General features: G+C 47.5%; 48 protein-coding genes, 2 tRNA genes and 11 pseudogenes (2 of these 61 running past the window's edge). 30 read left to right on the top strand and 31 right to left on the bottom strand.

The window, feature by feature from the left end:
- Window positions 1–30, bottom strand: the 5' portion of a protein-coding gene (locus tag ACQ86O_RS17500) for a phosphatase (RefSeq protein ID WP_431222158.1). The gene continues 708 nt to the left of window position 1, outside the view; 30 of the gene's 738 nt are visible here — the first part of the coding sequence; its start codon is at window positions 28–30; the stop codon falls past the left edge of the window.
- A 106-nt stretch (window positions 31–136) separates the two neighbouring features.
- The gene (gene ghrA, locus ACQ86O_RS17495; protein WP_431222157.1) at window positions 137–1078 is read right to left on the bottom strand and encodes a glyoxylate/hydroxypyruvate reductase GhrA; all 942 of its coding nucleotides are present in this window, start codon (window positions 1076–1078) and stop codon (window positions 137–139) included.
- A 231-nt stretch (window positions 1079–1309) separates the two neighbouring features.
- On the opposite strand from ghrA, the gene ACQ86O_RS17490 reads away from it, so the two are divergent.
- Window positions 1310–1399 (top strand) — tRNA-Ser (locus tag ACQ86O_RS17490).
- A 133-nt stretch (window positions 1400–1532) separates the two neighbouring features.
- Here the strand turns inward: ACQ86O_RS17490 and ACQ86O_RS17485 are convergent.
- A complete protein-coding gene (locus ACQ86O_RS17485; protein ID WP_431222156.1) occupies window positions 1533–3083 on the bottom strand; it encodes a DKNYY domain-containing protein in 1551 nt (516 codons plus the stop codon).
- Between the two features lie 88 nt (window positions 3084–3171).
- Window positions 3172–4125 (bottom strand): L-tartrate utilization transcriptional activator TtdR, encoded by a 954-nt coding sequence (ttdR, locus tag ACQ86O_RS17480; protein ID WP_431222155.1) that lies wholly within the window; start codon window positions 4123–4125, stop codon window positions 3172–3174.
- Between the two features lie 296 nt (window positions 4126–4421).
- Between ttdR and ttdA the strand changes: the two genes are divergently transcribed.
- From ttdA to ACQ86O_RS17460, 4 genes and pseudogenes are all read left to right on the top strand, one after another.
- Entirely contained in the window at window positions 4422–5330 is a 909-nt protein-coding gene (gene ttdA, locus ACQ86O_RS17475; RefSeq protein ID WP_431222154.1) for a L(+)-tartrate dehydratase subunit alpha, read from the top strand.
- Window positions 5327–5932 (top strand): L(+)-tartrate dehydratase subunit beta, encoded by a 606-nt coding sequence (gene ttdB / locus ACQ86O_RS17470; protein WP_431222153.1) that lies wholly within the window; start codon window positions 5327–5329, stop codon window positions 5930–5932. The genes ttdA and ttdB overlap by 4 nt, the downstream gene beginning before the upstream one ends.
- A gap of 118 nt (window positions 5933–6050) precedes the next feature.
- Window positions 6051–7450 (top strand): annotated as a pseudogene (locus ACQ86O_RS17465) (anion permease).
- A gap of 132 nt (window positions 7451–7582) precedes the next feature.
- Window positions 7583–7672: transfer RNA gene (locus ACQ86O_RS17460), tRNA-Ser, on the top strand.
- 66 nt (window positions 7673–7738) lie between these two features.
- On the opposite strand, the gene ACQ86O_RS17455 is transcribed toward ACQ86O_RS17460, so the two are convergent.
- Window positions 7739–8836 carry a diguanylate cyclase gene (locus ACQ86O_RS17455; RefSeq protein WP_431222152.1) on the bottom strand — a complete coding sequence of 366 codons (1098 nt, stop codon included), beginning with the start codon at window positions 8834–8836 and terminating at the stop codon, window positions 7739–7741.
- Window positions 8837–9329: 493 nt separating this feature from the next.
- Here ACQ86O_RS17455 and dauA point away from each other — a divergent pair.
- Window positions 9330–11019: pseudogene (gene dauA, locus ACQ86O_RS17450) on the top strand (C4-dicarboxylic acid transporter DauA).
- Between the two features lie 48 nt (window positions 11020–11067).
- Here the strand turns inward: dauA and kdsA are convergent.
- The 6 genes and pseudogenes from kdsA to hemA all read right to left on the bottom strand — a co-directional run bounded on the left by kdsA (window position 11068) and on the right by hemA (window position 16392).
- Window positions 11068–11922 carry a 3-deoxy-8-phosphooctulonate synthase gene (gene kdsA / locus ACQ86O_RS17445; RefSeq protein WP_431222151.1) on the bottom strand — a complete coding sequence of 285 codons (855 nt, stop codon included), beginning with the start codon at window positions 11920–11922 and terminating at the stop codon, window positions 11068–11070.
- 34 nt (window positions 11923–11956) lie between these two features.
- Window positions 11957–12765 (bottom strand): annotated as a pseudogene (gene sirB1 / locus ACQ86O_RS17440) (invasion regulator SirB1).
- Window positions 12762–13160: a SirB2 family protein gene (locus ACQ86O_RS17435; RefSeq protein WP_431222150.1), complete on the bottom strand. Its 399-nt coding sequence runs from the start codon at window positions 13158–13160 to the stop codon at window positions 12762–12764. Before ACQ86O_RS17435 ends, sirB1 begins: the two are co-directional and overlap by 4 nt.
- A gap of 21 nt (window positions 13161–13181) precedes the next feature.
- Complete coding sequence (gene prmC / locus ACQ86O_RS17430) at window positions 13182–14012, bottom strand: peptide chain release factor N(5)-glutamine methyltransferase (RefSeq protein WP_431222149.1); 831 nt, start codon at window positions 14010–14012, stop codon at window positions 13182–13184.
- Window positions 14012–15097, bottom strand: a complete 1086-nt coding sequence (gene prfA, locus ACQ86O_RS17425; RefSeq protein ID WP_431222148.1) for a peptide chain release factor 1 — start codon at window positions 15095–15097, stop codon at window positions 14012–14014. Before prfA ends, prmC begins: the two co-directional genes overlap by 1 nt.
- A gap of 32 nt (window positions 15098–15129) precedes the next feature.
- Entirely contained in the window at window positions 15130–16392 is a 1263-nt protein-coding gene (gene hemA / locus ACQ86O_RS17420; protein WP_431222147.1) for a glutamyl-tRNA reductase, read from the bottom strand.
- 533 nt (window positions 16393–16925) lie between these two features.
- Here hemA and ACQ86O_RS17415 point away from each other — a divergent pair.
- The 4 genes and pseudogenes from ACQ86O_RS17415 to prs all read left to right on the top strand — a co-directional run bounded on the left by ACQ86O_RS17415 (window position 16926) and on the right by prs (window position 20912).
- Window positions 16926–18077: a porin gene (locus ACQ86O_RS17415; protein ID WP_431222146.1), complete on the top strand. Its 1152-nt coding sequence runs from the start codon at window positions 16926–16928 to the stop codon at window positions 18075–18077.
- Window positions 18078–18306: 229 nt separating this feature from the next.
- Window positions 18307–18930, top strand: coding sequence for a lipoprotein insertase outer membrane protein LolB (gene lolB, locus ACQ86O_RS17410; RefSeq protein ID WP_431222145.1), 624 nt, complete (start codon window positions 18307–18309; stop codon window positions 18928–18930).
- A pseudogene (gene ispE / locus ACQ86O_RS17405) lies at window positions 18927–19785 on the top strand (4-(cytidine 5'-diphospho)-2-C-methyl-D-erythritol kinase). The gene lolB and the pseudogene ispE overlap by 4 nt, the downstream one beginning before the upstream one ends.
- Window positions 19786–19964: 179 nt before the next feature.
- A complete protein-coding gene (prs, locus tag ACQ86O_RS17400; RefSeq protein WP_431222144.1) occupies window positions 19965–20912 on the top strand; it encodes a ribose-phosphate diphosphokinase in 948 nt (315 codons plus the stop codon).
- Between the two features lie 183 nt (window positions 20913–21095).
- Here the strand turns inward: prs and ychH are convergent, their stop codons facing one another.
- Window positions 21096–21371: a stress-induced protein YchH gene (gene ychH, locus ACQ86O_RS17395; protein WP_431222143.1), complete on the bottom strand. Its 276-nt coding sequence runs from the start codon at window positions 21369–21371 to the stop codon at window positions 21096–21098.
- A 299-nt stretch (window positions 21372–21670) separates the two neighbouring features.
- Here ychH and pth point away from each other — a divergent pair.
- Window positions 21671–22260, top strand: a pseudogene (gene pth, locus ACQ86O_RS17390) (aminoacyl-tRNA hydrolase).
- Here the strand turns inward: pth and ACQ86O_RS17385 are convergent.
- On the bottom strand, window positions 22244–22531 hold the full coding sequence (locus ACQ86O_RS17385) for a hypothetical protein (protein WP_431222142.1): 288 nt from the start codon (window positions 22529–22531) through the stop codon (window positions 22244–22246). The pseudogene pth and the gene ACQ86O_RS17385 overlap by 17 nt on opposite strands.
- Window positions 22532–23495: 964 nt before the next feature.
- Here ACQ86O_RS17385 and ychF point away from each other — a divergent pair.
- From ychF to ACQ86O_RS17360, 5 genes and pseudogenes are all read left to right on the top strand, one after another.
- Window positions 23496–24587, top strand: coding sequence for a redox-regulated ATPase YchF (gene ychF / locus ACQ86O_RS17380; protein ID WP_431222141.1), 1092 nt, complete (start codon window positions 23496–23498; stop codon window positions 24585–24587).
- 214 nt (window positions 24588–24801) lie between these two features.
- Window positions 24802–25977, top strand: a complete 1176-nt coding sequence (locus ACQ86O_RS17375) for a tyrosine-type recombinase/integrase (protein WP_431222140.1) — start codon at window positions 24802–24804, stop codon at window positions 25975–25977.
- Window positions 25974–26222 carry a hypothetical protein gene (locus ACQ86O_RS17370; RefSeq protein ID WP_431222139.1) on the top strand — a complete coding sequence of 83 codons (249 nt, stop codon included), beginning with the start codon at window positions 25974–25976 and terminating at the stop codon, window positions 26220–26222. Before ACQ86O_RS17375 ends, ACQ86O_RS17370 begins: the two co-directional genes overlap by 4 nt.
- Window positions 26223–26262: 40 nt before the next feature.
- A pseudogene (locus ACQ86O_RS17365) lies at window positions 26263–27370 on the top strand (IS3 family transposase).
- Window positions 27371–27456: 86 nt separating this feature from the next.
- Window positions 27457–28140 (top strand): hypothetical protein, encoded by a 684-nt coding sequence (locus tag ACQ86O_RS17360; protein ID WP_431222138.1) that lies wholly within the window; start codon window positions 27457–27459, stop codon window positions 28138–28140.
- A gap of 467 nt (window positions 28141–28607) precedes the next feature.
- On the opposite strand, the gene ACQ86O_RS17355 is transcribed toward ACQ86O_RS17360, so the two are convergent.
- The 8 genes from ACQ86O_RS17355 to ACQ86O_RS17320 all read right to left on the bottom strand — a co-directional run bounded on the left by ACQ86O_RS17355 (window position 28608) and on the right by ACQ86O_RS17320 (window position 35935).
- Window positions 28608–30263 carry a hypothetical protein gene (locus ACQ86O_RS17355; RefSeq protein WP_431222137.1) on the bottom strand — a complete coding sequence of 552 codons (1656 nt, stop codon included), beginning with the start codon at window positions 30261–30263 and terminating at the stop codon, window positions 28608–28610.
- 188 nt (window positions 30264–30451) lie between these two features.
- Window positions 30452–31819 (bottom strand): hypothetical protein, encoded by a 1368-nt coding sequence (locus ACQ86O_RS17350; protein WP_431222136.1) that lies wholly within the window; start codon window positions 31817–31819, stop codon window positions 30452–30454.
- A gap of 603 nt (window positions 31820–32422) precedes the next feature.
- Window positions 32423–32977 carry a hypothetical protein gene (locus ACQ86O_RS17345; protein ID WP_431222135.1) on the bottom strand — a complete coding sequence of 185 codons (555 nt, stop codon included), beginning with the start codon at window positions 32975–32977 and terminating at the stop codon, window positions 32423–32425.
- A gap of 423 nt (window positions 32978–33400) precedes the next feature.
- Window positions 33401–34147: a hypothetical protein gene (locus ACQ86O_RS17340; protein ID WP_431222134.1), complete on the bottom strand. Its 747-nt coding sequence runs from the start codon at window positions 34145–34147 to the stop codon at window positions 33401–33403.
- A gap of 299 nt (window positions 34148–34446) precedes the next feature.
- Window positions 34447–34533 (bottom strand): hypothetical protein, encoded by an 87-nt coding sequence (locus ACQ86O_RS17335; RefSeq protein WP_431225760.1) that lies wholly within the window; start codon window positions 34531–34533, stop codon window positions 34447–34449.
- A gap of 13 nt (window positions 34534–34546) precedes the next feature.
- A complete protein-coding gene (locus tag ACQ86O_RS17330) occupies window positions 34547–34792 on the bottom strand; it encodes a hypothetical protein (RefSeq protein ID WP_431222133.1) in 246 nt (81 codons plus the stop codon).
- Between the two features lie 20 nt (window positions 34793–34812).
- Window positions 34813–35235, bottom strand: coding sequence for a DUF2787 family protein (locus tag ACQ86O_RS17325; RefSeq protein WP_431222132.1), 423 nt, complete (start codon window positions 35233–35235; stop codon window positions 34813–34815).
- A gap of 223 nt (window positions 35236–35458) precedes the next feature.
- A complete protein-coding gene (locus tag ACQ86O_RS17320) occupies window positions 35459–35935 on the bottom strand; it encodes a hypothetical protein (protein WP_431222131.1) in 477 nt (158 codons plus the stop codon).
- A gap of 120 nt (window positions 35936–36055) precedes the next feature.
- Between ACQ86O_RS17320 and ACQ86O_RS17315 the strand changes: the two genes are divergently transcribed.
- The 7 genes from ACQ86O_RS17315 (at window position 36056) to ACQ86O_RS17285 (ending at window position 38735) form a co-directional block, all read left to right on the top strand.
- Window positions 36056–36334: a helix-turn-helix domain-containing protein gene (locus ACQ86O_RS17315; protein WP_431222130.1), complete on the top strand. Its 279-nt coding sequence runs from the start codon at window positions 36056–36058 to the stop codon at window positions 36332–36334.
- A gap of 2 nt (window positions 36335–36336) precedes the next feature.
- Window positions 36337–36864, top strand: a complete 528-nt coding sequence (locus ACQ86O_RS17310; RefSeq protein ID WP_431222129.1) for a hypothetical protein — start codon at window positions 36337–36339, stop codon at window positions 36862–36864.
- Between the two features lie 13 nt (window positions 36865–36877).
- Window positions 36878–37252 carry a hypothetical protein gene (locus tag ACQ86O_RS17305; protein WP_431222128.1) on the top strand — a complete coding sequence of 125 codons (375 nt, stop codon included), beginning with the start codon at window positions 36878–36880 and terminating at the stop codon, window positions 37250–37252.
- 60 nt (window positions 37253–37312) lie between these two features.
- Window positions 37313–37504 carry a DNA translocase FtsK gene (locus ACQ86O_RS17300; protein ID WP_431222127.1) on the top strand — a complete coding sequence of 64 codons (192 nt, stop codon included), beginning with the start codon at window positions 37313–37315 and terminating at the stop codon, window positions 37502–37504.
- On the top strand, window positions 37504–37851 hold the full coding sequence (locus tag ACQ86O_RS17295) for a hypothetical protein (protein WP_431222126.1): 348 nt from the start codon (window positions 37504–37506) through the stop codon (window positions 37849–37851). The genes ACQ86O_RS17300 and ACQ86O_RS17295 overlap by 1 nt, the downstream gene beginning before the upstream one ends.
- Before the next feature lie 8 nt (window positions 37852–37859).
- Window positions 37860–38195 carry a hypothetical protein gene (locus ACQ86O_RS17290; RefSeq protein WP_431222125.1) on the top strand — a complete coding sequence of 112 codons (336 nt, stop codon included), beginning with the start codon at window positions 37860–37862 and terminating at the stop codon, window positions 38193–38195.
- Between the two features lie 96 nt (window positions 38196–38291).
- On the top strand, window positions 38292–38735 hold the full coding sequence (locus ACQ86O_RS17285) for a hypothetical protein (RefSeq protein WP_431222124.1): 444 nt from the start codon (window positions 38292–38294) through the stop codon (window positions 38733–38735).
- 399 nt (window positions 38736–39134) lie between these two features.
- On the opposite strand, the gene ACQ86O_RS17280 is transcribed toward ACQ86O_RS17285, so the two are convergent.
- Window positions 39135–39815, bottom strand: coding sequence for a hypothetical protein (locus tag ACQ86O_RS17280; protein WP_431222123.1), 681 nt, complete (start codon window positions 39813–39815; stop codon window positions 39135–39137).
- Window positions 39816–40279: 464 nt separating this feature from the next.
- On the opposite strand from ACQ86O_RS17280, the pseudogene ACQ86O_RS17275 reads away from it, so the two are divergent.
- From ACQ86O_RS17275 to ACQ86O_RS17265, 3 genes and pseudogenes are all read left to right on the top strand, one after another.
- Window positions 40280–40747: pseudogene (locus tag ACQ86O_RS17275) on the top strand (IS256 family transposase); the annotation flags it as partial.
- 171 nt (window positions 40748–40918) lie between these two features.
- Window positions 40919–44266, top strand: coding sequence for a tetratricopeptide repeat protein (locus ACQ86O_RS17270; protein WP_431222122.1), 3348 nt, complete (start codon window positions 40919–40921; stop codon window positions 44264–44266).
- Between the two features lie 47 nt (window positions 44267–44313).
- Window positions 44314–44925 carry a hypothetical protein gene (locus tag ACQ86O_RS17265; RefSeq protein ID WP_431222121.1) on the top strand — a complete coding sequence of 204 codons (612 nt, stop codon included), beginning with the start codon at window positions 44314–44316 and terminating at the stop codon, window positions 44923–44925.
- A gap of 63 nt (window positions 44926–44988) precedes the next feature.
- On the opposite strand, the gene ACQ86O_RS17260 is transcribed toward ACQ86O_RS17265, so the two are convergent.
- Window positions 44989–46020 (bottom strand): IS630 family transposase, encoded by a 1032-nt coding sequence (locus tag ACQ86O_RS17260; RefSeq protein WP_431222120.1) that lies wholly within the window; start codon window positions 46018–46020, stop codon window positions 44989–44991.
- 267 nt (window positions 46021–46287) lie between these two features.
- Between ACQ86O_RS17260 and ACQ86O_RS17255 the strand changes: the two genes are divergently transcribed.
- Window positions 46288–48108, top strand: a complete 1821-nt coding sequence (locus tag ACQ86O_RS17255; protein WP_431222119.1) for a DUF4365 domain-containing protein — start codon at window positions 46288–46290, stop codon at window positions 48106–48108.
- 186 nt (window positions 48109–48294) lie between these two features.
- Here ACQ86O_RS17255 and ACQ86O_RS17250 read toward each other — a convergent pair.
- Window positions 48295–48510, bottom strand: a pseudogene (locus tag ACQ86O_RS17250) (transposase domain-containing protein); the annotation flags it as partial.
- Between the two features lie 60 nt (window positions 48511–48570).
- On the opposite strand from ACQ86O_RS17250, the pseudogene ACQ86O_RS17245 reads away from it, so the two are divergent.
- Window positions 48571–48882 (top strand): annotated as a pseudogene (locus tag ACQ86O_RS17245) (IS110 family transposase); the annotation flags it as partial.
- Here the strand turns inward: ACQ86O_RS17245 and ACQ86O_RS17240 are convergent.
- Together ACQ86O_RS17240 and ACQ86O_RS17235 are read right to left on the bottom strand one after the other, a co-directional pair.
- Window positions 48880–49120, bottom strand: a pseudogene (locus ACQ86O_RS17240) (tyrosine-type recombinase/integrase); the annotation flags it as partial. The pseudogenes ACQ86O_RS17245 and ACQ86O_RS17240 overlap by 3 nt on opposite strands.
- Before the next feature lie 475 nt (window positions 49121–49595).
- Window positions 49596–50890 (bottom strand): annotated as a pseudogene (locus ACQ86O_RS17235) (hypothetical protein).
- A 621-nt stretch (window positions 50891–51511) separates the two neighbouring features.
- On the opposite strand from ACQ86O_RS17235, the gene ACQ86O_RS17230 reads away from it, so the two are divergent.
- Window positions 51512–52090 (top strand): YiiX family permuted papain-like enzyme, encoded by a 579-nt coding sequence (locus tag ACQ86O_RS17230; protein ID WP_431225759.1) that lies wholly within the window; start codon window positions 51512–51514, stop codon window positions 52088–52090.
- A gap of 28 nt (window positions 52091–52118) precedes the next feature.
- Here the strand turns inward: ACQ86O_RS17230 and ACQ86O_RS17225 are convergent, their stop codons facing one another.
- The 4 genes from ACQ86O_RS17225 to ACQ86O_RS17210 form a co-directional block, all read right to left on the bottom strand.
- Window positions 52119–53231, bottom strand: coding sequence for an AAA family ATPase (locus ACQ86O_RS17225; RefSeq protein WP_431222118.1), 1113 nt, complete (start codon window positions 53229–53231; stop codon window positions 52119–52121).
- The gene (locus ACQ86O_RS17220; protein ID WP_431222117.1) at window positions 53215–53934 is read right to left on the bottom strand and encodes an RNA ligase family protein; all 720 of its coding nucleotides are present in this window, start codon (window positions 53932–53934) and stop codon (window positions 53215–53217) included. The genes ACQ86O_RS17225 and ACQ86O_RS17220 overlap by 17 nt, the downstream gene beginning before the upstream one ends.
- 85 nt (window positions 53935–54019) lie before the next feature.
- On the bottom strand, window positions 54020–54637 hold the full coding sequence (gene prfH / locus ACQ86O_RS17215; RefSeq protein WP_431222116.1) for a peptide chain release factor H: 618 nt from the start codon (window positions 54635–54637) through the stop codon (window positions 54020–54022).
- Window positions 54634–55749 (bottom strand): RNA ligase RtcB family protein, encoded by a 1116-nt coding sequence (locus ACQ86O_RS17210; RefSeq protein ID WP_431222115.1) that lies wholly within the window; start codon window positions 55747–55749, stop codon window positions 54634–54636. The genes prfH and ACQ86O_RS17210 overlap by 4 nt, the downstream gene beginning before the upstream one ends.
- A gap of 618 nt (window positions 55750–56367) precedes the next feature.
- On the opposite strand from ACQ86O_RS17210, the gene ACQ86O_RS17205 reads away from it, so the two are divergent.
- Window positions 56368–56811 (top strand): DUF3617 domain-containing protein, encoded by a 444-nt coding sequence (locus ACQ86O_RS17205; protein ID WP_431222114.1) that lies wholly within the window; start codon window positions 56368–56370, stop codon window positions 56809–56811.
- Window positions 56812–56873: 62 nt separating this feature from the next.
- Here the strand turns inward: ACQ86O_RS17205 and ACQ86O_RS17200 are convergent, their stop codons facing one another.
- Window positions 56874–57671 carry the 3' portion of a mandelate racemase/muconate lactonizing enzyme family protein gene (locus ACQ86O_RS17200; protein WP_431222113.1) on the bottom strand. Its footprint extends 366 nt past the window's final position, so only the last 798 of its 1164 coding nucleotides appear in the window; its start codon lies off the right edge, out of view; the stop codon is at window positions 56874–56876.

The raw sequence follows: 57671 nt of genomic DNA, 5'->3' as shown, positions 1-57671 counted from the left end.
GGTATGCATATGTAAATCAACGGGGTACATTGTTTCTCCTTCTTAGACACCCGCCGGGTTCGTGGATGGCGGGCCAATCACTCGTCATCATAGCAGTTAACACCGGCATCGGCAGTGTTGCATGGGTGATAAAGCATCAATAGCCACGCTGAATATCTACAATGCCAGTAGGCGATCCTCCCGCCTCCAGCCGCATAATATTGGCGCTGACCTGATCCATTGCCTGTTCAGGCAAGGTAATGGCAGCAATATGCGGGGTAATAGTGACACGAGGATGACGCCATAACGCATGGCCCTGCGGCAAGGGTTCATTAACGAATACGTCTAGCGTCGCGGCGGCTAGCTGCCCTTGATCAAGCACGGCCAGCAAATCGTCCTCCACCAGATGAACCCCGCGCGCCAGATTGACCAGGTAGGCACCCGGAACCAGGCAGGTGAACAGGCGACGGTTGAGAATACCGACGGTTTCCGGCGTATTAGGCAGCAGGTTGATCAACAGCCTGACGCCATCCAGGAATGCAGGCAATTCTTCTTGCGCAGCAAAGCTTTGCACGCCGGCAATCTGCTTGTGGCTACGGCTCCAGCACCGAACGTTAAAGCCAAACTCCACCAATTTTTGCGCCACGCTTTTCCCCAACACCCCCGCGCCCAGAATACCGATGGTGAAATCGCCCTGCTGGTGCGGCTCAAGCGGCAGCCAGTTTTGCTGCTGTTGCTGTAACTGGTATTCATCAAAACGGCGGAAATAGCGTAAAACGCAGGCCAGCGCATATTCCTGCATCTGTTGTCCCATTCCGGTATCCTCCAACCGGATCAGGGGTACCCCCGCAGGCAGAGTCCCTGGATGCAGCCTTTCCTGCTCGAGGATGGCATCCACCCCGGCTCCCAGGGCAAACACCCCTTTCAAATCCCGGCGGTTTGCCAACATTTCATAAGGTGGCCGCCAGACCATCGCATAGTCTGCCGGGCGATCGTCACCGGGTTGCCACGCCCGGAGATGGGCCTGTGGCAAGCGCCGCGCCATCCCTTGCAACCAATCTTGCGCGTCAAAAAATGGATGGTAGAAAATAATGTTCATTACCCTGCTCCCTTTTACTGATATCCATTAATCCTTTCGCGGTTTGGCGGGCGATGCAAGTAAAAAACCGCGCCACAACGCGCTAAAGTGCCAGATATCGCTCGTCAAATCAGCAGATTGCTGTAAGTTTGGCTAAACGCGCCCAGTTATGTGACAAGGCTATTGACGCTGGGATCAGATTCTCCTACATTAGCGCCCGTCAGCAGCGTAAAACGTTGTTGATGACAATATGGTGAGGTGTCTGAGTGGCTGAAGGAGCACGCCTGGAAAGTGTGTATACGCGTAAGTGTATCGAGGGTTCGAACCCCTCCCTCACCGCCATATTCAAAGAGAAAGTCTGGGCTAACGCTCAGACTTTTTTTGCCTGTTCCCCAGCTCCGGAGAGAGTGAGAAGCCTCGACAGGGTTCGACAAAATGGCCCAGACATTTTAGACGGTCTTGCCCGCCCACAGGATCACGATGGGACATCCGTATCAGTCAGGCGCCTGTCCCGATAAAAGCGGCCATGCTTATCCTCGGCATAATCCCACTCGGTCACGACAAAACTCTTGGCATCAACCTCGTTGAGTTCAGTTTGCATACCCCAGACACGCTCGCTAATCCGGCAATAGATACTTTCCGGGTATATTTCGATGTCGCCCCGCGTTACGTCCGCCCCTTCAAGCTTTGTGTCGTTATACCAGATGCTCTCTTTGTCCCGCCAAAAGAAAAAGAGCCCTCTCGTTAACACTTCCAGCGTCTGAGGATCTGCACCGGGAACACACTGAACGCCAAAATAGACATGCCGGCTGTCGGTAACCAGATTACGCTCCGGGGCGACAAACCTGAATGTTTGTGGATCGAGCTTCTCCAGCAGATTATCCCTGAACCAGACATGGCGGTTATCGCAGTAAAAATCATGCCCCAAGCAACGGAAGCTTTTGCCCTCGGCGAACGCAAGCATTTTACCCGAATAAAAAACCGCTTTATCCGTAATAAGAAATTCGCCCACGGTCCTGACGATATCCTTAGGATGAAGCTCTTTGACAACGCACAGCCCTCTATTGCCGCTATAACGATACACGGCATTTTTATCCGCATATTCCCCGCTCGTCAGGGCATGGAATGTGGCGGGATCAATAGTTAGCGATCGCAGGTAAAAGGGTTGCGGGACTTTATCCTGAGCGCGGAACCATACTTTGTCATCAATTCGCAGCAAGAAATCAGAATCGTAACCCTCCTCCAGGACCTGAATCCGTTCTGGAGCCAGGTTGTCGGCTATCTTGTGCCGGTGAAGATCAAGGATATCCGAATCAATCCATACCCCCTGACCATCGGTATACAGGGTGTCAAAATAGGTATGGCACAACCGCCTGAAGGTCAATGGATCAGCACCCTCTATACGATTACCATAATAATCAATTACTTCGCGGCCATTAGAGTAGTAATCCGTTTTCTTAATCGCTATCGGCCGTTGGTGCGAGGCATTGAGCAGATAGTGGTTGTAACGACGCTTCAGGGCATTGAACAGTTTCGGATCCATCCATTGGCTCTCACTTTCTTCCCCGAGGCTATGTAACCACCCCTCACTCCAAGCCGGGAATGAGAGATCTTCGCACACAGAAATCCAATGGGTTTCATTGCGGGTCAGAGTCAGAGTGCCACAACAGTTTTCACCGTGCTTTACTTGCCCTTGCGCTGTTGCCGCCATAAACGGCGCGGTGCTCCGCAACAGAGCCAGCAGGCGCATCATTGTCAGACGCATCTCCTCATAACGCAGCCAGAGTGCGCACCGCAGTATTCCCTGCTGTTTATCATGTAACAATAAACATTGCTGTAATTGCGGTTCTCCAATGAAAAAGGGAATTAATGCGTCTAAAACCGACTCTGCGCCCTGTTCGCAGGACATATCGATATCCGCCCATTCAGGCCAGCATGAAGAAGAACTTGGTGGGGATTTCAGCCAGCGGTCAAATGCGCTTCTGGAAAGGGGAATTTCAGCAAAAAGATACTGGGGTTCAGCCATAACAATATCCATCCATGATGTAAATATGACGCGATTTTTTATGATGTTTACGCTGAATGCAATCGATGTGATCGGCTTGGCAGAAACATTACCCGTTATCGCAGCCCAACCGATTATCGACTTCGGTACCCGTCCAGGTCCCCATATCGCGGCAATACTGGCTAAAAAATTCGACGCAGACCTTGAGTTTGGTTGAGGAATAAAGCGGCGTCTGGTACACCGCCCAGATGTTGGCACTTTGCGCATATTCAGGCAAAACCTGCACCAGTGCGCCATTGCGTAAGAAAGGCAACACGTCCCATTCTGAGCGTAGCATGATCCCTTTACCATTCAGCGACCAATTCAACACAATCTCACCGCTATTAGACGAGAGATGCCCTGATATTTTGACCGATTTTTTGCCCTGCGAACTTTCCAGCTCCCACACGCCAATGGTTTGATCCCGCTCTTTGGTCACCAGGCAATCATGGCGCTGCAATTCGGCCAACGTTTCAGGTACGCCCCGCTGTTGGATATAACCCGGCGAAGCACAAAGTATACGTCGGTTCTTGGCCAGCAACTTGGCTATATAATTTTCCGGGATATCATCATTGATACGGATATCCAAATCCACATTGTCCCGGTTCAGATCAATCTGGCGATCAAACAGCTCGAAATTAATCTGCAGTTCCGGATAGCGCTCCATTATTTGCATAATAGCCGGTGCGATATAGGCCCGACCAAAGCCAAAGCTGGAGCCTATACGGATCATGCCAACCGGTTGCTGTTTAATATGGGTCACTTCGTCCATTAACTTTTGCAGACGATCCATAATCTCCAATGCATGTTCATAGGCCGTCTGCCCACTTTCCGTCAGCGCCATGCCGCGAGATGAGCGATTCAATAACTTTACGCCCAGCAACGACTCCATTTGCTGTATCCGTTTGGTCACAAATGCCGGTGTCTGCCCCAAGGTTTCGGCTGCGGCACTGAAACTCCCGGTATTAACCACCGCGATAAGTACCTGTAAATCTTTGGGTTGAGGATAAGGGATTAATGACATAACGCTCTGGCCTCATTTATTTCATCGCGACACGACGGGTATAGTTACCAATAAATTACGTTATAGCTTTTTATATGTTAGACTTTGATGAAAATATGTTAAATAACTTTTCACCTGAATCTTCACCATTAATTCATCGTGTTGATTTACAACAAATAATGATGATTAACGCAATGTGAATTAACGGTTCACAATCCTGTGGCAGATTGCTTACCACCGCTATGGTAGCGTTTATTCAGGCCAAGAAAACCAATTATTGTGAGCATATTCATTTCAGCCTGACGGGAGTCACACTTATGGACGTAATTGATAAAAACGCTAGGGTGGAAAAACTCACCCGCCTTGTCGCAAATTTCACTGCCATGATTTCCACCCGAATGCCGGACGACGTTGTCGACAAATTAAAACAGCTACGCGAGTTGGAAAATCAGGGTATGGGTAAAATTATTTACCATACGATGTTTGAGAATATGGAGAAAGCCATCGCCTTAAACCGGCCTGCCTGCCAGGACACCGGCGAAATCATGTTTTTTGTCAAAGTGGGTACTGCTTTTCCCCTCTTGGCTGAGCTCCAAGCCTCGCTAAAACAGGCTGTGGAAGATGCCACCGTTGCTGCGCCACTGCGCCATAACGCGGTTGAGATTTTTGATGAGGTCAACACCGGCAAAAATACCGGTTCTGGCGTGCCGTGGGTGACCTGGGATCTGGTCCCAGGTGGCACCGACGCTGAAATCGAAGTGTATATGGCCGGAGGTGGCTGCACTTTACCTGGCCGCGCCAAAGTGCTGATGCCTTCCGAAGGCTATGAAGGCGTAGTGAAGTTCGTTTTCGAGAATATCTCCACGTTAGCCGTCAATGCCTGCCCGCCAGTACTGGTCGGGATCGGGATCGCCACGTCAGTGGAAACCGCGGCGGTCCTGTCACGCAAAGCGATCCTGCGCCCTATCGGCACCCGCCATTCAAACCCTATCGCGGCAGATTTGGAGCTGCGCCTGGAAAAAGGGCTCAATGAGCTTGGCATTGGCCCACAAGGGCTAATGGGAAACAGCTCGGTAATGGGTGTGCATATCGAGTCTGCGGCTCGCCACCCTTCTACCATCGGTGTTGCAGTCTCTACCGGTTGCTGGGCACACCGTCGCGGCACGCTATTGGTCCATCAAGACCTGTCGTTTGAAAGTATTTCCCATACCCGGGAGGCATTATGAAAAAGATCCTGACTACGCCGATTAAAGAAGAAGATCTGGCCGATATCAACGTGGGTGACGTTATCTACCTCAATGGCACCCTGGTTACCTGCCGCGATGTCTGCCATCGTCGGCTGATTGAACTCAAACGTGAAATCCCTTATGACCTGCGCGGCAAAGCGATTTTCCACGCTGGTCCGATCGTACGTAAAAACGGCGAAAAATGGGAAATGGTCTCTATTGGGCCCACTACCAGCATGCGAATGGAAAGCTTCGAGAAAGAGTTTATCGAGCAGACCGGCGTGCGGTTGATCGTCGGCAAAGGCGGCATGGGGCCAAACACCGAGGCTGGCTGTAAAGAATTCAAGGCACTGCATGTGATTTTCCCTGCTGGCTGCGCGGTAGTGGCGGCAACCCAGGTAGAGGAGATCGAAGAAGTGCACTGGACCGAATTGGGCATGCCGGAATCACTGTGGGTATGCAGGGTTAAGGAGTTTGGCCCGCTGATTGTCTCTATCGATACCTTTGGCAACAACCTGATCGACCAAAACAAGAAGGTCTTTGCCGAGCGCTGTGGGCCGATTGTAGAGGAAATCTGCCAACACGTTCATTACATCAAGTAATCGTCCAAGAGAGGCCCTGGCCTCTCTTCACTAAAAATTTAAAAAGGATCCTACTATGGCAAAGTTTAATTTGTCATGGAGATGGGCGGCCCCGGTATTTGTAGCAATCGCCCTCGCCCTGTGCCCGACCCCCGAGGGGTTACAACCCCATGCCTGGCTCTATTTCTCGGTTTTCCTTGGCGTTATCGTCGGACTCATACTGGAACCCGCACCAGGTGCAGTAGTGGCAATGACCGGGTTGGCGATTATCGCCATTCTTTCTCCCTGGTTGTTATATAGCCCCGAACAACTGATCGCTCCCGGCTTTAAATATACCTCCAGCTCGCTTTCATGGATGGTTTCGGGTTTCTCCAACTCGGTTATCTGGCTGATCTTTGCCGCGTTTATGTTTGGAACCGGCTATGAGAAAACCGGGCTTGGACGGCGTATCGCGCTGATCCTGGTAAAAAAATGGGGCACAAAACCCTGTTTCTCGGTTATGCCATCATGTTTTCAGAACTGCTGCTGGCCCCGGTAACACCGTCCAACTCGGCACGCGGTGCGGGGATCATCTACCCGATTATCCGTAATCTCCCTCCCCTCTACGATTCTCAACCCAATACGCCAAGCGCACGCAATATTGGCTCTTATATTATGTGGATGGGCATCTGTGCCAACTGTGTCACCAGCGCCATATTCCTGACGGCAATGGCCCCCAACCTGCTGCTGGTCGGGCTGATAAAAAGCTCATCGCATTTGACGCTTTCATGGGGCGACTGGTTTATTGGCCTGCTGCCTCTGAGCCTCGTGTTGATCGCGTTGGTTCCCTGGCTGAGTTATCTGCTTTATCCGCCGCAAATCAAAGCGGGCCAACAGGTACCGCAGTGGGCCTCGGCTGAATTGGCGGCCATGGGGCCACTCAGCCTGCGCGAAAAGAAGATGCTGGCATTGATGGTTATCGCCCTGCTGCTGTGGATTTTTGCCGGGAAATATATCGATGCCGCTCTGGTGGGGTACTCCGTGGTAGCGTTGATGTTGCTGGGCAAGATTATTACCTGGGACGATATCATCAGTAATAAAGCCGCCTGGAGCGTATTTTTCTGGCTGGCCTCGCTGATTGCCTTAGCCACTGGGCTAAATAATGTGGGCTTTATCACCTGGTTCGGCAAACTGATTGCTCATGGCCTGGAAGGGTTTTCAACCTCGGTAATCATGGTGATGCTGGTTGTGGTGTTCTATCTGTTGCGCTACTTTTTTGCCAGCGCCACCGCCTATACCTCTGCATTGGCACCAATGATGATTGCCGCCGCGCTGATGCTGCCAGCCATCCCATTGCAAACGTTCAGCCTGATGATTGGTGCAGCAATAGGCCTGGGCAGTATTGTTACCCCCTATGCCACCGGCCCTAGCCCGATTTATTATGGCAGTGGTTACCTGCCCACCACCGACTACTGGCGGCTGGGTGCGGTCTTCGGCCTGATCTTTTTGCTGTTGCTGATTGTCACCGGATTATTATGGATGCCGATAGTGATGAGCTAATCAGGTACGTTACTTTATAGCAAAGCGGCCACAGCTTAATCACCTGAGCTAAAACTGCGAAAATATTCTTGACCGGTAAACCGACTCTCCCTATAGTAGCGCCCCGTTGCACCGAGTAACGTGCAACGAAACGGTGAGGTGTCTGAGTGGCTGAAGGAGCACGCCTGGAAAGTGTGTATACGCGAAAGTGTATCGAGGGTTCGAACCCCTCTCTCACCGCCAAATTCAAAGAGAAAGTCTGAACTAGCGTTCAGACTTTTTTTGCCTATCCTCCGCAGCGCGTCGTCATCAGCGGCCAAACCCTTCCCCCAGTGGTGCCAGCGACATCAAACGGCTGCTTACCACGCGATTTTTCCCGCCACGTTTGGCGTCATAAAGCGCGTCGTCTGTCATTTCTATCGCTTTTTCAACTGACATGCCTGGCAGATAGAGCGACGTGCCAATAGAGAGTGTCATCTGGAAAGTGGTGCCATCGGTCGAAGCAAAGTTGGATCTCTCAACCCGGCTGCGAATACGTTCCGCCACCGTCGCTATATGGTGTGGATCATAGCTGGAAGTGATGACGATAAACTCTTCACCACCATAACGGCCAACAAAATCCTCTTGGCGCACACAGTCTTGCAGGATATACCCCACGCTGGCGAGCACCCCATCGCCAGCCAGATGTCCGTAGGTGTCATTCACCTTTTTGAAGTCATCCAAATCCAGGATCATCAGACCGCAAGACTGGCGTTGCGCGTGCTGCAACAGCATCTTGTAATCCACGCTGGCGCGGTTATTGATATGCGTCAGGCTGTCGGTTGTAGCCTTGTTGCGCATTGAAAAGAAGGCATGGATATGGCGCTCTTTAAATCGCAATGCGTGATAACAAATCGCCAGACACAGAGCAAAGGCAAACTGATAAAGCAGGATATCCAACCACAGGTTCCTGAGATCGAGAAACCAGCCGACTACCGCAATGCGGTAAAGCGCAATAATACCGATAGTGAGATAAAACACGTGGTTCGATTTCTTGCGCCATACCTTCAATAGCAACAACGGCAGTATGATCGAACCGATGAACAGATTATCCAGCGTAAAACCACCGGTAAAGGCAAAATTGACCAGATAGCAAACCGCTCCGCTGAGCGCTCCCCCATAAAACATCACCAATATCATCGGCATCATGGTAAAGCTGTAATAGAGCTTTCCAGAGATGATTAAACGATCCTGACCCAGGTATAGCGCAGCTAAACCCGCCAGCACGCCAAACAACACCCGCTTCCACAAGGCAGCCTCGAAAGAGAAAGGCGAATTCTTGCTAAGGGCGAAGTAGCCTATCGATAGCGTGGCATAAGTAATGCACGCGTCACTGTAGAAAGAAGAGATCGACGCAATAAATGTCATAAATATCTGGCATGCTCCATCGATGTAACAAATTGACTTGTCAGTAAATTTTAGGGAGCGACGCCAGTTCTTCTCTGCTCCGGCACAACACTTGGCCGGAGACTGGCCGCTGGACGTTATTGCTATCTATGCCATGCCCTAAGTTCAGAATAGTCGGTTATCAATCCTGCCAAGGGAAAATGTCATCAGCGCAGTTGAAGTGCCGTCATCTGCCGGTCAGCACTTTACCTGTTTTCTCGGCTTATCTGGCCTACGGGGAGACTAAGCAGCAAAAGCCTCACTTTTGTTTTCGCGCCCAACCAAAGATCGGTACAGGCCGGCGTTTTGCCCATAATCACTCCTCCAGAAACGCTAATTTCAGCAGATCCATCCTGCCTTGATACAAATCTAGGTATCTGCCTATGGAAAGGGGTATGGTATCTGACAGCTATTCGAGACGGACCTCCCTGGCCCGCCATTCCGTTCTCTTTTATAGACTTGGTTTGCTACTTAGATGAAAACGCATGAAATTAACGGTATACGCCCCTTCAGTGCTCTGATAGACGCCTGCTGGCGTGAACCTTACTCCCTTCAACGTCTGCTGAAAGATGCCATTGCCGGAGTCACCGTTGGCATTATCGCCATTCCCCTTGCTATGGCCCTGGCGATTGCCAGCGGCGTTCCACCGCAATATGGGCTTTATACCGCAGCAATAGCCGGGATCGTCATTGCCGTCAGTGGAGGATCGCGTTACAGCGTGTCCGGCCCTACGGCGGCGTTTGTTGTGATCCTCTACCCCGTATCACAACAGTTTGGGCTATCTGGCTTATTGATTGCCACCATGCTTTCCGGGGTGTTCCTGCTGGTCATGGGTTTGGCGCGCTTCGGCCGCCTGATTGAATATATTCCGCTCTCCGTCACGCTCGGTTTTACCTCGGGGATAGCCATCACCATCGCCACCATGCAAGTGAAAGATTTCTTTGGCCTGCAGTTGGCTGAAGTACCGGAAAACTACATCGGCAAGGTCTCTGCACTGCTGCATGCCCTGCCCACGCTGGACTTTGGCGATACGCTGATCGGGGTGGCCACGCTGATGGTTTTGCTGCTGTGGCCGAAACTGGGCTTGCGCGTTCCCGGCCACCTGCCCGCCTTGTTGGCAGGCACCGCAATAATGGCCGTTTTGGCCTTGTTCGATTATCAGGTCGCCACCATAGGTTCGCGTTTTAGTTTCGAACTGGCAGACGGCACCCAGGGCCAGGGTATCCCCCATTCTGCCGCAGTGGGTATTACCCTGGGATCTGCCAGCGGGCGATGGTAAACCGCTGGAGTTAAGCTGGCAGATGCTTTCCGCGTTGCTACCGGCTGCATTCTCTATGGCGATGCTCGGTGCCATTGAGTCACTGCTGTGTGCCGTGGTGCTCGACGGCATGACGGGCAAGAAACATCACTCCAATGCCGAGCTGATCGGCCAGGGAGCAGGCAACATTATCGCCCCCTTCTTTGGCGGTATTACAGCTACGGCGGCCATTGCCCGTTCCGCGGCCAACGTGCGGGCGGGCGCTACTTCACCGATATCGGCAATCATCCACTCATTGATGGTATTGCTGGCATTATTGGTATTGGCACCCTGGCTGTCTTATCTGCCGCTGGCGGCGATGGCTTCATTACTGCTGTTAGTCGCCTGGAACATGAGCGAGGCGCATAAAGTGGTTTATCTGCTGCGCCGGGCACCGAAGGACGACATTCTGGTGATGCTGCTGTGTATGTCGCTCACGGTATTGTTTGATATGGTGATTGCCATCACCGTGGGTATCGTGCTGGCTTCCTTACTGTTTATGCGCCGCATTGCGCGTATGACACGTCTTAGTGAATTAAGTAACGATAATGGCCGCCTGGTGTTGCGTGTTAACGGGCCGCTGTTCTTCGCCGCCGCCGAGCGGATCTTCAACGAGTTGCTGATACGTGGCGAAGGCTATCACACCATCGTGCTGCAATGGGACGCCGTACCGGTGCTGGATGCCGGAGGCTTGAATGCGCTGCAGCGTTATATCGATGCCCAGCCTGCCGACAGGCAACTGGTGATCACCGATATTCCTTTCCAACCGCTGAAAACGTTGGCGCGGGCACGTATGCATCCGATTGAAGGTAAACTGCATTTTTACCCCACCTTGCCGGATGCGCTAACCGCGCTGAATGCCCAATAACAAAAAACCCGACAAATGCGTCGGGTTTTTTCTCATATCGCAATCGACTTAGTTGCTGGTATCCAGCTCTGGGAAGCTCTTCACCAGATCGTCGATGGCTTTCATCTGCACCAGGAACGGCTCCAGCTTGTCCAGCGGCAACGCCGATGGGCCATCACACTTGGCGCTGTTGGGTTCTGGGTGTGCTTCGATAAACAGGCCAGCCAAACCAACCGCCATACCGGCACGCGCCAGCTCGGTAACCTGAGCACGGCGGCCACCAGAAGCCGCGCCAAACGGATCGCGGGTCTGCAACGCATGAGTCACGTCGAAAATCACCGGATGACCACCGGTGACATTTTTCATCACGTTGATGCCAAGCATGTCTACCACCAGGTTATCGTAACCGAAGTTGCTGCCACGATCGCACAGGATAATCTGATCATTGCCGCCTTCTTTGAACTTGTCGACAATATTGCCCATCTGGCCAGGGCTGACGAACTGAGGTTTCTTGACGTTAATCACCGCGCCGGTTTTAGCCATGGCTTCAACCAGGTCAGTCTGGCGCGCCAGGAAGGCGGGTAGCTGGATCACATCAACCACTTCAGAAACCGGCTGCGCTTGTGACGCTTCATGCACATCGGTGATCACTTTCACGCCGAAGGTGCTTTTGATTTCCTGGAAGATCTTCATCCCCTCTTCCAGGCCTGGGCCACGGTAAGAGTGAATGGAGGACCGGTTGGCTTTATCAAAAGAGGCTTTGAAAACGTAAGGGATGCCCAGTTTTTGCGTCACGGTGACGTAGTGTTCACAAATGCGCATCGCTAAATCGCGAGATTCCAGAACGTTCATACCGCCAAACAGTACAAACGGCAGGTCGTTCGCTACCTTGATGTCACCAATGTTTACCACTTTCTGTTTCATGCTTGCGCCTTTGTTGATGATAAGTCGGAATGGATTAATGCAACGTGACCTGTTTCAGCTCAATGGAGTGGATTTGAATTCTTATCACTTCACTGACCGGGTCTTCAGGGCACTGCTCGACAAAATAGTTAAGATCGGAAATCGCGATATGGTTGCACTCCAACTGGGCGTAAATCAGCCCCCGATCGCGGATTTCATAGGGATCATCCGGGTCAAAGCTCAACACCGCCTCGCTGGCGCGTAACGCCAACTCCATCTGCTTCTCTTCCATCAGCGCAGCCTTAAGGGTATCCATCATCTTGCGCACCACCAGGATATGCTCTGATTCGTCCAGATCGTCATCCTCCAGCTCAGTGCCCAACCCGAGGTTCCCTTTGAGCCACACTTCCAGTTGATGCTCGTTGAGCGTTTCACCGTTAAGCGGATTGATCAGCCACATCTCTTCATCCAGCCAGTCTGCCCGCAGGATCAACTGGGTAGGGAAAATCACCGGCATCAGCGGCAAATCCAGCTGATGGGCGATATGCAGGAAAATGGTACCTAACGAGACCGGAGTTCCCTGACGCGCCTCCAGCACCTTATCCAGCCAGATGGCATCTGACAGCCGGTAAACGCCGCTGGCGCCACCAAACCCCCAGGTTTTGAAGAATAAGACAATGAGCGCATCCAGTTGCTCCTCTTGGGTCAGCTTGTCTGGGATCGCCGCGCGCGCCTCGTCAACCAGTTGCTTTAGCTTGCGCTCCACCTCAATCACCGGGAAATCGCGCCGTATGGCCTGTGATACCAGGATCACGCCTTCACTCAGGGGGAGGTGTTAAATTCGAAATCGGCAATGCTACTCATAGGTATCCCATCAAAAACGGTATTTTTGTCATGGCAAGTTTAATGATCAAATACAGACAACCCAGTGCCAGAACAAATGCCAAGGTGCGCACATTACCACTTTGGGTTTTCTTGCCCAAGGCGACATAGCCCAACAGGATATAGATAATAACGCCAAATAACTTTTCGGTCAGCCATGAGTCCATACCAAGCAGCGGATAAAGCTTCAACATCACCACCAGGGCGATACCGCTGACAAACAGCACCGTATCATTCACATGGGGCGTTATCTTTACCCAGCGCTTTTGCATCATTGGCGATCCACGCCATTTCCAGAGGAAACGCAGTACAAACAGGGTAATACTGATGGCTACCGTCAATAAATGCAGATGTTTTAGCGCCATGTAAGCTGCCATTAATTACTCCCTTGATGCTTATTATAGTTTCTGACCCAGAGTCACACGATCGTTACCGCCATAGTCGCGGTGAGTTTCAACCTTGATAAATCCCGCTGCATTCAGCAGCTTTCGAACATTCTCACCCTGTTGCCAACCATGCTCAAGCAGCAACCAACCCTGCGGCTGTAAAAAATCAGGGGCCTGCTGCACGATAGCAGCCAGATCTGCCAGGCCATGATCGGCGGCCACCAACGCACTGCTTGGCTCAAAGCGCACATCGCCCTGCGCCAGATGGGGATCGGCTTCATCAATATACGGCGGGTTGCTGGCAATCAGCGCAAATTTTTGCCCCGCGACTGGCGTGAACCAACTGCCTTGCCTGAACTGGGCATTGCCGATAGCCAGTTTTTGCGCATTATGCTGCGCCAGCGCTACGGCATCAGCCTGCAGATCGACACCGGTTATCTGGCAATCCGGGCGTTCACTGGCCAGCGCCAGCGCAATCGCGCCGGTGCCGGTACCGAGATCCAGAATAGAACACGGCGCGGGCGGCAAACGGGCCAGCGCCAGTTCTACCAGGCATTCAGTATCTGGGCGAGGGATCAAGGTGGCGGGAGAAACTGAAAGCGGCAGGGACCAGAACTCACGTTCACCCACCAGATAGGCCACTGGCTCACCGCATTCGCGACGAGCCAAAAGCACCGCTAATTGCTCCGTTTGCTCTGGCGTCAGTTGGGTTTCACCGAATGCCAACAGGTAGGTTCTGGCGCGGCCGGTCACGAAACCCAACAAAATTTCGGCATCCCGCTTGGCGCTTTCGCTGTTTATCAGACGGGATATAGCGGTTTGCAGCCAGGTTTGATAATCCATCACTCAAGCTCTGCAGAGAGTGCCGCCAACTGGTCAGCCTGATATTCCTGCACGATTGGCTGGATCAGCATATCCAGTTTGCCTTCCATCACCTCATCCAGACGGTAAAGCGTCAGGTTGATGCGATGATCGGTTACTCGCCCTTGCGGGAAGTTATACGTGCGGTTGCGATCGGAACGATCGCCACTGCCCAACAGGTTGCGGCGGGTTGATGCTTCGGCCAGTTGACGCTTTGCCATCTCGGCAGCGCGGATACGCGCCCCCAGTACGGACATTGCCTTGGCTTTGTTTTTGTGCTGTGAACGTTCATCCTGGCACTCCACCACAATGCCCGTAGGTAAGTGGGTAATACGGATTGCCGAATCGGTGGTGTTAACGTGCTGGCCCCCCGCCCCTGAGGAACGGAAGGTGTCAATTCTCAGGTCGCCCGGGTTGATATCCGGCAGTTCGGCCTCTGGCACTGCAGGCATCACCGCCACCGTGCAGGCTGAGGTGTGAATACGGCCCTGGGATTCGGTCTCTGGCACGCGCTGAACACGGTGGCCACCGGATTCAAATTTCAACTGGCCATAAACACCTTCGCCCGAAACCTTGGCGATCACCTCTTTGTAACCGCCATGCTCGCCTTCGTTGGCGCTCATCACCTCAACACGCCACCGGCGAGACTCTGCGTAACGGCTGTACATGCGAAACAGATCGCCAGCAAAAATAGCCGCTTCGTCGCCACCCGTTCCGGCGCGCACTTCCAGGAAGCAGTCGCGTTCATCATCGGGATCTTTCGGCAGCAGTAACACCTGCAATTGCTGCTCCAGCTCTTCCGACGCCACTTTGGCCTGCATCAGTTCTTCCTGCGCCATTTCACGCATTTCCGGATCGTCCAACATCATTTCTGCCGTTGTCAGATCCTCCTGCACCTGGCGCCAAGCCAGAAAACAGCGGCTGACATCGGTCAACTGCGCATATTCACGCGATAGCCCGCGGAATCGATCCTGATCGGCAATCACACCGGCATCGCCGAGCAGCGCCTGAACTTCTTCATGGCGCTCTTGTAACGCTTCCAGTTTGGCAACAATAGAAGGCTTCATGCGTGGTTTTAAACCCTGTTAATAAAAGAGAACTAATGCTGCTCCAGCCCGAGGCTGTCGCGTAAAATTTGCAACCGCTCCATGTCGCCATCGCCGGCGGCCTGCTGGAGGGATTTGGTAGGGGCATGAATAAGGCGGTTGGTCAGTTTGTGGGCCAGTTCATGGATCACCTGCTCCACATTAGCGCCCTGCGCAATGGCAGCCAGCGCCTTGGACTCCATTTCCTCACGGATTTGGTCGGCTTGTGAACGGTAGTCCCTGATGGTTTCTGTTGCGCCCTGCGAGCGCAACCAGGCCATGAAATTGCTGCTTTCCTGTTGAACGATCGACTCTGCCTGCACTGCCGCTGCTTTGCGCTGCGCCAGGTTGCTTTGAATAATCGCATGCAGATCGTCCACGCTATACAGATAGGCGTTTGCCAGCTTGCCCACTTCCGGCTCGATATCGCGCGGGACGGCGATATCCACCAGCAGCATCGGCTGATTGCGGCGCGCCTTTAACGCACGTTCGACCATCCCTTTGCCAATAATCGGCAGTGGGCTGGCAGTGGAACTGATAATAATGTCGGCGTCTGCCAGGCGTTCGTCGATCTCCGGCAGCGTGATCACCTCGGCACCCACCTCTTCGGCCAGCACCTGGGCACGTTCACGGGTACGGTTGGCGATGATCATATGCTGCACTTTATGTTCGCGCAGGTGGCGGGCAACCAATTCGATGGTTTCCCCCGCCCCTACCAGCAACACATTCAGCTCAGCAAGGGATTCGAAGATCTGGCGTGCCAGGGTACAGGCGGCAAAGGCGACAGAAACCGCACTGGCGCCGATTTCAGTTTCGGTACGCACGCGCTTGGCAACAGAGAACGATTTTTGAAACAGACGCTCCAATTCGCCGGAAAGCGATTGGCCACGTTGCGATTCGGCAAAGGCTTTTTTGACCTGCCCCAGGATCTGAGGTTCACCCAGCACCAGCGAATCGAGCCCGCTGGCTACCCGCATCAAGTGGCTGACGGCATCGTTGCCGTGGTGCCAATACAGGCTCTTGTTGACTTCTTCCGGGCGCAGGTGATGGTAATCACACAACCAGTTAACCAGTTGTTCGTGAATATGTTCTTGTTGCTCTACGCTGAGATAAAGCTCGGTGCGGTTACAGGTAGACAACACAACACCGCCTTGCACCAATGGCTGTTGGAGCAAGCTATTCAGCGCCTTGTCGATCGACTCTGGGGAGAAGGTCACCCGTTCTCGCAGAGAAACCGGAGCGGTTTTATGGTTGATACCTAACGCAAGAAGGGTCATTGCTTCGAGTAATACTTCTCTTGGTACGGGTTCTCGTTGAACGGCATTCTACTTGATGCGCGGCATCAATTAAAGCGACAACCGCATTCTTAGAGCCAATCGTTGGCATAGCTGTGGCAAATCAATCAAAATTGTAAAATTTAATGTGATTCAGATCATCAATTGTCACATGTTAAAAAGGCCGAAACAAACCAATGAGAAAATTAAATATGACTTCAACTGGGGGTGTTCCTCTTTTGGGTTATTTTTCAGCACTATCGGATAAATGCAAATAACTCTTTTTTGCATTGCCCTGGCGTAACTTTCAATATGACTGACAATCGCGCTAAGTGACAGTTTTTATTGTTATAATTGAAATCCCCCGCCCTATTCTCATAATTCCTGCCGTGTAATTTGCAGACAGCGAATTTATCACCAGGCATGACTTCATCATTATCTTTCGCTACTCAGAAAGTGAGCAAACCAGAATACCCGAATGTTTTTCAACCAACGGATTGGTTTGCATTTTTTGTGTCAACAACACGGGAAAGGATATGTCCATTAAATTAGGCCGTTTAAACAAGATCGTTACTGCTGGCCTGCTGGCAGGTTGCACTGCATTCGCAGCACACGCAGAAATCACACTATTAAAACAAGATCCCCAAGCGGGTGACCCTCTTAGCCGCCTCAATTTCACCTTTGGCGGCAGTATTCGGCCACAATTTAATATGATGACCGGCGACGGTGACAAAGGATCATATAAGCGCAACGGCTTTGACGGCGGTAGCCGTTTTCGCTTCGCCACTGATTATTATCTCTTCGACGACATCAGTTGGATTAACTATTACGAGTTAGGCGTCGACATTCCAGCGGTATTTAATTGGGATAATCACCACGCCAAAGGTGCCCATAATACTTCACGCCGTATGTTGTATACCGGATTGAAAAGTAATACCTGGGGTCAATTGACCTTCGGTAAGCAAAACAGCATTTATTACGACGTGGTTGGCGCAAAAACCGATATCTGGGATTACGACATGCTCGGCCAGGCACCGGGCAACGGTATTAACGGCGACTACGACGGCTCTTATCGTTCACGCCAAATGCTGAAATACAAAAAAACCGTGGGTGATACCGATCTCTACGCCTCTTATCTGTTTAACGATAGCGAATACCTGCCTGGCAACGGCCTGCGGTATAAGCGTAAAGGCGGCGGTTCGCTGGGTGTGGACTATCACTTGACCAAAGACCTGACCTGGGGGACGGCCTGGAACTATACCAACGCCGAGATGCGCGACCCTGATAGCGGCCATAGCAAAGATTACGATCAGAACATCCTGGGTACCGCGCTTAGCTGGAAACCGGATAACTGGACGCTCACTTTCGGCGGCGGCTGGTATGACAATTTCCTGACCACCAAAAAAACGAATGTGGATCGCTACTTCGCCGGGGATGCCTGGGGGATTGAATATCTGGCCGGTTACACCGTCCCGGTGGGGCAATATGCGGTGAAATCTATCATGCCTTACTTTATGGGTGACCGTATGCAGTACGTCAGTGGGCGCAATTACCAGCGCATTGATAATGGCCTGGGTGTCACTTTCCAGTTCGATTACGGTTTCCGCGCGGATGTGGAACATGTGTTAACGTCCAGCACCGACAACCTGGGCGATATGACGGTGGTCCGTCTGCGTTACGATTTCTGATCCCCGCAAGCGCGCCCAATGTGGCGCGCTCTACTCCCCATGACAAAAAGCGCGTATTTTCAACCAAAAAACCTTTCTTTCGATTACAATCCTTTCCATGCCAGACGTTAGCCTTGCACAGAGGCATTTGCGCCATTGTATTATTGACGCTGCGCCATTGAGCCATTAGCGTGGTGCCCGAAATGGCAATCCTCATTGCCCCGAAAGGACAGAAGGACGACAAAAAGTTATGCCTATCCGCAAAGTTAAATTGCTTCGTTTGATCCCATTGGCCAGTCTGGTGCTGACTGCCTGTACCCTTACAACGCCAAGTGGCCCGGTAACCAGCCCGACGTCTCCCCAATGGCGGGCTCACGAACAAGCAGTGCAACAGCTCGAGCAATACCAGACACGAGGCGCGTTTGCCTATCTGAGCGATCAGAAGAAAGTGTATGCCCGTTTCTTCTGGCAACAGTATTCTGCCGATCGCTACCGCCTGTTACTGACCAACCCGTTAGGCAGCACAGAGCTGGAGCTAAACGTGCAAAAGAACGTGGTGCAGTTGACGGATAATCAGGGTAGGCGCTATGTCAGTGATGATCCGGAAGAGATGATCCGCAAGCTGACCGGGATGGAGATCCCACTGAATAACCTGCGCCAGTGGATGCTTGGTTTGCCGGGAGAGGCGACCGATTTCCGCCTGGACGATAAGTATCGCCTGAACAAACTGACCTATCAGCAGGGCAACCTGACCTGGACGGTGACTTACCAGGATTACAATACCGATTTGAAGGTCCCGTTACCTAGCCGCCTCGAACTGCAGCAGGGCGATCAGCGCATCAAACTTAAAATGGACAACTGGACGCTAAAATGATCCACCAGTGGCCCTCCCCAGCAAAACTGAACCTGTTTCTCTATATTACCGGCCGTCGCGCAGACGGCTACCACCAGTTGCAGACGCTGTTCCAGTTCCTTGATTATGGCGATACGCTGACTATTGTTCCCCGCCAGGACGAACGCATCCATCTGCTGACCCCCGTCGAGGGGTGCCGGACGAGCAGAACCTGATTGTGCGGGCCGCGCGCCTCTTGCAGCAATACTGCACAACGCATGCTTTGAAGACTCCCCTGCGCGGGGCAGACATCAGCATTGAGAAGCGTTTGCCAATGGGGGAGGCCTTGGCGGTGGGTCCTCCAACGCCGCCACGGTGCTGGTGGCCCTGAACGAACTCTGGCAGTGTAAGTTGAGTGACGCGCAACTGGCGGAAATGGGATTGACCCTCGGTGCCGATGTGCCCGTTTTTGTGCGTGGCCATGCCGCCTTTGCGCAAGGAATTGGCGAGCAGTTGCAACCGGCAAATCCGGCAGAAAAGTGGTATTTGGTCGCTCATCCCGGCATCAGCATCCCCACACCTGCAATTTTTGCCGATCCACAATTAAAAAGAGATACCCCAACTCGCCCGTTAAGTGCCCTATTACAGGCCCCTTACGCAAATGATTGCGAACCAATAGCAAGAAAACGTTTTCGCGAGGTTGAACAGCTTCTTTCATGGCTGTTACAATACGCGCCGTCACGCCTGACTGGCACCGGTGCTTGTGTGTTTGCTGAATTCGACTCCGAGCCTGCCGCCCTTCAGGTGTTAAATCAAGCCCCGGCCTGGTTGCGTGGATTTGTAGCGCGTGGCGTTAACGTCTCTCCACTACATCGCATCCGTTCCGGGCAAGTTTGAGCCGTAGCTCAACGTTTCGCTGTACAGGGTCAATAACATCTGGCCCTGTTATTCCTGCGCTACTGCGGTTTAATTTAGTTTTTGAAACCCGTATGTATATTGCGTCGGCGCCGCCAACTGCCCCTTGGCGAAGGCCGTATGACAATATCTTCTCTGGACGCAAGCCTGAGGTTCTTCTCGTGCCTGATATGAAGCTTTTTGCTGGTAACGCCACCCCGGAACTAGCACAACGTATTGCCAACCGTTTGTACACCAGCCTTGGTGACGCCGCTGTAGGTCGTTTTAGCGACGGCGAAGTGAGCGTGCAAATCAACGAAAATGTACGCGGCGGTGATATTTTCATCATCCAGTCCACCTGTGCACCCACCAACGACAACCTGATGGAACTGGTTGTTATGGTTGATGCCCTGCGTCGCGCCTCCGCAGGTCGTATTACTGCTGTTATCCCTTACTTCGGCTATGCCCGCCAAGATCGCCGCGTGCGTTCTGCACGTGTCCCCATCACTGCCAAAGTTGTTGCCGATTTCCTCTCTAGTGTAGGGGTTGACCGCGTATTGACAGTGGATCTGCATGCTGAACAGATTCAAGGCTTCTTCGATGTTCCGGTAGATAACGTGTTCGGTAGCCCGATCCTGCTGGAAGACATGCTGCAGCAGAATCTGGAGAACCCGATTGTGGTTTCTCCAGATATCGGTGGTGTAGTGCGCGCCCGCGCTATTGCCAAACTGCTGAACGATACCGATATGGCCATCATTGATAAACGTCGCCCTCGCGCAAACGTTTCGCAGGTGATGCATATCATCGGTGATGTGGCTGGCCGTGACTGCGTGCTGGTTGATGACATGATCGATACCGGTGGGACCTTATGTAAAGCGGCTGAAGCGTTGAAAGAACGCGGTGCCAAGCGCGTATTTGCCTACGCGACACACCCGATCTTCTCCGGTAACGCTGCCGATAACATCAGGAACTCGGTGATTGATGAAGTGATCGTCTGTGACACCATCCCGTTGTCACCAGAAATCAAGGCACTGAAAAACGTACGCACTCTGACATTGTCCGGTATGTTGGCTGAAGCTATCCGCCGTATCAGCAATGAAGAGTCAATTTCCGCGATGTTTGAACATTAATCCCCTTGGTGGCGCAGCAGCCGCTGCGCCCTGCCGGCTGATTGATTAGCATCATGGAAAACAAAAAACCCGTTGTCGCTCTCGCTTCAACGGGTTTTTTACTTGTTGTGAAACATAACCTGCAACCTTGAACCGTGGCGGTTATCCTTCGCCTTTATCGCCATTCCCTGACATTATTAATCATTACGACGGACGATGCTGATTATTCCGGCAACGTTTATCGAAGTGTTTTACCCACCAGTAGCGATCCGCAACCTGCTCACGCCCACCAATACGGGCACCAGCGAGCCACAATAAAGCACCGATGAAAATACTCATGATGGCTCCGTGGGCAAAGAACTGTGGCAGATTGAACTGTGATACTTCAGCCAAAATTGAGTATCCAACTCCGCCGACCATCACCACCATACCCATCACCATTAAAACGTTGCCCAATAAATCTGCGCTTTTACGTTTCATATGCCACCTCCATAGTGCCATGTGTCAACAAGGGATAACGCCTAACTCATTAACCCACTTTGTTTAGTTAAGTATAGCCACGAATAGAGAAAGGGTATTGCGTGAGCGATCACAAATGACATAGAAACACTGACAATTCTTTACTTTATGCTAAAAATTAGCCAGCAAATTGAATTATCTTCTTAATGTATTATTCACTTTTCAGCTATCTGCCCCTCTCTACGCCAGAGCTTTGTCATCGTGCACGCCGACAGGTAAACTAATGCCCTTTCCATTATTTCTAGCAAAGTGAATTCTCAGTGAGCAGTATCAAATTGATTGTTGGCCTGGCGAACCCGGGCGCAGAGTATGCCCAGACACGGCACAATGCCGGTGCCTGGTATGTTGATTTACTGGCACAGCGCCACAACCAGCCACTGAAAGAAGAGAGCAAGTTCTTCGGCTATACCGCACGTCTGAACTTAGCCGGTAACGATGTTCGGTTGCTGGTCCCTACCACCTTTATGAACCTGAGCGGTAAAGCCGTTGCGGCCATCGCTACCTTTTACCGCATCCTGCCGGAAGAGATCCTGGTCGCTCACGATGAGCTGGATCTGCCCCCTGGCATAGCCAAACTCAAATTGGGGGGAGCAATGGGGGCCACAATGGTCTGAAAGATATTCAGAGCAAGCTGGGTAATAACCCGAATTTTTATCGCCTGAGAATCGGCATTGGCCACCCGGGCGACAAAAACAGGGTAGTCGGCTTTGTGCTTGGAAAGCCACCAGCCGCAGAACAAACGCTGATTGATGATGCTGTCGATGAGTCGTTACGCTGTACAGAGATATTGCTGAAGGAAGGCATGACAAAAGCAATGAACCGCTTACATGCCTTTAAAGCAGGTAACTGACGCCAAGCCAGGCAATATGGGCGTCATTTGCTTGGCCGCCCCCTAAAGGGCAGAAACGGCAAACCTTATTAGAACAACCGCATGAAGATAAGGTTTCCCCTGCCCCCTGCCCAGCCACACCTGCCAATACCGTTTCTTTCAGCTCTTGCTTTCCTGCATGAAAAGGCCGCTCAATCAACGTCTTCCGACGTTCATTGCGAAAATGAATAATAAAAGAAATAACTGAAAGCAGTAACAATATCGGTGCCAAAAACGCATAGATTCCATTCATGGAATTAATTCCTCCCTTAACTACAAATAGGATAACAAATAATATGAGAATATTATCTTAAAAAAATAATATCAACAATAGTTCCTTATCGTTTTAAATCCAAATTAGCTTCTTTAATCAAATTTGATTAGGAGCAATCCTAATAAAACAAGAAAAATCTCAATCTATTATGAATGATGACCCGTAAAGGTTAATCATGGGTCCCTGATAAACCAAAATTCCTACAGCTAATACTTAATAAGGGATATTTCCTATAAAGAACAAGAAAATACCTACATAATGAGGGCGATTGAATATAAAATTCAATAAATACAATGAAATAAATAAAGAGTATTAATTCGAAAAATCTATGGAATTATGAATTATTGATTAAACTCTCATCATAATGAGATAAATTTGCTCTCTGATACATAATCTTCCAACTCGTTGCTTGCTGCCGATTGTAGTTAAAAACGGCAGATTTTAAGAATTAGCCTCGAGTTAACTAAGAAGATAACAATCTGATAACTTTTAATGGCATCAGAGCACCACAAGCAGTATCGAAGGGCACATTCAACAAAATTAATGAAATACCATTCCATTCATGAACATTCATTTAAAATGAAACAAATGTTTTCGATAACTCCGAGAGATAAACCATGATAATTAATGTGGTTAAATCCCTGTCATTTTATCGCTATCTTGATACCGCATTCTGAAAGCGACGCATTGACCTGTATTCTTCATGTTGTCACCGAAATGGCAGAGTAAAGGCATGTGCTGTTGATAAAGGGAAAGGCTCCCTTTGGTAAGTTAGAACACAACTTGTGCTTCTCTGCTCCCTAGACAACGCTTGCTACTGATGCCGCGACGGGCAGATCGAGAAAACGACCCATTACGTGTATAATAGCGGGATAATTTTGCTCTTTATGCAGCAGGATATGATTAACCTGTTGATAGTTAAGATATTTAAGGTGATATAAACATGGGATTCAAATGCGGTATCGTCGGTCTGCCTAACGTTGGCAAATCCACCCTGTTCAACGCGTTGACCAAAGCGGGTATTGAAGCAGCTAACTTCCCGTTCTGCACAATTGAACCTAATACCGGCGTAGTGCCGATGCCTGACGCCCGTCTGGACCAACTGGCCGAGATCGTCAAGCCTCAGCGTATTCTGCCAACCACTATGGAGTTCGTAGATATTGCTGGCTTGGTCAAGGGGGCTTCCAAAGGTGAAGGCCTTGGCAATCAGTTCCTGACCAACATCCGTGAAACCGAAGCTATCGGCCATGTGGTTCGTTGCTTTGAAAACGACAATATTATTCACGTTAACAACAAAGTGGATCCCGCAGACGATATCGAAGTGATCAACACCGAACTGGCGTTGTCTGATCTTGAAACCTGTGAACGTGCGATTCATCGCGTACAGAAGAAAGCCAAAGGTGGCGATAAGGATGCGAAAGCCGAACTGGCCGCGCTGGAAAAATGCCTGCCGCAGTTAGAAAACGCCGGTATGCTGCGCGCACTGGATCTGAGCGCTGAAGATAAAGCAGCTATCCGCTACCTGAGTTTCCTGACGCTGAAACCGACCATGTACATCGCAAACGTCAACGAAGACGGCTTCGAAAATAACCCGTACCTGGATAAAGTCCGTGAGATTGCCGCTACCGAAGGTTCAGTCGTAGTGGCGGTTTGTGCCGCAGTAGAATCTGACATTGCAGAACTGGAAGATGAAGATCGCGCTGAATTCATGGCCGAACTGGGGTTGGAAGAGCCAGGTCTGAACCGCGTGATCCGCGCAGGCTACGAATTGCTGAATCTGCAAACCTATTTCACCGCTGGCGTAAAAGAAGTCCGTGCCTGGACCATTCCGGTAGGCGCAACCGCTCCACAAGCGGCAGGTAAAATCCACACCGATTTTGAAAAAGGCTTTATCCGCGCGCAGACCATCGCCTTCGAAGATTTCATCACCTACAAAGGTGAGCAAGGCGCTAAAGAAGCAGGCAAGATGCGTTCAGAAGGGAAAGACTACGTCGTTAAAGACGGCGACGTGATGAACTTCCTGTTCAACGTCTAAATTAAATTTGTTGTCTCATGAGGTTTCGCTGAATCTCATGACAACGGAAAAACCCTCTAAAATCCACGCCATGGCGTGGATTTTTCTTTTCATAATGTCTCAACTCATCTCATAATAGCGCAGCCAAAAATGAGTATAGACATGAGTACAATCAGTTTCCATCTTCATTTTAGGTGAGTACAATAGCGGTATAAGAAATAAACAAGGACTCGCTATGCTCACTGATACGCAATGCCGCACTGCTAAGCCGAAAGAAAAACTCTATCGACTCAATGACTTCAATGGTCTCTACCTCGAAGTGAAACCCAACGGCAAAAAGGCATGGCGCTATCGGTTTAAACTCAACGGCAAATCCAGCATGTTCGCGTTGGGTGAGTATCCGACGGTCAAACTTGCCGAAGCTCGCGAGAAATGTGAGCAAGCGCGTAAACAAGTCGCGAATGGAGTTAGCCCGACACAGGCTCGCCAGTTAGATAAGATCCGCAAGGTCAACGACGCATCCAACACCTTTGAGCTGATCGCCAAAGAGTGGTTGCAGATGAAAGACTGGGCCGAAATCACCAAAACTCGCCGCCTTGATATGCTTGAGCGTGTAGTTTTCCCCGCCATCGGCAAACTTCCTATCAGGGAAATCACCCCGCACCACATTCTTAAAATTCTTCAGGAAACGGCTAAACGAGGAGCACCGACAGTTGCCTCTGAAGCCCGTCGAACCATTTCATCTGTTTTCGAGTTGGCAGTAGCGACACTTAGAGCAGATAGCGATCCTGTATGGCCTGTACGCAAGGCTCTTCCCGCCAATAAGACACAGCACAAACAGGCATTGAATCCTCAGCAAATCGGAAAGTTATTAAGCTGTTTTGACAATAGTCGCGGCTCATACCAAGTTAACTATTGCATGTGGCTGATGTGGTGGACATTGGCGCGTCCTGCAGAAGCCACCGAAGCAGAATGGGCAGAATTCGACCTAGATAAAGCACTGTGGACCATCCCAACAACTAGAATGAAAGCCCGGAGAGAGCATGTTATTCCCCTTCCCTCTCAAGCTGTCAAAATGCTCAGAACGCTTTATGGTTTAACAGGTCATCGACAGCATCTCTTTCCGGGGCGTGATAACCCACGCGGCCCAATGACTTCGCATTCATTGCGTCAACTGCTCAAGAGCCTTGGTTGGAGCGGAACATATAGTCCACATGCGACACGAACCACTGGTAGTACACGATTAAACGAAATGGGCTATAGACCTGACGCTATCGAAGCGCAGCTTGCGCATGCCGATACGAATAACGTTCGGCGCACGTATAACCATGCAACCTACCTTGATGAACGGAAAGTTATGATGCAGGAATGGGCTGATATACTTGATGAGTGGTCTGACAATACCAGATGAAGCTAGGTATAGACGCACATTCAGCAGAACCCTTACGCCCGATCGTTGGCAATGATTTCACGACACATGATATTCTTCGCAGCACAGCATCATTGATGAGTGGTGAAGCAGATATTGATCCGATGGTTGTTGATCTGCTGCTGGGGCATAGCGTTAAGGCGGTAACGTCCAAAATCCTTGTGACTTATCAACCCAAGGCTTTCCAGGAGCATTGTAGTCCCCCTGAATTTAGTCTTACCGCTTAATGGAGTTCTCTGGTTAAAATACAACCAACGGAGGCTCATCATGAAGAAAGCGCGTTTCACTGAAACTCAGATCCTGAGGGTCCTGAAAGAAGTTGAAGGGGGTCGGCATGTGAAGGATGTGTGCCGTGAAAACGGTGTGTCGGAAGCCAGCTATTACAACTGGAAATCTAAATACGGCGGCATGGAGTCCTCTGATATCAAACGAATGAAAGAGCTGGAAGAGGAAAACCGTCGGTTAAAGCAGATGTATGCTTCCTTGAGCTTAGATCATGAAATTCTTAAGGATGTTGTTTCAAAAAAACTTTAACGGTACCCGAAAAGCGTGAGTTGGTGCGTTACGTCATGACGGAACATCAGGCCAGCGAACGACGCGGGTGCCGGATTATCGGTATCAGTCGAAGCCTGTTGCATTATTGCCCGAACACAGTACGGGATCTGCCTGTGGTCGAGGCGCTACAAAAACTGGCACATCAGTATCCGGCCTATGGTTTTGGACTTATGTTCAATAAGTTACGCCAAGCAGGATTACTGTGGAATGCAAAGCGGGTTTACCGGATCTATCGATTGTTAAAACTCAACTTCCGACGCAAAGGAAAAAACGCTTACCGAACAGGCATCCACAGCCGTTGGTTATTCCACATAAAATGAACCACTGTTGGTCAGTTGATTTTATGAGTGATGCCTTGAGCGACGGGCGGCGATTCCGGTTATTTAACGTAGTTGATGACTTTAACCGGGAAGCACTGGCAATCGAAGTTGACTTGAATATACCGGCCCATCGTGTTGTGCGCATTCTGGAGCGATTAAGTGCAGAACGCGGCTACCCGACTTATATACGAAGTGATAACGGGCCAGAACTCACTGCCGCGGCCTTATCCGAGTGGGCAGAGATGCATGGAGTGATACTCGATTTTATTCAGCCCGGAAAGCCGATGCAGAACGGATTTATCGAGCGATTTAACAAAACGTTGCGAACAGAAATACTTGATATGTATCTGTTCAGAACATTGTCTGAAGTACGTGAACTAACAGAAGACTGGCGCACAGAATATAACGAGGAACGCCCGCATAGCTCACTGGGTGATATGCCACCGGTTATCTATGCGAGGCAAAAACTGGCCGGAGACCCTCATTGGCGGTGGTACTAAAAACTGGAGGGACTACACATACTGCTAGATGGACTAGCCGTATGCATACACGATATAGGGTGGAACTCAGTAGGAGTACTGCTAAGTTGGCTAAAGAGAACTTACTCAGAATGGTTGGTTATGGTGTGCCAAATTTGCAACGTGCAATGCATAGTGCTGAAAATGCTCTGACTCTAGTATCTCAGTCCGAAATAACTCCATTTAATCGCACTGGTTCTGGAGACCCAACTCTTAATGAAATGCACCTATTCTCACTTCCTTGGCCTGTCGAAACATTGCGCTTGCTGCCACCTGAGATCAATGTCGTTTTAAGGATAACGCTGTCATATTTTATTGAACCTAATCCAAGCCAAAAGGGGTTTAGACGGCAGTATACTTATCAGTCACACGGACTAAGATTTGCGGTTATTAGACCTAACCAGACGCTTGATAATTTTAGAGCTTCAATAAATCGCAATGCAAATAATGAGGAATATAATGGTCCTGAAGGTGATGCTTCCGGATGGTTTTTGGGGCCACAGCTAAGAGTTCGAGGCTCTCTACATTCTGATGCATGGACAGGAAGTGCTGCTGATTTAGCAGATATGAATACTATAGCTATTTATCCCGTTGGGGGGTGGTGGAAATATCGTACAGCTCAGGATCGCTATGCTAATCGAGTTAAATACAGTTTATTAATAAGTATCGATGTTCCTGATGAAAATGTTGATATTTACAGTGAAGTTGAAAATATTGTTAATGTTGAAAATATGATAAGCATTGAAGTTTGAAGCTAAGCTTTTAAACCGTAGCAATTAGTCGGTACTGAAATAACATTTTTCAGGAATCCTAAAGATGATCTGACAAATAGCAGTATTGCTATGTATAGAACCAAAAACAGCACATTTATCCGTCATATAACTGTAGCAACCAGTACTATTGAGAAATATATTACTCCGATGATGCAGCATAATGAGAACCTCTAAGACTACTCAAAACAAGCTGACACACTCTTCTAGCTCTACATCAACCAACGTAGTAAGGGTTAAAAACGAATAACTGGTTTAGCTCGTTTCTTGAGCTTGGCCGAATGTGCCTCAGTAACGTTCTGGTACTTCAGCTTTAACTTGAGGTAGGGATGCTCCCACACCACTGGCTTACTCGACACAAGCCCATCATACTCACTTAAGCCACATACACTGGGATAAACAAGATGATTTGATAAATCGCATGGTTTTCAATATTTTCATGGTAAATATCACTCATCTCTATTAATAACCCAAATAATTATTGCCACAGACAGTATTAAAAAGCCAGATATAAAAAATGAAAACATAGGAGCCAATGTTTTATTTAATATAGGGAATATTTTCAGGATAATCGGATGCACCGCAAACTCAGCTAAAGTTGCTGCCCCTACCAAACCAAAAACAAAAGTCAGCCAACGATCTCTTCGACTCCGAACAAAATCTGATTGATATCTTAGTTCATCAAGATGATATCTTGCGACTTCCTTTGCCGACGGAATTAAAGCTGTAGTACCAAATGATTCGATAATATATGAAAGCGAATCGGATACTTCCCCTGAACAACTACTATGATGAATTAATTTTTCTGAGTTTGCAAGTGTTTCATATGCATGAAGTAGATGTTTATCTGACTGAGGATCGTGAGCCCAAGAACATGCTCTAGCTATGCTCATATTATAGTATTCTATTTGTTCAGCTCTTGCTTGGCTTTCAAATATTTTCGAGCGTGTATTAGGTTCGTCCCAGACATTGTCTAAAGAACCATTAGGCTTTAACCAAGTCCATAAAAGAATAGACCTATTTGCATGAAAACAATAATCCTCAAACATCCTAAGATCTTGAGGTAAAACAGGAACCTTTTCAACCACATCCGTTCTAAGCAAGATTTTCATCATTGAATATGAAAAAGTATGAAAGAGTTCTTTTTTACTTTTTGACTGATTATCAAAGCGAAGTAAAGAAACCGATGGACGTCCCTGCCATATAAACTCTTTAAAAGAATCTCTTTTATATTTTCCTTCTAAAACCAGGATGTTGCCTACAGCATTACAGTACATTGAGCGACAGAGATCTAGAGTAGCCTCCCATGAATCATTGTTTTCTGTCCCCGCAATTCGATGTAACGACCAATCATCACCTCCCAAGCTAAAAATCTTCCCATCAGTTTGTAAAGCATCATCAAGTACTTTTTGACTATTTTTTTTCATTTTGTTTATTAATTTATTTACCTCCTTCCCCCTAAAATAGTTCCCACCAAACGAAAACGTATCTTCAAATGCATGTATCAATTCAACTTCAGCATCTAGGGTTTGAATCTTAGCATCAAGCCAAATAGATTTAAAATATCTTTGATAAATATTCACTACATTAGATATGAAATCGCTTTCTTTCATTTCCTTCCACGTTTCATCAAATTGAAAGCTAAGAATTGCAATTCCATTTTTATAAATTTTAACTGAAGGAAAAAGAGCAACCTGCTCACTCTCATATTCTAAAACCAAAGGAGGTAAAGATGCTCTAATATAAATATCACTATTAAGTGAAACTCGACTCTCATGGAATGCAATCTCGTATGAATCTATCAACTCCGCGATGATACGCTCTGGAATTTTAGGATTAAAGTTGATCTTCCAACTTGAATCCCATTGCCGACCCTCTGGTTTTAATAGATCAATCTGTATTTTTTTTGAATCATCCATATAAATACATTTAAAATCAGAGAAAAAGACAGAATTAGAAACACCTGTTTTCAAGAGATTTGCCGCAGTTTTTACCAAATCAATATTAGCTGATTCGAACCCAATCACATAGTTATAAAACACATTAAACTGATTAATTCGTAACTGTCGTTGAGTTCTATCAAGTTTGAATAGATTCGATAACATAAGGTTCCATCCCGCAAGTCCTGAAAAATCAATTTCATTAAAACTTGAATTTCCGTTAAAAGCAAATGATGTTTATGAATCTATAGAAGTTTCTGTGTATGTAAATTAATAAGATAAGAACTGAAAGTCTACCACAGTTCACGATTCTCAGCGCGATCCTTGCAGAATATCATTACTGAATCAGTTTATTAAGCCTTCAACTCCAGCCTAAAGCCTGGCCATTCCGGCAACCGAAGCTCCAAGAGGGCTACTACGCCGTCATGATCCAGCATGCAAACCACACCGGGATTTAGCCGCACCACTTCCCGGATATACGCTTGCTCGACACCACAGACCATGAATGCCAACAAGCTTTTGTCTCTGGCATACTGCTGGTCATGATCTCTGTTCCGATCGTACTTTTCCCCTTTCAGATCCAAAAACAGCCCCAGATCGTTCTCTATTCGGTGATAGTTACGTGGCGAGCTACAAATTTCCCGGTGCCGTTGCTGGATATTAACAACCAACTCTTCAAGAGCTGCACGTAGAGGGCTGATAAAGTCATCCCACCAACGCAAGATCTTTAACGCTTTCTTCTTGCCAACCCATCCGCAGAGCTTTTCTCCAATACCAGTAGTAACGCCAAGAGTCACCCGCCCAATACGGTAGGTTGTTGGATGTACCATCTGCTTGCACTGCTTGCGCGTCAACCCGGTCTTTTTCATCATCTTCGCGTAGATAGTTGACTTGATCCGGTAATCGACGTGATATCGCTTAAACAAGAGGTTTAAACAGGCGAAACTACATGAACGGATATCATAGTTCAGCAACCCATGTCTGAACTTAGATTTCAATGAATTGGGTAAATTTTGGAATGTCCGATCGTAATATCGCCCCCCGAAGGTTAGTCGATACGTGTGATCATATGTAACATACTCCCCCTCAATCTTGGCATTGTATAGGTGGTTTAGGCTGCGGATACCCGCCCGGTAATAGTCATCAGGAACCATTGTTTTCAACTGCTGTAGGAATTTGCGGTGCATCCGTCCCCGTGTTACCCCTTTCAACCAAGCCTGTTCCTTCCTCTTCAGGCCAGCCTGCCGCTTACCCAAATTCAGCGTATGTTTCGGCGCTTTCCCGTTGGCCCGGAGTATCTGCCTAAATGTAAAACTTTCCCCTGTCGCAGCGTCCACCAACCTCAAGGAACCAACATCACTTTTGGGGCGTACCGGATTGAATTGCCAAAGGCTGGGCCTCCGCTTATTAACATCCTGACTGGCTTGACCCGCCTTAAAATGAAAATCAGAGGCGATATCTGGCAGGATGTCTATCAACCGCTTTACCTTCTGCCGCTTACCCTGATGGTTGATCTCACATTTACTCAACAGAGGATGGTACTGGCTACGGATATCCCGTTGGGTGCAGACTACCCAACCTTTATCGTTAGGCTCGGCAAGCCATAAATCGACCAGGAACTGCCGCAGAACACATCGCTGTGTGATGGCTCTCCGGCCATCGCCAGCCACTACCTGGGTAATGGCGATAATACGCTTGTAAACCCACTCTGGGATCTTCATCTCACTCCCTCACTGGTGTGCGGGGGACGGTCGGCGGAACCTCACCGTGTGCGCTTATGGCGCACGGTGTCCACCGCCATCCCCCACCCCATGCTCTTCTCATACACAACTTTAAGATTCGAAGCTTTGGGTTGGTGGCTGGTTGGAGGGGCACGCCCCTAATTTGCTCCCCTTCGGTCGCAAATTGTCCCCCATTAGGCTTACGCCTCCACTCACTCGCTTCGCTCGTTCGACACGTTCTCAATTCCCAACTGGTAGTTGGCCCAATGGCTATGGTGGCTCGCTGCTCGCTCCCCCCATAGTGTGTAGTCAATAGCAATAGCTGATAACCAAAGATGCGCTCATGGCGTTAACTCACCGTTTTAAGGCCTCAGCTTGACTCTGGGACGCATCTACAAGAACATTGATATAACAGCCAGTTACGTGTTTTCTGGTACAGTTAGCTTTTTAAATTGCATTAGTTACCTCCGAAATCAGCATCTGCTATGCACTTTTTCAATTACAAAAGTGCATGCGCCAAATGGAAAACCAATAGGTTCACCGCACTTTCTCAACCAAGCATGATGCAATGAGCCGACCAAATCGCCAGCTCAGTGCTGCACGTCATTTCACCTGACCGCCATAATTGAACGTGATTGTTGCAGACCCTAGCTTGTCTAATATCAGTAGGCTTCTTACTAATTCACTGCCCATCAATGGTACTGGTGTAGTTTTGCTCAGGAAGTTTCCCTCATCATTGAGAGTACAAGTCACCTGATGCCACATAGGATCAAAAACACGCTTAAGTTGCTTGATGGGATCTTTGAGCATGATCTTGCTCATCGGGCTATTGATCACAGAAAGGCTGATATACTGGCCCTCACCACGCTCCATATGCTTTTTCAGACCTTGCAGTAACGCCTGATCATTGGGAAGCAGAAGGCACAACACGGGAAGCCAGAACGTCTCATACTCTCCAGATGGAAACGTATGGTGCAATAAGCTGAAGGTGCCCATTACTGGCTCAGGACAGTTCAACCGATTTAGTGCCCTGCCGATACGCGGTTTAAACTTGTTGATTTGCTTACTGGCCTGTCGCATGTTGCTCCACGGGCGTAACATGGGGATCCTTTGGTTGAAAACCAGCATAACAACGATATAACCCGGAGGAGTTGCCATTGGGGTTCGCCATGTTTCCAATAGGGCAAGGTCACGTTCGCGCTTGCAGTGAGGACAGGCCACACTTTCACAGGGAGTCTCGTTGCGGCATCCTTTCAGTTTTTTTGCAAGCACAAGATATATTGGGCGTAATTTCCCAAATTTTTGCAGTAAGGTAATACGCCGCTGGTTTTCCCTTTCTGCTGCCTGCTGCCCCCCAATACAGGGGCTGTTTGGCTTAATATCTCCAACCTTGGCGATGCATGACGTATATAACCCGGGTCGAACGTAAGGAATAGATAAGGATTAATTTCTTCTTTCATAAATTTTTTATCCAGCTCATGATAGGTAGGTTAGAAATAGCTTTTCATCGTCATCGGTAATCGCGACAAAAAAACAAAGCATCTTCATATATCACCCCAAACACCAATTTTAAGTGGTATCTCAAGCAGATTTTACTTTACTATATAGAAAAACCTGACTTGTATTCATTTCATCTTGGCGCAATAAATACCATGCAAGAGCATCATTATTTATTTCATTTTGATATTCTCTAGCAACGGTTCGATCACAGCCTATATAGCATTGATACTCAGACCATGTTTTGTCAAAAACAAAATTAGTGGCAGCCTCCAGACTTTCATATCTATATTCATTCAATATATCGTTTTTTATATCAAGGCCATATTCCTCTAGAGAGATACCGTCATGTTTCATAAAGTAATGTTCTATACACAGAACTAACTTCGGGTCAGCCTGAATGAACAGACGTAATTGTGGCATAGAATAGCCCTGTTCAGAAATCGTGAGAGTAGTATAGTGTTCAGCTTCAGGAAACAAATGATTCTCTACTGTTAAAGTTCCGAACACAACCCCCTCAAATCCTCCATCATTAAGTAAATCCAAACACTTACTAAAAATACCAGGGGCTATATCAGAAAAGTCATCAACCAACGAATTCATATCAATAGTAATGACTAAATATTCATCATCATATCTTACCATCCTTGAAAAATGATACATATTCTCTAATCGTTCCGTGCTTGAACATTGAACACATGCTTGGCTTTTGCAAGGGGAATTATTATTGCAAAAAAACAATTTTGATGCTAATTTGCAATAATTAAGATCAGATGCAAGTCTATATTTCACCATCAAAGCTCTTATCCGCCTTTTCTTTTCAGCTTCCATATCTTCGTCTACCATAAATCCAGGAATAATTTTCTCGCACTTTTTTTAAACGCTATTAATGATGATTTTATTTTCCATCCTAACTCAGGGAACTCTTTAATTAATTCATTCATTTAACTTTCCTTATTGATAAGAGTAATAGAGAACAACAGTAAGTTTAACCATCCCTGGTCGTATACAGCTAAAAATATAAATTCTTATTATTTACAAAAACGCCTCCTTATGGATCAGGGCATACTTACCCAAACCACATGTATGTGTGCGATTGAAAAATTAATTGTTGCTATGCTATAGTTGCGTTAGCGAGTGCGCGCTCGTTCAGAAATCCAGCTATTTATCTCATGTTCATAAAATGCAACAGCGCGCTTCGATAGCAGTACTGGCACTGGAAATCGCTTATCAGCAGTACCCTTGCCGCAATACCCGCTCAATCAAGTAATCCATTCGGGGTTCATCAAGGCCATGAGTCAACCATTCCTCTAACGGCCATTCATAGCTGTACTCCCGCAACAAGGTGCGCATCAGTGGCTTTCTCTTCACCCTGCCATCAAACAGGTAGCCCATCATATTCACCAAGCTGTACGCCCCGCACAGACAATCCAAGTCGCCCTGTTGGGACGCACTGATCCCACGTTTTTGACTCACGTTATTTCCCCGAATGAAATTTAGATTTCCCAAAGGATTTGGACGGTATAGACATCCAGATTGTAATAATTGATAAAATTGGCTTGCCATAATTCGAATAGTTCACAAGCGGCTTTATAACCAAGGTCACCTAATCCAGCATGAAATGCATATTGTTGTACCCAGCTAAAATCAATTTCCTTTTCCAGTTCAGGGTAAACCCGTCCCATATACGCAAAGTCAGTGATGTAATCGAAATACCACTGTCCTTCTTTTATGATTAGCCTAATTTCAACGGGGTGATAGCCACCGGTTTCCGCATTATAACTGTTGTCTCTGAAAATAAATGATGCAGCTTTCAATTGTTGCTTTATTGGCGGAGCTTTGTCCATTTCTTTTAATAATAATTCAATCAAATTTTTATTAACGGGAAGCCTATAGCCTTCCTGATGGATGATATTCATAACGTTTCCATTTAAGTTAAAATAGTCAATGAGTCGAATTTGAAATGCAGTTTTACCTCCCGTTAAGGATTAATTAAACATTATTGATTTGGTTGGCTGAATATAGCCACTTTCCAGTTATGACATTTTATCAAATAATACATTACATAGCAAATAGTTTCATAAAGAAACTATTAATTAAATAATGATTTTGGAAAAGTTTAAATTAACTATTCAGACCGGATTAGGCATGTGAAATAGAGGTTAAAAGTTGTTGGCGCTGTTCCTCTGAAAGCATCATTAACTGACGGGCCAACATCATCACTTCAGGCTCTACATTGCCGGTTAACATCAAATCATCGGCTACCTGCTCCAATGCCTGCTTTAACAACCTGTCACGCGATTGTGGCTTCATGGTCTTGAACAGTTGCACCCAGAGGTTCAGTTGTTCATCACTGCCATAGGGTGAAGCTGGTTGCGTTTTCTGTTGTTGTTCCACACGCTCACTTTGTAACGACATTCCCGCTGCACGGATATGGTACTCAAAACCCTTATGTCCAGTTCTCTTTCGTTTGATGTCAGGGTGCATAGCCGCCAGTTTCTCCAAACGTAAGCGACAACCTTTTGCGGTTCCAGGCATACCCGGTTTCCCCACAAAGGCTTGTGCTGAAAGCCATTGCTCATCATCCAAATGGGTTTCTTGCGTCAAATTGTCGTTCATAAACTTTAATCCAGATATCAATGCGTTAAATGAATTTGCAAAATAACCCACAAAAGGAACTTGATAAGTTCACTTTATTCGCATTTAATGTGTCTGTACTGATACAGAGGAGTGAATAGTGTGAATAACCACGTAGCATCGCAAAAAAAGTGCACCAAGGGAAGGCTGGAAGATTGGCATCGGGCTGACATTGTGGCGGCCTTGCATAAGCGGGGAGTGAGCCTGTCGCAGTTATCACGCGAGCAGGGATTGGCTCCCCGCACACTTAATAATGCATTCAGCCAGCATTATCCCAAGGCAGAACGCCTGATAGCCGGGGTATTGGGCATGACACCAGAACAGTTGTGGCCGAGCCGCTATCTCAACAAGGCACCCTCGATTCATGCCAAGAAGGGATAGCAATGGCGACGACCATCACATCAGTAACAGAAAGTTTTGAATACCTCTTCCACTCGCTGTACCGGCAGGAGTTTGTCAAAACACTGCGGTTGAATGAATGCAACGAAAGAGAACTACTCCCCTTGGTACGTTGCTACCTATTAGGGTACTTTGCTGATGCGGTATCACCCGAGGTACAAGGGAAGCTACCGGGGACGATAACGGGAAATGGTTACATTGATTTTGTGATTGACGATGTGGCGGTTGAGTTTGCAGTACGTAAGCCCACAGCAGCGAAATCCACCGTATCAGCCACCGTCAACAGTACTGAAATGAAGAAGCTGATGAAGTATCCGGGTAAAGCCTTGCTGGTCTTATTCGACTTCTCAACCACACCCTATACAGAAGCCCAAATAGAGGCTTTCCGTGATTGGCCTTCACTGGGGAAAGGCAACCATAAGAAATCGGCTTTCAACGTAGCTTACTTTTATGTGGAGACACACAAGCCGCTAACACTGGGGAAGTTCGTTAAAAATATCCGTATCAACTGACAAGGAAATAACGATGAAAAATGTTTATATCGCATTACTGGCTGGCAGCTTGTTTTGCAATGTAGCGGTGGCCGCCAAAATGGAAGGTAAAACCTTTATTTACCAGAAAACTGATGGTGAAATCAGATTATCGGCAGTACCGGGTAATAACCAGCAGGTAAAGTTCTCGATCAATACCAATGTGGATATGCACGTTTGTGAAGTGGAAGGGATCGCCACTGCTATTGCTGACACGCCGAAGCATACAACCCTGCAATGGCGAGATAAGGAGCAATGCTTGATCACCCTGACATGGGGCCAGAATCGCGTTAACGTTAAAGCCACAGAGGAATGCAATAGCTATTGTGGCATGAATGCTGGGAACTCACTGTCTGGCGTTTATAAATAAAATTTGAAATGACAGTTTGTAATTCATTACACATATAAGTCATCCTTTATAAGAGGGATCATGCCAACTGAATTAAATAACGAGTTACCAATAGACCCACTTTATGACCAAGCGCTTAACCTGATTATACGTGGTGAATTGAAAAATAATGTCACGGCCGTTCAATATCATTTCAGGATTGGTTATAACCGAGCAGCTAATTTGATTGAAAAAATCAGGCAGGATAACATTTCATTGGATAAGGATCGATAATGTCTTTTATCAATAAACTTAAAGAAAACCAGAAAAAGAATGAAGAGGCGGGTCGTAATGATTTGAATACGGTAAGGAATAAGTTACTGAGTGGCGACTATGGATTAACAGTAACGTTCTGGCTATGGTGGTTTCTGCCAACGGTACTGCTTTCAGTAATGGAATATTTCTCTGAGTCAACAGGAACAATATTAAGGATAGATGTTGGTATGTTGATTTGGAGTGGTCTGATGTTTGTTTGTGTTATGAGAACAACCGCTAATAAACTGTGGAAAATTTTAGCACTGCTGGTTATCGGTCTTGATTGCCTACTTTCCCTGATCAGTGTAGCGACATTCTTCCTGTGAGCGTTCCGATGAAACTAAAACTACTTTTCTCATGCATTGCCGTGATTGCTCTGTCTGGCTGTGATTCAGGCACACCAAAGTGCAACAGTGATGAGGCTAAAAACCTGGTGGTTAATATTGCCACCAAAGAAGCGGCAAAAACGTACTACAAACTGGATGGTGTGACTATCTCGTTGGAGAATGTCAGAACCATAGGGCACCAAAGTAAGCTTGATGTGTACCAGTGCGCTGCCGATTTAAAGTTTGCCAATGCAGAGAAAGCTAATTCAATACCCATCACCTATCGCATTCAAAAGACCGATGACAATAACGGTCAGTTTTATATTAACGTATTCGGTTTATAACATATAGGCGGCAGTCCATAGGATGGCCGCTAGTTTATTTGCATTCCTTCCGCATCCCATTTCTTTCCTTTTTCCACTTATATTGAGCACAGCCATATGAAAACCTATTATGTAGAAGGTAATGTTTGCTATATGGATTTTTCAGTGCCTCTATTACTAGAGATGCCAGAATACGATCCTGAAGTGAATTTATTTACTTGTAACCCGGAAGCAATAGATGAAATTAAGTTACCCGGTTTCAATGATGATAATGTTTTATATAAAAAGATATCTTCCGCAGAAGAGTATGAGTTTTATGATCATTACGTGGATTTAAATGTTATTATCATAGACAGTAAAGAAAGCGAAAATTTTATTGATCTTGCCAGCACAGTAAAAGCCATCAATTTTGTTTTGGTGCATCCAAATTATCATTTAAAGAGAGATGTTCCAGGCGCGTATTTCATTCAATGCTGGGATAATCCATCGCGTATATTGTACCATGCGATCTGCGCTGCATTTTATACCGGTGTACTTCATAACGCATCTAGTGCTAATTAAGGTGACACACTATGCTCTCAATGAAAGTGAAAGCAATTATCTCAGCTATCATCACGATTATTATTGTTGTGTTGTTCTGGTTGTTCTTGTCCGAAAAGAAGGCACCAGAAACGCCACCGAAAGGCAATAATACCCTCTACGTTCAATCGAATTTAGTGGGCGAATGCAGGGCAATAATTACCTCTATATTGGATGGTGTAAGATCGGCGTCGAGTGAAATTCCGTGTCAAGTGCAACTACAAGCAAAGAAGTAACTAGCTATGTTGAACCATGAAAGCCGAATAATTGTGAACATAATCTAATTAAGTCAGTCCGGTAAGTAATTTGAAATCTCTAACGATTAATCAATTTCTCTATTCGGACTGAGCTACCTTAATTAATCCATTATTTAAACTCTCATTAATCAGAATATGAAGAGGGAATGTTTTGCTTCTGTAATATTTCTGATAATAAACGACATTCCTTTGGCGATGGGATCATTTTCCAAAAGGCAACAAAGAACATGAAAAGTATTATACTCATTGAGTACAGAATGAGATGTTTCCACAAAGATAGAGAATCACCTTTATAAATGGATAAAGCCATAAATGAAAAAGCAACTAAAAGGTATTGCACGGAAAACAACCCATACATAAAGCATTCTAATCTGAACCCTAGGCCTTTATTAAAAATAATGACTCCATCCTTCATGACTAAAAAGTTTCTGAATTTTTTGAAGAAATCTGGTGAGATTAGTTCTTTATTTTTATATATTAATCTAAATATAATACTCTGCCTCGCGACATCTTGAATACCAGACATGCGATATCTGATAATCCTTGACATCTCTGTCTTGATGATTTTCTTGTCAATCTTAATTAATCGATAATTCTCCAACATCCAATGATAGTAGTTAAGATTTTTGTTTCTTATTTCATTGAAAAAGGAAATAACTTCTTTTATTTTGTATAATAAAAAAATAAGTGATGCAGCAAGGAACACAATAAAAACAGCCTGAAGTGAACTCAAGTCGCCATTATCAATCATATCTTTCAATCGCTCAAAAATAAAACTCATCGACTCTACTGCTAACTCCCACATAACATTATCTCCTGTGTAATATGCTTTGTATCCCAACAACACTATAGAAATAGCTCTGACAATATTACATAAGGAGATCACTGAATACTGAAATTTTTTGAAACTTCATTGATAAATGGTCAAGGTTAAGGCACCAGTGTCACCACATTCCCTAGGCAATCAACGGTTAGACTATTAGCGGTCAATGCATCAACAACAATCTGCGTATCACCAGCGACTTTGAATTCAAGTGGGGTAATAGACACCCTTCACTGGTGAAAGCCGATTGTAACGCAGCCTTGACCACATACAGAGCAGGCGTTTCATTCAGCGCCCCTGAATCCCACTCAGCAGACGTTACCAACTCGTTACGCCAACCCAGTGCCTTGAGGCTCTCAAGCGTGTAGGTCAGCCTAAAGAGATCACTCTGTTGCCGTATATCGCCGTTGCATGAGCGCCAGACATACTCAAGATGAGATCTAAGCTTGGCCGAGAGTGAAGGGGCGAAGTTCTGGCTCAATGTGCTGACTGAGCTGAAAAATCGGGGCCTTCAAGACATCCTGATTGCCTGCATAGACGGCCTGAAGGGCTTCCCCGACGCGATAAACAGCGTCTATCCGTAAACCCACATCCAGCTGTGTATTATCCATAGGGTACGTAACAGCCTGAAGTACGTGTCGTGGAAAGACTATAAAGCAGTCACCAGCGCCTTGAAAACGGTGTACCAGGCCCCGACAGAGGAAGCGGCCTTGATGGCGTTGGACAAGTTTGCAGGCGTCTGGGATGAAAAATACCCTCAAATCAGCAAAAGCTGGCGTACACACTGGGAAAATCTCAATATGTTCTTTGGTTATCCAGCAGATATTCGCAAGGCCATCTACACGACCAATGCTATAGAATCACTGAACAGCGTTATCCAGCAGGCGATTAAGAAACGTAAAGTGTTCCCGACAGTCAAAACGGGCTACGAACAATGCGCACAGGTGGACACCCTCATTATTCCGGGTCGATGGTGGTGAAGCTTTATGGCTATGCTTCAGCCTGAAGAAGTCGATGACTAACAAGAAGAATTGCACAATCAGCTGGAGTATACTTTTGGCATAGGGATAATTGATGGTGCCTAAATGACTGCGACTCCAAGCCATAAAACCGATGCAAAGCGCGATGCTACTGACAGTATTCGCGGATACGTTTACCAGATTTATCAGAGTGTCCTTGCATGGATCAATCTCAATGAAAGCGAAATTTTGTTCCTTGAATGCGCAGAAGACTTTGATATCTGCTCAGGACAGTCCGTTATTGGTACTCAGGTCAAAGACTTATCCGGCAATCTAACACTGCGTTCGCCTGAAATTGTCGAGACGCTTAACAACTTCTGGTCTTTGCAGCAGAACAATCCCCATCACGATGTCACCTTGCGATTTTTGACGACAGCCTCAGCTGTCGATGAAAAAGGCGCCCCCTTTGGGAAAAATCAAAAAGGACTTGAATACTGGCAAAAGTGCCGCCCAAACACTGAGCAGGTTGAGCCATTGCGTTCATTTCTTTTAACGCTCCCGCTGAACCCCGCGCTTATGGAATTCGTGAAGTCTGCGCCCGTGGATATTCTCTGCCACAAATTCATCAATAGAATTGAGTGGGATTTGGGAAATAAGAAAAAAGATGCTTTGCAGTTGGTCATTGAAGATAAGCTCAAATTGCATGGTTCAAAACTCGGTATTAATACGCATTATTCACGTCAAGTGCTACCGCATCTCCTTAAACACGTCGCAGATTTACTTTCTACAAAAGGTTCAAAGCCACTTTTTCAAACAGGTTTTTGGGATGCATTCGAGTCGGCCACCATGGAGTCTGTTCCTAAAAATGAGCTGGATGGCTTGCGAAGGAACAGCGGCTTGCAGCAGTTCATGGATAATGCAGAAGTTAGTGAAATATCAAGACTGCTTGCGCGCGTGCCTACGATTGGGAGGCCACTGCCGGTTGTGGAGGGTGCCGTGCGTCGAACTGTCCTTGTCGAAAAGTTAGAGCGACAGCTTTTGTCTTCTCAAGTGCTTTTTTTACACGGCAGCAGCGGAACGGGTAAAACAAACCTTGCGGCCTTGCTTTCTGACAAAATGGGTGGCCGTTGGGGATGGGGGAGTTTTCGAGGACGGTCCACTGATCAGATAAGGGAAATGCTTTCCCGAGCAGCAATAGAAGTCAATACATCCGCCCTGCCAATCCAGTTGGTGCTGGACGATCTGGATTTGAGTGACATTGCAGACTTTGAGAGTGAACTTATCACGCTGATTTTCACTGCGGTGCAAAATAAAGGCAGGGTTGTCGTGACAGGTCAGAAGCCGCCCCCCATGCCGTTGTTCCCTAAGCTATGGCTTTCTAAGGAGAGCGAACAAACCATTCCCTATTTTGACGAGCAGGAGATTGGGGCGTTAATTAAAATACACGGGCTTCATGATCCGAAAAAAGTTTCTCAAACTGGGCGGGGGATTTATTACTCCACCCGGGGACATCCGCAACTAGTGCATGCAAGGGTCAGAACGTTAAGCGGTCGAGGGTGGTCTGCAACGATTGATGACATCTTACGACCAGAGGATGTAGAACGTATAAAAGAAGAAGCCCGCAGCCGTCTTGTCAGGGAGTTCCCTTCTGATGCTGCCAGGGTTTTAGCTTACAGACTCAGTCTCGTTTCAGGGTCTTTCCGGCGTAATATTGTTATCGCTATTGCGGGAGCACCGCCTCCCATTCGATTGCCTGGGGAGATTTTTGATACGCTCGTTGGTCCCTGGATTGAAAAAGAAGGTAGCGACCTTTATCGAGTATCCCCATTGCTGGCCGGAGCAGCCAACGATACTTTGCCTGAAGACGAGATTAACGCCGTTCATATCAAAATTGCGCACAGTATTGTTAATGAAAAAGAACTCAACCAGTACGATGTAGCGAATGCATTCCTGCACGCATTCTTGGCGAAAGAAAAAACGATACTTATTTCTCTGGCAAGCCAGCTTATTACAGAGAGCGATAAGCATTTGAGTTACCTTCGTGATTCAATGTCCTGGTTTATAGAGGTAGCCTTGAAACCGGGCCAAACGATTATTGATGATGAAGCAATGACTGAACTGCTGCTTCGTTTACTTCAATTCAAACTTATTGTGTCTTCGTCACAAGAAGCGAAGGTATTGGCGAGTATTCTTAGAATAGAAGGAATCGTTGCTTCAATTACGCTTGAAAAGCAGAAGCATCTCTCAACCTTAATGGCCTATGGCAGCATATTAGCTAATATAAGGGTACATGTTCCGTCATTAACGGTGGTCAGATTACTGAGCTCTATGATGGACGCCCTGGACAGCGGTGTCGCAGACAACGTTTCTTTTTCCCCTTATCCCGGTGCATATTCTATTGATACAAACGATCCGGTGACGCTTCTGTTTTCTCATCAGGCAATTAGAGTCAATGGACTGGATGATCTCCTTGAGCTTGTAACTTCACTTGACCTCCTTGAAGAGAATAAAAGAAACAGACTGCTTGCTGTTTGTAACATTGATACTGATTTTTCGAACGTTTTAATTAACCGGTCATGCTGGAATGAAGAAAAAGGCAGCTCCCTGGATATTCAGAAAGCGCTGCATATACTTCGACTTACAGAAACGAAAGCCCGCAAGTGGGGGGCGAGAAGACTCTATAAAGCTTGCTTGTCCAATATTTCAGCTATTTATGATGAATATGAGCATTCAGTCGATGAGGCTTTATCTGTACTGGACGAAGCGGATAAGGAATTTAGAGATGATGCTACTTTGAGCAACCAGCGCGCCAAGGTACTGTTTCACGCAAAACGTTATTCAGATGCGATACATTTTTTCCAGAAAGCCTTGCTCTTGCCTGGTTTGGGTAATGTAGATTATGTCTTTGCCTGCCGGTATATGGGCATTGCTTTAGCTAAATTGAACGACTGGTCAGAGTCGGCCATTTTTTTCCAAAAAGGTGCGGAAATTACCGGGCAATCAAAGATCCAAATAAAAATAAGAGTTGGTTTGATGGCGGATGCTGCTGTTTCCTTATGGCGGTCAGATAAGAAAAAAGAATGCCTGCTTCTCTTTGCTGGCGTGTTGGAATGTCTACCGTCAATTGAAACCAAGGATGATATTCGAGCCCACCATTTACATGCCACGGTTAGGCACTGTATCGCATGGGTTCATTTTGAAACGATAGGATATTCTGAACATGACTTAGTAGTGCCCCTGCCAGGAATGTGCAGCAATCAGGAACCCCATGAAAAAATTGTTGAACACCGACTCATTGATATTAGTGGTTCGTGGGGATTGCTGGCAGCAACCTGGGATTATTTATCCCTAGGAGATGAGATTCAGAAACGTGCTCATATGGCAACAAAAGGCAGGATGCCATTAAATTCGGTATTTTATGGTCGGATACTGGCGCTGGAGTCATTATTCAGAGAAAAAAATTTGATAAATTGATTCCGACCCTTGTCGGGGTGCATGAAGGGATATCCTACAAGAAAATCGTGGAGCAAAATAATATTGACATCTATCAGGTTGGGGAGATACCTCCAGTTCCAGAGGATTACTGGAATGATGAAGCACCATGGGTGTTAAATAGCCAAGTAGTTCTTGCCGCCTGTATAACAAGTTTTGCGGAAAGTTCTGAGTTGCCTTCGCTTTTAAATTCATGGAGCGATACGCTTAAGCGTATCGCTGAACCTTCTACGGAGTTCAAGGGGCTCATTGCTGTTTTGCATGGAGAAATGCCCGGTAATAATATTTACCAACTGGCGGCATATGCACTACTGGCATTACAAAGCAATTCGTTAACACCAGCTCAGCTATGGAAAAATTCATGCCGATTATTAGAGGTGTCCAGACTGGTGAAGAACTATACGGCGGTAGCACTGGAAGCGTTGCTTGTAAAACGATGGTTTTTTGCTTCTCAGCAGCAGAAATTCTTTTTCAGCGCGCCAAGGATTTCAGCAGCTCAAATTGAAAGAGCCTGTCTTGGCAGTGAGTATTCAGGATTAGAGAAAGTTGCCTCAATATTAATTATTGCTGAACCTTATCTAGATATCAGTGTATCGGGTGAATTAATGATGCTGCTTAAAAACATTAGAGATAAAAAATAATGCGCTTTTGATTGTGTTTGTAAGAACAACTTATGCAGTACTAAATAGCTGCGCTTAATACCGCTACACTTTTGCCAGCCCATGTTGTCCTCCCGGAAATGGGCTGGCGGTTTCCATAAAATGACGAACCTTTTTCAGCAACTGCCACATTGAACGGCATTGATGGTTGCGGGTTATTGTGTCATGAAGCGCCTGCCATAACCGCTCAACATGATTCACCCACGGTGAGTAAACAGGCTGGTAAATTACCCTGAACTTTGGATTCGCTTTCAGCCAGCGCTGTGTGTCATGGCTTTTATGGATAATGTAGTTATCCACGATGAGCGTGATGGTTTTTGCCCGTCGATATGTAGCTTTAAGGTGTTTTAGCAAGCTGATGAACAGCCCCGAGCTTTTCCTGTTGCCACCAACGTAACTGACCTTTCCCGTGCCGCTGTGTAAGGCTCCGGCAAGATAATATTTTTCATTCTGGCCCGGTGTGACCACTCGCTTTTGCTGTCCGCGAAGTTGCCAGTCTGCGCCAATTTTTGGGTTGAGATGGATATCCACTTCATCCTCATAAAAGACCGGATGTTCTGCACTACATTCAGCCAGCGCGTTATGGATTACAGCCATCTTTTCATCCTTGTGTGGGTCACGGATATGTAGGGTTGGTGCGGCTCTGCGCCAGACCAGTCCGGCTAACGGCAACCAGCGACGTACAGTTCCGGCATGTAACGAACATCCTGTTATGTCTTTGATTTTTATCGCCAACAGTTCGGTACTCCATCGTGAACGCTGATACCCAAAATCGCCGGGAGAGTGCTTTATCAGTTCGCGTAACAATGTGCAGATGTGTTCAAAAGGCCAGCGTCGGGAGCACCCGGCAGGCAAAGACTTCAGACCTTCGACACCCGACAGCGTAAACCAGTTAATCCAGCGACCTACTGACGAACGGGCGCAGCAGAGCGTTCTGGCTATGTCACTGACACGGTCACCCCGGTGTAGCATCAGCATAGCGGTCAACCTACGGGCATAGTTCTTGTCACGCGTTTTATGGATAGCTTTTTGCAACAGACGTCGTTCGTCACGGGATATTGGTGCTATGATCGGCATCGCTCAGTCCGGTTGGTGGTTTGGGATATTTGGCGATTGACCAGATCGCACAATCCGGGCTGAGTTCCCTTTAAGTGATCTACTATTAGACCCAGCTTTTTAGCAGTGGTGTGCCCAACAGAAGCATGAGCCTAACACTGGATTGATATTGCTACCATCCGCATTGTCTTAGTGGAGGTAAGAGCAATGGCTACAGGTGAGATACTGTTTTATTGTATGAGCATGGTATTATAAGACCACAAGAAAAAAACAAGATTGAGGGGCCTGATGAACGCAGGAGAGATTGGAACTGAAGCCGGGCGTATTTTTGAATACAACTTACCAAGCCATTGGATTTTCCGAAGTCAAGAGGATCAAAATGATTTTGGTATTGATGGAGAAATTGAACTCAAAGATGGTAGTGGCAAAGCTCTTGGGAAAGAGAGTGTTTTCAAAGTTCAGATTAAGGGTGAAGAGAACTCAACCTTTATTCATGACAATAGCTTATTATCATTTACTCTCAAAACAGAGCGTTTGAGATATTACTTTGAATTTAAAGTACCTGTTATTTTAGTTGTGGTAGAGATCACATCAGAGAAAATATTTTGGCTCCCAATAACAAACAATGAAACATTAAGAGAAAAGGCATCAAAACCTAATCAAAATGATACAGTTCAAGTTCATATCCCAATTGAAAATACACTGGTCAGAAAAGACATAGCATCAGCAAATAAAATATTAGACGCTGCCATAGATTGTTGGGATTACTTGAACATTAAGGGGCTTAAAGATTCTGTTGTCAGATATCCAATCATTAGCCCTTCAACTCTCGATAAGAAAATTGAAGATATAGGTGAAGCATTATATAAAGCGTATCATCAGCAGTTGGATAATCTTTTATCTGAAAGAAAATATGATGCTGTTTTTGAACGCTCTAACGAAATAAGCCATTCACCAATAGTTCCTGCAAAAGATAGATTTATAGCAGTTTTATATTACTTACAAGCATTCCAAATCTCTCCTTATACTAATATTAAAAGAGAAATTTACAGAGAAAATTTTTATATTTGCCAACGTTTAATATTATTAGCCAGAGAGCAAAAAAGCCGGACTCACAGATTAATTGCTTTTGGTAAATCACGGAAAGCAAAATTTAAGGCTCAGTTGGATCAGCTTCATGCGACCCATCATTCCGTCAATCACTTTGAAGAAAAATCTTTAGAGCGTTATATTTTCAATGATCAAACTCAAATAATGTATAGAGATTGCTGCTTATCCCTACAAAAGATTATTGAGTTATGTAATAGGATGACAAGAAACGAGCAATATCACATACTTGCAGATTTTTTTGTTGATATCTATGCGTCGGTTTTAATATTCAAAGGAATCCATGAAGCACGAGGCTCGAAGGAAACAATTGATTTTCTAGATGATTGGTATGAAAGAATGTCATTATTAGTAATGACATATTGTGTATTATCAAAAGATATTAAAAAAATTGAAAAATTATACTTCCTTACTGCCACCTTACTAAAACAAAACCCTAAAGCAACCCAACCCCATCGGAAGATGATTCTTTCAACTTTTCCTGATTTTGAGGAAGCCCTAACAGAAATAGAGAATCATGTTATCAGTCTTGACAGTCAAAAAGATTTTTATGATCTTACAACTGAAGAGCAAAAAGAATACTTCTTGAGTATGGCCAAAAATCTAGGAATGGATCCTGATGACCCACAAGGAGAACATCATGAATTCCTTAAAATTGGATTTGCTAATTATGACCCCACAAATATAATGAAAAATTGTGAGTATTTATTCGTTCATTATCGCCCCGGAGGAATATTTGCCCAATCATTAAGAATGCATTCTCTAGGTGGTATGCATCTTTTGATCTGCTTAAAACACAGACATACACAAGGAACCGGAAATTTATTAAGTCAATTATATGATAGTACTGGCAGCTATGATTTCGGTGATAGTTTCAAACAATCAAATTGTGATAACTGCACGGATTGTAAACCCAGAGAGGATAGCTGGTCATGGAGTCTCAAATGGTATTCAAAAGAAGTCGAACGTCATAAAGATCTTCTTAATAAATATAGATTTTAATTACTTACCGTTGTTTATATTTCAGATTAAGTGGCTGTCGGATATAGGCCACTTAATATGCAATTACCTACTCTCACACTCATAAAAATTAAATGACATCTCTTTTATCTTGGTCTAAAAATTTGGCGATCAATAATCTGCTCATCTTCTTGTTGTGTAAGCGAACGGTGAACTCGCGTTGCTCGATTAAAATAATGTAATAAGCTGACGGGGTAATTTACTGAAGCGGTTTTCGGCATAAGATAGCAGCTCGTTGAGCCGATTGTTGGGCCAGGCCGGCAAGCGGGTCAGCACATCACGCAACCAGATATACGGGTCGTGACCGTTGAGTTTGGCCGTTTCCAGCAGGCTCAGGATGGATGCCATTCGCTGCCCGGCACGCAACGACCCAGCAAAGAGCCAGATGATATGACCTTCTATACTACTCACTTTGGCATCGTAGGATATTTTGCAGGAGGTTATATGCCAGCAATGAATACGACAGTTTATATTGGGTTGGATGTGCACAAAGAAACATTAGCGGTTGCCATTGCCAGCCCTGAACGTCTGGGCGAAGTACGTTACTACGGCACCATCAACAACCAACCTCAGGCCGTGTAGCGATTTTTCAAAAAAATGCTCGATACTCACGGCGATATCATGGCCTGTTACGAAGCCGGGCCATGCGGTTATGGGCTTTATAATTTACTGACATCCATGAACATTGAATGTCAGATTATCGCACCTTCACGCATTCCAAAGTCACCCACCGATCGCATCAAAAACGATCATCGAAAGCTGAACGTAACGTTCTATACCGGTCTTAGTCTCCCTGAGGTGAATGGTGCCCTTATCAAGATCAACATCGTCCCAATACTTCACCAGTGCGATAGCCTGTCCATAAAGTTAAGCGAAGCACATTCTTGATGGTCAGTATAAAAGCTGAACCAGGAAGCCAATGCAGAAACTTGCTCAGCTCTTTTTCGCTCAGGATGCGAGTTCCACGCTCACAGGTCAGTTTGATGTTAGTCTGCCAGTCACCCCGCTCTACAAGTGTTCAGCAAAGCAATATCCTTCATAAGCATTTATTTCAAAAGGTTGCAAGAAACCAAAGAGACATTTTTACTGGGTCAGTGGCTGGAAAAAAGCAAAACATGCGGGTTAATCCGTATAAAATCGCTCTGGGTACGCAGATGGGTACATGAACTTCCTAACCATGATGGGTACTAGCTAGAGCATTATCCAGATCACACAACGCAAGCTCGCCGTTCGCTTACAAGATAATTACCACTTAATTGCTGCGGATGCAGCTCCAACTCCATGAAAGTCGATTATTGACACTGAATTAACTATCAGTACTGGTTGAGCTCAAAATAACAAGCCATAAAAACACACATACCTGTCTCCCACCTTCTCCACAGACAGAAAGCATCTAGCTGAAAATTGTCCTCTCACTATATTGAATCAGAAAGAAAAGAGAAATTTACCAAAGTGACGAGGAAATAGGCTCATCCTTTGTTTAACCGCTCTTCCGGCGTTTTCCACTTCAACAACCGCTCAACCGCCGTATCCTCAGATAGGAACTGACGGGCAAGTTGCAGGCGTTCAATGACCTGTATCTTCTGCTGCTCATCAAGCATTGCTGCGTCTAACTCTGCTTCATGAAAAAACTGTTCCAGCCGTTTGTCTTCCGCCCACTGAGCAATAATGGATTTCAGCTCGGTACGACTGGCACTGAGCGCTTCCCCTTCCCGCTCTATCCGCTTATTCTCCTGATATATAGCTTGTTCCCGCTCACACTGAATACGCCATTCCTCGGCTTCGATTCTGGCCTTTTCTAGTTGCGTTGAAATTAGCGGAACAGCCTCCTGCATCGCCGAAATCATCTTAGGGATCTGACTAATTAATCCACACTGCTTTGTCTGCCGGAACTGAAGTAACCATTTTGCGGAAGAATAAGGTGAGTAAAGCTGCAACAGAAATCGCCCGGTAGGCAACGTATGTTTCGATACGTGAAGAAAAAGCTCACTATTTCTTCCCCGTATCCACCGTCCCATCTGTTCGTCATGTACATAGCGATTTTTGACTTTTTTCGCTGGAACATACTCCGTCATTTCAGCAAGATTAAACGCAAAATACATATCCCCAAAACAAATAATACTTGGCGTATAAGGCCGCCATAAATTGCCCCAGCGATACCCTCCCCTTTCGGATCTTCCTTAATATCAATATCCGCACGATGCAGCGTTTCTCCCGGCGCATCCAGCGTAACACGGTACCCCTTTTTTCCCAGTGCATCAAAGAAGCGACTCAGGAACTCTATTGCACTATCAAATCCCGTATCTGAAACATTGAGATCCAGTAATTTCTTTTTCGTAGGCTTGAAATAACCATCTTCTGTAACCGATGAGGCTGGCAAATACCTTTTGAGATCATTTATCAGTCCATAGCCATTACTTGTAACAGGAGCTTGTTTTCGGGTTATTGAAGACACTGATTTTGATACAACAATGGCGGAAGGTTGCACTGATGGGTTGTGCTTCTCAAGTACCTTTACCGCCCTTCCGTGTTTCAGGGCAGGCAGTGCCGGGATTGCAGGCGCGCTCCCTTTAGCCAGCGCTTTCCAGTAACCAGCAAGCGGCCTGGGTATACACATTTCGCTGCATCGCTTCGCCAATAACTCAGTACTAATGCCATACAGCGCAGTTATACGCTCCGCAGGCTCACGCCAGACCAAGTGGTACAGCGTTTCCCGATCCTGAGGTAAAGTCTGTGCAGAATCGTGTGAATTAATCTCTGGCATTGCGTCTCCCTTTTTTGACTAACGTCCTCAGAAATCTATGCCTGCTGATCATTAAATGAAATCTGACCTTTTCTCCATTTGATTGAGGTATCAATGGTGTTAGAAATGTCCGCGTCTAGCAAAAATCTATCTGTCAGATAAGATATTGTCCTGAAGATATGCTTACAACAACACTTGGCACTCATCAAGTATTTGATAGCCCGGCCAGAGCAATACGTTGATAAATAAAAGAAGTAATACCATCCTAGCAGGATGAACAAGAGTTGGTTGGCGCTGTGATAATTGACCTCAGTTAACAGCATCAACCGAAGTGAGTACAGATGTGAGTATAAAAATAACAACTGAAAACAAAATCACATAATATCAATTAAATAAATGTTAAATAACATTTCAATGTCTAAACGGTTTACTCGTCATATGAGCTCTCTCGGAGATCTCATGGCGATGGCTTGAACACATAAAATCCACGCACTTGCGTGGATTTTTTTGATGCCGATATTCCCCCAACTTCACCCACACTTCACACTCGGCCTCTAGACTACTGCCATTCTGATTTCGAGGGATTGAATCGTGGTATTTAGCAAACGCCTGGGCGTTATCTTGTTTCTGATAGGTTGCCTTATGACCGTGCTGGTCACCCAGGCACGGGATCTACCTACCGTGCGGGACGGCGACATCATTTTCCAGACATCCCGCTCGGCACAGAGCCTGGCCGTACAGCAGGCTACCGGCTCGCGCTACAGTCATATGGGGATCATTGCTCTGCGTGAAGGTAAACCCTACGTCTTCGAAGCTGCCGCAACGGTAAAATACACACCGCTATCGGCCTGGATCGACCGAGGGGAGAAAAAGCATTTTGTCGTCAAACGCCTGAAAAACTCTGGGCAAATACTGACGCCGGCAGCACAGCTGAAGATCCGCAAGCAGGCTCAACTGTTTGCGGGGAAACCTTACGATCCCCTGTTTTCCTGGTCGGATGAAAATCTGTACTGTTCGGAGCTGGTATGGAAGATTTACGATCGCGCGTTAGGAATACAAATCGGCAAACTGCAAAAAGTCAGTGAGTTTCATCTTAATGCGCCTGCGGTAAAACAAAAATTACGTGAGCGCTACGGGACGCTGATCCCGTGGAACGAGTCGGTTATTTCGCCCAAAGCGATGTTTGAGTCACCGCAGTTGATAACGGTGATATCGAATTAACCGACCCGCTTGATGCCGCAGCGTCAGGCTAAGCATCCTGAACCACTAACTCCACTTCGTGGGCCTCATCAGCCTGCGGGATTTCCAATTTACTCAGCAAATGTTCCATGGCACGGATAGGCACACTGTGTTCCCGCCCGGCGTTTTGCCGCAGCCACTGTGCATAGGGCACCTCCAGATAAACAATTTTCACCTTTGCCTGGTAGGCGGTAAACAGCTCGACCAATTGACTACGCAGTTGGCGGGTAATATTGGTGGCGTTCCAGACAAAAGGCGCCCCCCGGCGTAACAGCACTTTAGCCTGCAATTTGGCCTGCTGCACCACCCAGCCGGTCGCCTGTTTGTCAGTCGGTGACAACCGATGCTGGCGGCGGATATTGTCCAGGCTGATGGTCTCTATCCCTGCGGCATGCTGCGCAATATATCGGTCCTTGCCCATGCCAGGTAATGCACAAAGCAGAACAACCTCGCTTTGGAATTGCTCGTAAGGAACAAAATCAACGCTAGCCTGCGGATGCGTCAGATAATGATAACGTTGGAGATCACTGCCAAAAGCACGTGCCTGGCCCCAGCATTGTTGCTCCTGGCAAAACAGCTCAAACAGCTCGATATTTTCCAGTAAGCGGGTCTGATCCTCACAATCCCGCCCCAGAACATCTGCCCGTGCCAACATCGCCAGCAACCGGGTATCCAGCCGCAATGCCGCCAATAGCAGTGCCCGCTCTGGTGAAGGACGCCCCATGATCCACAGTGGTAAGCCATGAAACCGCACCAAGGCCGCAATCTGTTCGCGCACCTGGAACGGTGTGACGATATCGCGATACAAAATCGAGCGGGTGGTCAGTTCACCGCGTTTGGCATGATGGGGACACGTCACCGAACCGTCGGCCTCGATACGCGTGGTGCTGCGTTTTTCCACATCATGTAACAAGGCGGCTGCCCACAGTATTTCCTGCTGTTGCGCGGGCAACGCTATAAACTCTGCTGCCCCGGTGAGCGCTGCCAGTACTCGCTGGGTATGGACTGCGACATCTCCTTCCGCATGGTGCCGGGGGTCTTGCGGCACCTGGTGCATATCGGCCACCCAGCGGAATTTCTCCGCCAGGTTGCTCCAGGTTTTATCTTCACTCAGGTACCACATGGCTCTTCTCCTGATGATACTCATGCGCCATACGTGCCCGTTGCCAGCTTATCGTCCAATGTCGGTCCGTCTTCACATGGTTTTTACGCACGTACTTAAAGACGTTTTGGGCAAAACCGGCAACGGGGAACTCTGCCGCATTGCGGGTCACCACCCCCTCCATGGTACAAGGCAAACCGGTATGAACATCATGCGGCGCAAAACAACCTGCCCCACCAGCCAGGCTGATGATGGCCTGCCGATACTCTGCCTCGGTCTGGCGTTGGTCGTCCAGTTCCACCTCTGGCACACAGGCGAAATCAAATAGCGCGGCGTAAAACTTTACCTCTTCCCAGCTCAGCCACTTATCTTTACAACGCACGGCGAACAGATAAAAGTCCTGGCTCAGACCGCGATACTCAATAGAATGCGTGGCATACAGGTTCTCACCAAACAGTTCAATATCGCCCAGGTCATTTTTAATCAGCTGCCACCGCTGGCGAATCTGACGCGTCCAGGCAGAAACCGTCGGTGCCGCATGGGAGCGGGCAAATACACCGTAGCGGTTCAGGCAGTTATTTTCGCCGTCGAGCTTTTCTGTATGGATTAATGAGTTAATTAATTTAATATTTTGCCAATAGTGTTTATTGATCCGATCGTCACTGGTTGTTCCCGGTGAAAAAGGATAATGGTACGTTCGACCATATTTTCTTTGCGTTTCCATTTTTATTCTTCTTATTGTTTCAGCCTATCGGCCTATTCCATCAGACCGATAGGCGGCTTATCATTACCTGTCCGTTACGCTCAAACTATTGGCGTGGCGTAAAGCCCTCACCTTTGAATATACGAACTGGCGATCCCCTCACGATTTGGTGATGAAACATCCGCCGCTGAGCGCGTTGTTCATCCAACTGCTGTTGTTCGAGTTGCTCCAGCCGCTGTGCGATCAGTAAACAGGCCAAACGCCTGTTTGCATGCTGGCTACGCTCCGTCTGCACCTTGACGCTAATACCGCTGGCAAGATGCGTGGCACGGATAGCCGACTCGGTTTTATTAATGTGTTGCCCGCCAGGGCCTGAAGACTTCAAGGTTTCAAAGCGGATTTCACTCTCCTTTGGCAACGCCGCCGCACAGCAGCGGGCGACACCAATAAACCAGTTTTTCCTGGTTCGCCCTTTGCGCCACGGGCTTTCGCAAATCCATTGCAACGTCCCGCACCAGCGCTCGGCCAATGCGTCTGCGGCTTCCCCGTCCAGCGTCAGTAACACCGAACGTAACGTTCCCGCCTGGCGGCCACATTCGCGTTCAACTTCCTGTAACTCCACCTGCACAGCCTGAGCTTCTTTATGCAACTGCCGCAGTGCCAGGCTCACCGCCAGGCAGCATTCATCGGGGCCCTGTGCGGCAGAAATCTGTAATAAGATCATTCCCGCCCTCCACGAGTTTTATACGTCAGTACCGGCTTCATACGCGCCAGCACAGCGACTAACCCAGCCTGCCGCAGCGCCCCTACCACGCTATCGATAGGTTTGTAAGCTTCTGGTGCTTCCTGGTAGATCAGTTGCCGATCGCGGCAAATGACCCGGCTGCCGAAACGGGTTCTGGCCAGTTGCTCGGTGGTGAAACGCGCTGATAAGCGATCTTTACACTCGGAGCGCATCCATTTGCGCCCGGCACCATGAGCCAATGAAAACAGGCTGCTGGCATTGGGCAACGGCTGAACGATATAGCTGTAATCACCACGCGAACCCGGGATCACCACTCGCCCTTCATCCGCTGGCGTAGCCCCTTTACGATGCAGCCAGCCGTGGATACCCTCAATCGTGGCCGGGGCCAACAGGTTATGATGAATATCCAGTAGGCAATCGCCAGAGGTACGCAGGCGTTTCAGTATCCGCCCGGCAATTAACTGTCGGTTGAAGGCGGCGAAATCCAGCGCCTGTTGATGCTGTTGCAAATAGTCATTAGCCGCCTCGCTATTTTCCAGCAGGCCATGATGCCCATAAGCCCTGACATGCCGTTCCAGTATGCTTTGGCCTAAACCGCGTGAGCCGCTATGTACCAGCAGCATCAGGCGTTTTTTATCGAAGGTGACATCCGGTTGGTATATTTCATCGATCTGTAAAAGTTCGGCAAAATGATTACCACCGCCAAGGGTCCCCAAGCTGTGCGCATAAGGTGCAAGCGAAGCAGGAATATCCCCTAACGCGTCGCTTTCCAGCGGGTTATCGATATTTCCCAGATTTTTTTCCAATTTATCCAGCGATTGCTTCATCGTGGCTAAATCTGTTTGCCATAGCGACATGCCGCAACCGATATCATTACCGATTAACGCCGGGTAAAAACGATGTTGTGAAAAGAAAGCGGCACCCACTGGATAACCGCGGCCCGGATGCAAATCTGGCATCCCGACAACGCTGACCATATCCGGTAGCCTGGCAGTAATTTCAAGTTGCTGGATTGCATTTCCTTCAATCCAGGTTTGTTCCGACGCGATCAATGAAACTCGCGGCGAAACGGAGACAAGAGTATTGCCCATAACCAATCCTGATGATTAATTTATCTTATATGGATGTGGCAGGCCGGAGCTATGTCCAAAATCTTTCAAGATGGATTGGGGCGGCAAGCGAGCAAATCCCTGGAACATAGACCACTATGTGACTGGGTTGCGCAAGCGTAGCCAACAAAAAGGCAGCTTGAAAAATGAAGGGTATAGAGCAATAACTTTGGAGACAGGGAGTTATGCTGGAGAATACGACCTGCAAAGGGTAAACAGTGTTTGATAATTCATGATGTACCTCCTTTGCCAAGTGAATGAGTGGAAAAAACGCAGCGATAGTACATATAAACTCCGGGGGTAGCAAGAGCTATAAAAATAAAAAACTGGCACCTTCGTTACTGCATGTTGGAATTGCTACGGACCGGGTTTAACGAATGCTTTGCCCTAAGCCACCGTTGCAAAAAAATAAGCCTGACTGTGTGAAGTGCAATGGAAAATCAGCAGGGTAAAATGTTCGCTCAGGCAAGGGATCACCGCCCTGGTCACAAAATCGAAAGTATCCCATATAAAACCTATGGTTTAGCGCTTCTCATAGGCCAGAAACGTCCCTTAAGATATCCCCTAACCTGTTATCCGTAGCTGTAAATGGAGCTAACAATGAAAGGAATGCTGATAGTGGCTGCCGCGCTCTGCTTTAGTCTGAATAACATTGCACTGGCATCGGAAACGCTGTCGATCAAGCCGGGCTTATGGCGCAACGGTGGAACCGTGAAAATAAACGGCCAGGCCCTGCCAGACTCACCGGAAGACGACGAAGATGAGTGTGTGTCAGCCGAAGAAGCCAAAGATTTGCGTGCCTCCATGGGGTCTAACTTCGAAGATTCAGGATGCAAGATCACCTCCTGGCAGAACCAAGGTGACGCACTGGAAATTGGGCTCCAATGCGTTAATGAAGAGGGGACATCAAAAGGCAAACTCAGCGGCCTGCACACCGCCACCGCTTTTGATCTAAAAGGCCGTATGGTCGGTACTCACGTGCAGGCTGGAGCCATAACGATCGATATGCACTGGTATGGAAAATACGTCGGCAAATGCCGTTGAGGCCTGGCCGATGCCCTGAAAGACCACCTCCGGGGAGGCAGCTTTAGGGTTCCCGGTACGGCTTATTCGGCCAACTCACGCATCACTTTTATCAGACAGGACTTGCCTTCGAAGCCAATGCCTGGCAGCTCGGGCATGATGATATGGCCATCTTCAACCTTGACTGAATCCGGGAATCCGCCATAAGGCTGGAACAGATCCGGGTAGCTTTCATTGCCCCCAAGCCCGAGCCCGGCGGCAATATTTAATGACATCTGGTGGCCACCGTGCGGGATGCAACGTGCCGGGGACCAGCCAAACTGTTCCAGCACGTCCAGCGTGCGCAGATACTCCACCAGCCCGTAAGACAGTGCGCAGTCAAACTGCAGATAATCGCGATCGGGGCGCATGCCGCCATAACGCAACAGATTGCGCGCATCCTGGTGCGAAAACAGGTTTTCCCCGGTCGCCATCGGCCCCGGATAGAATTCCGTTAGCGCGGCCTGCAAAGCGTAATCCAGAGGATCACCCACTTCTTCGTACCAGAATAGCGGGTATTCACGCAGCATTTTTGCGTAGGCAATCGCGGTTTCCAAATCAAAACGCCCATTGGCATCTACCGCCAGCTGCGCCTCATGGCCTATTTCATCCAACACCGCCTCAATTCTGCGGCGATCCTCCGCCAGAGACGCACCGCCAATTTTCATTTTCACCACGTTGTAGCCGCGATCCAGATAACTCCGCATCTCCTGGCGCAGAGCGGTGAGCTCCTTACCCGGGTAGTAGTATCCCCCGGCCGCATAGACGAAAACGTTCGGGTTGGCTTTAACGCCTTTCATCTCCGCCAGCATGCGGAATAACGGCTTACCGGCAATTTTGGC

Origin of the sequence: Serratia sp. L9, assembly GCF_050632285.1 — a bacterium.
Classification (GTDB): Bacteria; Pseudomonadota; Gammaproteobacteria; order Enterobacterales; family Enterobacteriaceae; genus Chania.
The sequence above is the reverse complement of the archived record's forward strand: the minus strand, read 5'-3'. Positions and strand labels throughout refer to the sequence as shown.

Bases quoted from the DNA above. Each gene is read 5' to 3' on its own strand.
- ghrA (WP_431222157.1), bottom strand. From the start codon at position 1,078: ATGAACATTATTTTCTACCATCCATTTTTTGACGCGCAAGATTGGTTG.
- ACQ86O_RS17485 (WP_431222156.1), bottom strand. From the start codon at position 3,083: ATGGCTGAACCCCAGTATCTTTTTGCTGAAATTCCCCTTTCCAGAAGC.
- ttdR (WP_431222155.1), bottom strand. From the start codon at position 4,125: ATGTCATTAATCCCTTATCCTCAACCCAAAGATTTACAGGTACTTATC.
- ttdA (WP_431222154.1), top strand. From the start codon at position 4,422: ATGGACGTAATTGATAAAAACGCTAGGGTGGAAAAACTCACCCGCCTT.
- ttdB (WP_431222153.1), top strand. From the start codon at position 5,327: ATGAAAAAGATCCTGACTACGCCGATTAAAGAAGAAGATCTGGCCGAT.
- ACQ86O_RS17455 (WP_431222152.1), bottom strand. From the start codon at position 8,836: ATGACATTTATTGCGTCGATCTCTTCTTTCTACAGTGACGCGTGCATT.
- kdsA (WP_431222151.1), bottom strand. From the start codon at position 11,922: ATGAAACAGAAAGTGGTAAACATTGGTGACATCAAGGTAGCGAACGAC.
- ACQ86O_RS17435 (WP_431222150.1), bottom strand. From the start codon at position 13,160: ATGGCAGCTTACATGGCGCTAAAACATCTGCATTTATTGACGGTAGCC.
- prmC (WP_431222149.1), bottom strand. From the start codon at position 14,012: ATGGATTATCAAACCTGGCTGCAAACCGCTATATCCCGTCTGATAAAC.
- prfA (WP_431222148.1), bottom strand. From the start codon at position 15,097: ATGAAGCCTTCTATTGTTGCCAAACTGGAAGCGTTACAAGAGCGCCAT.
- hemA (WP_431222147.1), bottom strand. From the start codon at position 16,392: ATGACCCTTCTTGCGTTAGGTATCAACCATAAAACCGCTCCGGTTTCT.
- ACQ86O_RS17415 (WP_431222146.1), top strand. From the start codon at position 16,926: ATGTCCATTAAATTAGGCCGTTTAAACAAGATCGTTACTGCTGGCCTG.
- lolB (WP_431222145.1), top strand. From the start codon at position 18,307: ATGCCTATCCGCAAAGTTAAATTGCTTCGTTTGATCCCATTGGCCAGT.
- ychH (WP_431222143.1), bottom strand. From the start codon at position 21,371: ATGAAACGTAAAAGCGCAGATTTATTGGGCAACGTTTTAATGGTGATG.
- ACQ86O_RS17385 (WP_431222142.1), bottom strand. From the start codon at position 22,531: ATGAATGGAATCTATGCGTTTTTGGCACCGATATTGTTACTGCTTTCA.
- ychF (WP_431222141.1), top strand. From the start codon at position 23,496: ATGGGATTCAAATGCGGTATCGTCGGTCTGCCTAACGTTGGCAAATCC.
- ACQ86O_RS17375 (WP_431222140.1), top strand. From the start codon at position 24,802: ATGCTCACTGATACGCAATGCCGCACTGCTAAGCCGAAAGAAAAACTC.
- ACQ86O_RS17370 (WP_431222139.1), top strand. From the start codon at position 25,974: ATGAAGCTAGGTATAGACGCACATTCAGCAGAACCCTTACGCCCGATC.
- ACQ86O_RS17355 (WP_431222137.1), bottom strand. From the start codon at position 30,263: ATGTTATCGAATCTATTCAAACTTGATAGAACTCAACGACAGTTACGA.
- ACQ86O_RS17350 (WP_431222136.1), bottom strand. From the start codon at position 31,819: ATGAAGATCCCAGAGTGGGTTTACAAGCGTATTATCGCCATTACCCAG.
- ACQ86O_RS17345 (WP_431222135.1), bottom strand. From the start codon at position 32,977: ATGGCAACTCCTCCGGGTTATATCGTTGTTATGCTGGTTTTCAACCAA.
- ACQ86O_RS17340 (WP_431222134.1), bottom strand. From the start codon at position 34,147: ATGGAAGCTGAAAAGAAAAGGCGGATAAGAGCTTTGATGGTGAAATAT.
- ACQ86O_RS17325 (WP_431222132.1), bottom strand. From the start codon at position 35,235: ATGAATATCATCCATCAGGAAGGCTATAGGCTTCCCGTTAATAAAAAT.
- ACQ86O_RS17320 (WP_431222131.1), bottom strand. From the start codon at position 35,935: ATGAACGACAATTTGACGCAAGAAACCCATTTGGATGATGAGCAATGG.
- ACQ86O_RS17310 (WP_431222129.1), top strand. From the start codon at position 36,337: ATGGCGACGACCATCACATCAGTAACAGAAAGTTTTGAATACCTCTTC.
- ACQ86O_RS17305 (WP_431222128.1), top strand. From the start codon at position 36,878: ATGAAAAATGTTTATATCGCATTACTGGCTGGCAGCTTGTTTTGCAAT.
- ACQ86O_RS17300 (WP_431222127.1), top strand. From the start codon at position 37,313: ATGCCAACTGAATTAAATAACGAGTTACCAATAGACCCACTTTATGAC.
- ACQ86O_RS17295 (WP_431222126.1), top strand. From the start codon at position 37,504: ATGTCTTTTATCAATAAACTTAAAGAAAACCAGAAAAAGAATGAAGAG.
- ACQ86O_RS17290 (WP_431222125.1), top strand. From the start codon at position 37,860: ATGAAACTAAAACTACTTTTCTCATGCATTGCCGTGATTGCTCTGTCT.
- ACQ86O_RS17285 (WP_431222124.1), top strand. From the start codon at position 38,292: ATGAAAACCTATTATGTAGAAGGTAATGTTTGCTATATGGATTTTTCA.
- ACQ86O_RS17280 (WP_431222123.1), bottom strand. From the start codon at position 39,815: ATGTGGGAGTTAGCAGTAGAGTCGATGAGTTTTATTTTTGAGCGATTG.
- ACQ86O_RS17270 (WP_431222122.1), top strand. From the start codon at position 40,919: ATGACTGCGACTCCAAGCCATAAAACCGATGCAAAGCGCGATGCTACT.
- ACQ86O_RS17260 (WP_431222120.1), bottom strand. From the start codon at position 46,020: ATGCCGATCATAGCACCAATATCCCGTGACGAACGACGTCTGTTGCAA.
- ACQ86O_RS17255 (WP_431222119.1), top strand. From the start codon at position 46,288: ATGAACGCAGGAGAGATTGGAACTGAAGCCGGGCGTATTTTTGAATAC.
- ACQ86O_RS17230 (WP_431225759.1), top strand. From the start codon at position 51,512: ATGACCGTGCTGGTCACCCAGGCACGGGATCTACCTACCGTGCGGGAC.
- ACQ86O_RS17225 (WP_431222118.1), bottom strand. From the start codon at position 53,231: ATGTGGTACCTGAGTGAAGATAAAACCTGGAGCAACCTGGCGGAGAAA.
- ACQ86O_RS17220 (WP_431222117.1), bottom strand. From the start codon at position 53,934: ATGGAAACGCAAAGAAAATATGGTCGAACGTACCATTATCCTTTTTCA.
- prfH (WP_431222116.1), bottom strand. From the start codon at position 54,637: ATGATCTTATTACAGATTTCTGCCGCACAGGGCCCCGATGAATGCTGC.
- ACQ86O_RS17210 (WP_431222115.1), bottom strand. From the start codon at position 55,749: ATGGGCAATACTCTTGTCTCCGTTTCGCCGCGAGTTTCATTGATCGCG.
- ACQ86O_RS17205 (WP_431222114.1), top strand. From the start codon at position 56,368: ATGAAAGGAATGCTGATAGTGGCTGCCGCGCTCTGCTTTAGTCTGAAT.